The organism is Desulfuromonadales bacterium, from assembly GCA_035620395.1.
GTDB lineage: Bacteria > Desulfobacterota > Desulfuromonadia > Desulfuromonadales > DASPGW01 > DASPGW01.
On record DASPGW010000043.1, the window covers coordinates 1 to 46,076 of the forward strand.

A 46,076-nucleotide genomic window follows, 5' to 3' on the forward strand; every position below is an offset into this window, starting at 1 on the left:
GTGCAGACCCAGCGGAGCTCCGGGCCCGGAATGGCACATGACGCAACGGGCCCGCAAAACAGGTTCGAGATCGGCGTAGGTGGCCTCTTGCGCATGGACACCTGGCATCCAGGTGAAGGCGACAAATGCCGATACCGCGGAGAATAGCGCAAGGTCCCGTTTTAGCTTTCCTGGCTTCAAAATATCTCCCTCCTCATGGTTAGCTCTGGGTAATCCCCTCACCACCCCTTAGGATTCTGCGGCTCCAGTTTCACCAGTTCGTACCGGCGGCTCCCCATGCCGAGCTTTTCGGCGTGGGTGAGAGTCGTCTCCCAGTCGATGTCGGGATGAACGCCGCGAAACTTGTCGCCGCCCGCCTCATAGCCGCTCGCCAGGGCGGTGCCGGCAAAGCCGCTGGCCTGGTTGACGAGGTCGGCGCAGGCCTGGTCGAGGGCGACGGGATCGAGAGAGGCGAGGATTCCGAGGTCGGGCACGATCGGCGCGTCGGAGTGGCCGTAGCAATCGCAGGCGGGGGAGACCTGGGTGACGAAGTTGACGAAGAGGGCTTTGCCCGCTTTGCCGTGCAGCGCACCCATGGCGTACTCGGCCATCTTCTTCATCACCAGCGCCGGCGCCTCGTTCCACTGGATCTTGATCGCCGTCTCTTCGCAGACGGTGATGCAGCGGCCGCAGCCGGTGCATTTCTCGGCGGCGATGCGGGCCTTGCCCTCGAAAAAAGTGATCGCGCCGTGGGCGCAGGCCTTGAAGCAGGCTGCGCAGGCGGTGCAGAACTTTTCCGCCACCACTGGGGCGACGCTCGAGTGCTGCTCCATTTTCCCCTCGCGGCTCGAGCAGCCCATGCCCAGGTTCTTCAGCGCTCCGCCGAAGCCGGTCAGCTCGTGGCACTTGAAATGGGAGACGGTGATCAGGACGTCGGCTTCGAGGATGCCGAGGGCGATATCGACCGTTTCCAGAATTTCTCCGGCGACTTCGACGCGTTTGGCGGCGTGGCCGCGCAGGCCGTCGCACATGATCAGCGGCGCTCCGGCCACGGCAAAGGCGAAGCCGTTCTCAATGCCGCAGGTCAGCGCCGAGACGGCTTCTTTGCGCTCGCCGGGATAGAGGGTGCAGGAGTCGGTGAGGAACGGTTTGCCGCCGGCGGTTTTGACCTTGTCGACGATGCGCCGCAGAAAGGTGGGGCGGATGTAGGCGTGTCCCCCCTTCTCGCCGAAATGGACCTTGATGGCGGCAAGGTCGCCGCGGCCGACGATTTGCTCGATCCCCGCCGCTTCGAGCAGGCGCACCAGCTTGGTGTGGAGATTCTCCCGATTGCCGGCGCGCAGGTCGGCGAGATAAACGGTGCTGGTCATGGTCTCCTCCTTCGTTTCGGCTGCGGGCGGGTGCGGACCGCATTCCCGGGACCGCACCGCAAAACGTTAGCACAGGCTGGTTATGGAAGCAATTTGGGCTCGGTAAACAATGTTTTACAATAACAAGAAATGGTATTGGCAGCAGAACGAATTTTCAGGTTGCGATAGATATTCAACTGATTTATAACGGAAAAATAAAAAAGTTTGTAAAATGGTGTTATAATTCTAAAAAATAAAGGAGGTAGCGCGTGGAGCCGGAACAACGCTTTCGCCTGTTGCAGCGGGCCAGGGTCAAGACGCTGCTGAAGAGGGGGTTCCTCCTGGTGCTGGCCGGAGCCCTGCTCTACAATGTCGTGGCGCTGGTCTATGCCACCAAGACCATCTACAAGGTCCGCCGCAACTATGCGGTGATCATGGAGGACCTCTCCGGCGACCGGCGGGTGGTGGCGGATGTCGGCTGGCATGCCCGGCTGCCGTTCTTCACCCGGATCGAGCTGGAAGTGCCGCTGATGAACCAGGAGCTCTACCTCGGCGGAACGGCCGAGGCTCAGCGCATCATGACGCAGGGGAACGTCGCCCTCTGGACCAGCGCCATGCTGACCTTCCGCATCCGTGACCTGCAGCGCTGGGGGATCGAGAACAAGGCGCCGCAGAACCTGCTGCAGAACGACTACGACGGCATCGTCAAGGACATCATGCAGGGGCGCTCGGTCGACGAGCTGGTCTCCGACCGCGAGCGGATCAAGGAAGTCATCTTCCGGGATCTCAAGGACCGGCCGATCAACGAGGGGGGGCCGACCCTGGAGCAGAAGTACGGCATCGAAGTCGTCTCCTTCGTCCTGCGCGATACCCGCTTCGGCGAGAAGCTGGCCGAGGCGAGCGAAGAGAAGAAGCGGCGCGAGCTGATCGCCGAGGCGGAGAACTATGCCGCCGACCAGGAGGCGAGCCGCACCCGCAAGCTTTACACCGCCTACAGCGAGTCGATCCGCGACTTTCGCAACGCCCTGGGGCTGCAGGCGGACCACGACCGGTTTCTCTTTGAATTTCTCAACCAGCAGAAATGGGCCACCGCCTACGAGAAGAACCAGCAGGGGCAGAACACTTTCGTACTCAATAACACTCTCGGTTCGCCCTCCGTCACCCTGCCGGCACCGCCGGCGGGGGTGAGAAAGGATGCTGCAGCGGAAAATGGCAAATCCCCGCAAGACCAGAAGCCCAATCTACGTCAGACTCTCGGAAAAGCGGATCAGGCAGATTGAGTCGCTGGCCGCGGGGTGGAGCTTTGAAACCCGCCTCTTCGTCCTGCGCCGGCTTCGCCAGTACAACCCCTCCCGCTCTCCCTTCGAGCTGCTGCGCGGCTGGCTGCGCCGATTGCTCAAGCCGGCCGAGCGCAGCTTCCAGATCCTGCGCGACCCGGAACTGCTCAACGACTGGCGGCGGCGCTTCGAGGTCGCCGGGTCGCCGAGCGCCTCGGCGGCCTGGAACCGGATTCTCGACCGCGAACTCGACTGGCACGACTATCAGTACCTGACCTACCTGCTGGAGCGACAGACCGCCGACATCTTCGCCCCGCCGGCCTTCCTTGACATTTTCCGTAGAATCTATCGTGCCCATATCCTCAAGGAGTACACCGAGGACCCGAACGTGCCGCGGGCGCCGCTGGTGCTGGTCATCGGCAGCAGCGGCAGCGGCAAGAGCGCCACCGTCAAGCAGGCGATCGAGGAGGCGATCTTCGCCTCCGAGGTGCGGCCGGTGGTCGATCTGCAGGCCAAGCGCGACGAAATGCTCGCCGACCAGCCATTCTGGCGCACCCTCGAAGACGTCGACCCGGAGCTGGCCGTGCGTATCGAACGCCGCCGCAAGGTCGAGCGGCTGCGGTTCATCTCGCGCCTGCCGCTGATCAAGTACCTATTCCGCGAGCGGATCAGCCACGCCCTTTCCTCATTGGAGGAGGAGGGGGTCTGGGTCGATTACGCCATGATCACTCCCAACGACTATCAGACCGCCTGGGCCGGCGAGCCCGGCAACTACCTGCGCAAGGCGATGGGGGATCCGCGGCGCACTTCCATCCGTCATCTTGAGGAGGCGCACTCGGCGCTGGGCCGGGCCGATCAGATGAGCACCGTCAAGGGGCAGCAGGCGACGCTCGTCGATGCAGCCAACATCATTCTTGACGAGATCGCCTACGGGCGCCGCGACTGTCTGCTGATTGCCACGACCGACCAGCCCGAGCAGTTCGATGCCGCCATCTACCGGCGCTTCGTCGAACGGGGGCTGGTCATCGACATCGGCGAGATGTGGGATGAGCCGGAAAACCTGCGCGAGGTGGTGCGCATGGAGCTGCAACGCAAGAACTTCTCCTTCGGTCCAGCCGCCGGGGAAGCCGGCAGCCGGGTGCTGCCCGAAACGGTTCTGGCCGAGACGGTGCAGAAGCTCTACCCCATATTCCGGGAACGCAGCCTGCGCATCACGCCGGCCTACGTCCGTCGCCTGATCGATTCCATTCTTGCCCTCAGGGAGGAGTTCTCCGCGGCGTGCCTCGACGATCAGTACCTGGTCCGGGATGCTCTCAAGGCGGTGGCCCGCAACGTCCACGGTTCCCTCTACAAGAAAGTGGCGGGGCACATGGATCGCTCCATCCATTGGGAGGATTACATCGGCGGCATCAAGAACGAGTTCTCCGAAATGGCCAACAACGCCCTCTACTACCATGTCAGCGATGAGAAGGGGGTAGTGCTGACCGGTCCGCCCGGCTCGGGCAAGACCTACATGGTGCGGGCCTGGCTGGGGGACAACCGGGAAGTCGCCGACCTCGTGGTCAATCTCAATGACCTGACCGACCCGATGCAGCCGATCGAAGGGATGGTCGCCAATCTGGAGCGGGTCTACGACATCGCCAAAATGATTTCTCCGTCCATGGTTTTCTTCGACGAGGGAGACGCCGTGGCGCCGCGCCGTTCGCAACAGGGAGGAAGCCCCTACGACAAGGTGACCAACAAGTTTCTCTCGATCATCGACGGCGAGTCTCCGCTCTCCCGCGTCTTTACCGTGCTGACCACCAACCGTCTCGATATCCTCGATCCGGCCCTGATTCGTTCCAAACGCCTCAAGGTACTCAACGTCACCGGCCACATGCGGGACGATGACGCCCTGCGCATCATGCGCAAGGAGCTGCACGACATCCCTCTGGATGAGGGGTTGAGCTTCGAGGAGATGGTGCGGGTCGCCCGGGTGCTTTGCGAAACCCCCGCCGATTTCACCGCCTTCGCCGAAAAGGTGCGCAGCCTGCGCACCACCGAAATGGAGGTGCTGGCCAAGCTGATGGAGGCGGTGCAGCAGTCGGCGGAGGAGCGGGCCCGCTTCGTCCGCTTCAATTACAAAACCCTGGTGGGGCTGCTCGAAGGGGGCGGTGGTGAACCGAGCCTGGCGCTCAAGGCGCGGCACGGCGAGGAAGGGCTCTTGAGCTGCCTCGATGAGGCCGCTGCCCGCCTCGCCCGGGTGCGCGACCTCGGCCTCTACCCGGTAACCCGCTGGCATCTGCACAGCGCCCGCCAGCAGATGGCCGGCAGTCCGATGCGCAAGGGGAAACAGCAGCTCGACGAGTTTCTCGAGACCGAGCTCTCCCGCGAGCCGCAGGTCGGCTTCGTCGTGGGGGTGGGCGCCAACGACACCAGCGGGGTGCTGCTGCCGATCGCCTCCTCCCTGGTCTACCGGATGTTTCCCGAGAAGATCGTGGTGACCGGCGCCGTCTCCTCCGCCGCCCCCGGCGCGGCGGAGCTCGACCTGGCCGTGCAGATGACCCACCAGAGCGCCCGCGAAGCGCTGACCCTGGTGGAGAACTACCTGCAGTCCCTCTGCCCCTCGCGCAACGTGCCGCGTATCCTCGGCGAGTTCCTCGAGGGCTACTCGCTGCACCATCAGCTGCTTTCCGCCTCCTACAGCGTCGGTGGACCATCGGCCGGATTTGCCCTGGCCATCAACACCCTGTCGGTGCTGCTCTGTCTGCCGGTCCTCAACGATTTCGGCATTACCGGGGCGCCCTGGATCAAGGGGGCGCAGCGCGGCGAGGTCGGCGCCTCGGTGATCATCGGCGGCCATCGCAAGAAGGCGGAAAAGGTCCTGCAGTATCTGCCCCGCATGTACATGCCGATGCAGAACTATCAGGACCTCGAGCCCGAGCTGCTGGAAGCCTACAGGCTGGAGGGGCGGGATATCCGGGGCGTTCGCAGCTTTTCGGCGCTGGTCCCCGAGGTCTTTTTCTTCGACGACCTGCAGCAGCGGCGGCTGGGCGAATATCTGCGGCTCCGTCTGGATCTCGACCGCAAGGCGGATCTGCCTGAAGGGCTGTCGGCTTCGGCGAAGAAGGGGGAGCTCGAACGGCGGGAGGCGGAGCTGCGCAGCCAGGCGGAGGAGGAAATCCGCCGCCGGATCGAAGCGATCTGTCTGTGCGTGGAAAACGGTGGGGCGGTCTACGGAAGCATGGAAGACCTTTTCCGGCTGTCGCCGAAAGCCGTCCAGCGGCAGGAGGACGTGCGCTGAGGTAAACCAGGGTGCGGCAACGGCCACCGGCGTCAGGTCCGGTCGGAGTGGCGCCCCAACTGGACCGTGAAGGTAAACAGGCTGCCGCTTCCCTCCTCGCTCTCGACCCGGATTTCTCCTCCCATGCGGGCCACGATCTCCTTGCAGATGGCCAGGCCGAGGCCGGTTCCCTTGAACCGGCGGGTATGAGAATCATCCACCTGGCTGAAGGCCTGGAACAGGCGCCGTTGTCCCTCGGCGGAGATGCCGATTCCGGTGTCGCGCACCGAAAAGAGGAGCCGGTGCCGGTCGTCGCCGGTCTGCTGCGGGCAAGAGCGGACGTGGACCGATATCTCGCCCTTCTCGGTGAACTTGATGGCGTTGCCGATGAGGTTGAACAACACCTGGCGCAGCCGGTCAGGGTCGCCGACGACTATTTCCGGCCCTTCTGGATCGATGTCGAGCTTCAACTCGAGTCCTTTCTGCCGGGCCTTCAGGGAGAGCAGATCGACGGTGCCGCTGAGGCACTCGCGCAGGCTGAAGGGTTCGTTCGCGAAGACGAGCTTCTTCGCTTCGATGCGGGAAAAATCGAGGATGTCGTTGATGACCTGCAGCAGGGATTCAGCAGCATCCCTGGCTATTTCCAGATAGCGGCGCTGCACGGCCGTGAGATTGGTGTCGAGGACCAGCTCGAGCATCCCCATGACGCCACTCATCGGCGTGCGGATTTCGTGGCTCATGTTGGCAAGGAACTGGCTTTTCACCCGGTTCGCCTTTTCGGCGGCCTCCTTGGCGCCCAGGAGTTCCGCCTGCACTCGCTCGCGCTCGGTGATGTCGTGCCCGTAAAAATTGACGTAGTTGTTCTCGACTATCGGAACGAGCGTGAATGACAGCTGGCGCCCATCGCAGCAGATCCTCAACTCCTGGCGGACAGCGTTTTCCAGCGCCGTTTCCAGCGCTTGCTTCACCTCTACCGGCACTTGCCTGCCAAGCTGGCATTCCCACTGCTCAAGCAGCGCCCTGGCCGAGCTATTGGCGAACAACAGGGTCCCGTCCTGAGCCACCCGCAGAACAGGGAACGGGTTCTGCTCGGGAAACAATGCCGCGCTCCGGATATGTTCCTCCGCCCGCTTGCGGTCGGTGATGTCCTGGACCGTACCGAACCCACCGATCAGCATCTCCTGCCGATCGAACTCCAGCTCGGCCCTTTCGCGAACCCACTTCACTTCGCTGCCGACGACGATCCGGTGCTCGATCTCGCACGGCTCCCCGCGCCGGGCTGCCCGCCACGACCGGTCCACGAAATCCCGGTCATCCGGGTGAACGGCCGCGAGAAACGTCTCATACGTCAAGGGCGTATCCTTGGGGATTCCGAATATCCGGTAGTTTTCGTCGGACCAGAGCAATTCGTTTCGCCCAACATTCAATCGCCAGCTGCCGGTTTTTGCCACGGCCTGGGCACGGTTCAGGTCCTCCTCTCGCTCCTGCAGTGCCTGCTGGACGGCTCTGCGCTGAGTGATGTCGATGAAGAAGACGGCCAGCCCGTCGGTGGCAGGGTGGACGCGGACCTCGAACCAGGAGTCGAAGGGGGCGTAGAAGCCTTCGAACACCTTCGCCGTTCCCTCCGCCAGGGACTTCTCGTACTCGGTGTGGAAGATTGTCCCGATCGCGTCGGGGTACTCGGTCCAGATATGTCTGCCGATCAGTTCCGCACGGCAACGCCGCAGGAGGCGTTCTGCCTGGCTGTTGACGTAGGTGAAGCGACCCTTCCGGTCGAGGCTGAAGAAGGCATCGGAGATTCTCTCCAGGATGTCGAGGGCTCGGTCCGGGTGAAAGTCCCACTTGCTCATGGCTTGCCTTCTTCGTGGGGAGCGGCATGTCTGGCGAAAGGCAGAAAAGCACGGGAAGGCTCTGCCCGCCAGGTAAAGCAAATTCTAAACCGGGAGGAGAATTTCCCGCAATGAGCACTTTGGAAATGTTACCCGAAAATCCCGATTTCCGCCGGGAAAGACAAAAAAACGGGAGGGGTCTCCCCATCCCGTTTTTGCCGGCGAGCCGTGCAGGACTCTATTCCACGACCCATACCGCACACCCCCGGGCGTGGCGTACGACCCGCTCGGAGACGCTGCCGATGAAGAACTCCTTGACCGAGGAGCGCCCCTGCCGGCCCAGGCAGATCGCCTCGTAGCCGCCCTTTTCGGCTGCCAGGATGATCTCGGTGGGGATGTTCTGCACGTCGGCGGAAAACCGGGTGTCGACCTGCTCGGGCTTCAGCCCCTGCTGCTCGGCCCGGTGCTTGAGATAGCGGAACATCTCCGCATCGGCCTGCGCTTCCTTTTTCTCGTATTTTTCGACATCCTTGCGGTGCTTTTCCAGCTTTTCGTCCCACTCGCCCTTGCCCGGCAGTTTGTCGTACTCCATGACGTTGACGGGGATCGGTTCCCCGACGTGGAAAATCGTCAGTTGGGCATCGCCGAGGTCGCGGGCCATCTTCGCCGCGTACTCCAGTGCCCGTTCCGAAGCCCCCGAACCGTCAACCGCCACCAGAATTTTGTGTGTCATCGTTTGCCTCCCCGCGGGATTTGAACCTCTTTATGAACCCAGTATAGCATTGCACTCCGGCATTGCAACGCGCGGAAAAGACGACAGTTTGGCGCAATGGACCGTCTTTTGCGCCGCCGCAGGGAGGCTCGGCCGGAAAGATTGAAGCGCCGCCTCCTTCTGTTAAGCTGTTCTAAAATCCCTTGCGGAGGCAATGCCATGGCGCGCAAAGATCTCATCCTGTGGTTCGACCAGATCGGCATGAAGGATGTCCTCCGGGTGGGCGGCAAGAACGCCTCGCTGGGGGAGATGGTCCGCAGCCTCTCGCCCGCGGGGGTGAGAATCCCCGATGGCTTCGCGGTGACTGCCGATGCCTACCGTTTCTTCATCGCAGCGGCCGGGCTTGAGCCGAAGTTGCGGGAGCTGCTCGGCAAGCTCGACACGGAGACGATGGACAATCTATCCGCCATCGGCCGCCGGGCGCGCCGATTGCTGCGCTCCGCCCCGCTTCCCGACGCTCTGGAGGAGGCGATCCGCCAGGCCTATCGACAGCTTGAGGCAAAGTACGGGGAGGAGTGTGACGTGGCGGTGCGCTCCAGCGCCACCGCCGAAGATCTGCCGGAGGCCTCCTTTGCCGGCCAGCAGGAGAGCTACCTGAATATCCGCGGCGAGGAGGAGCTGCTCGAGGCAGTTCGGCGCTGCTTCGCTTCGCTCTTCACCAACCGGGCCATCTCCTACCGTCACGATCAGGGGTTCGGCCATTTCGAGGTGGCCCTTTCGGTCGGTGTGCAGAAGATGGTGCGCGCCGACAAGGGATGTGCCGGGGTGCTGTTCACCATCGACACCGAATCGGGTTTTCCCGACGTGGTGCTGATCAACGCCGCCTGGGGGCTCGGCGAAAACGTGGTGCGCGGGGCGGTCAATCCCGACGAATACTACGTCTTCAAACCGACCCTCAAGAAAGGGTGCCGGCCGATTATCGGCAAGAACCTGGGGAGCAAGGAGAAGAAGATCGTCTACACCGAGGAGGGGGGCAAAGGAACCACCCGGGAGGTGGAGGTTGCCGCCGAGGACCGGCGGCGCTTCTGTCTGGCGGATGCAGAGGTTCTCGAACTGGCGCGCCTCGCCTGCACCATCGAGGACCACTACGGCCGGCCGATGGACATCGAGTGGGGGCGCGACGGCGAGACCGGCGAGCTCTACATTCTCCAGGCGCGGCCGGAGACCGTCCAGTCGCTGCGGCAAAAGAGCACGCTGGAGAGCTACCGGCTGCAAGGGGAGGGGGAGGTTCTGGCCCGCGGCAAGAGCGTCGGCAGCAAGATCGGCGCCGGACGCGCCATGGTGATCAGGGACGCGCACCAGATCGAACGCTTCGAGAAGGGGTGCGTCCTGGTCACCGGCATGACCGACCCGGACTGGGAGCCGGTGATGAAGAAGGCGGCCGCCATCGTCACCAACCGCGGCGGCCGCACCTGCCATGCCGCCATCGTCAGCCGCGAGTTGGGGATCCCCTGCGTCATCGGCACCGGCGACGGGACGGAGAAAATTCCGGACGGCGGCGAAGTGACCGTCTCCTGCGCGCAGGGAGAGTCGGGTCTCGTCTACCGCGGGCGTCTCGAGTACGCGGTGGAGAGAACCGATCTCGCCGAACTGGCGCGGCCCCGCACCGCCATCATGATGAACCTCGGCGACCCGGGGCAGGCCTTTGCCCTCTCCCGCATCCCCAACGACGGGGTCGGTCTCGCCCGTCTCGAGTTCATCATCAACACCGCCATCCAGGCGCATCCGCTCGCCCTGCTGCATCCGGAGCGGGTCGAGGAGAACACGGTGCGGCGGCGTCTGGCCGAGCTGACCGCCGGTTATGCGGACGGCGGCGCGTTCTTCGTCGACCGGCTGGCCCGGGGGGTGGCGACCATCGCCGCCGCCTTCTTTCCCCGCGACGTGATCGTGCGGATGAGTGACTTCAAGACCAACGAGTACGCAGGCCTGCTCGGCGGGTCGGCCTTCGAACCGGCCGAGGCCAACCCGATGATCGGTTTCCGCGGCGCCTCCCGCTACTACGACGAGCGCTACCGGGAGGGGTTCCTGCTCGAATGCGCCGCGATGCGCCAGGTGCGTGAGGAGATGGGGCTGACCAACGTCAAGCTGATGATCCCCTTCTGCCGCACGGTGGAGGAGGGAAAGAAGGTGCTGGCGGTGATGGCGGAGGCAGGGCTCAAGCGGGGCAGGGACGGCCTCGAGGTCTACGTCATGTGCGAGATCCCGTCCAACGTCATCCTTGCCGAGGAGTTCGCGGAAATTTTCGACGGCTTCTCCATCGGCTCCAACGACCTCACCCAGCTCATTCTCGGCCTCGACCGGGATTCGGAGATCGTCGCCCATCTCTACGACGAGCGCAACACCGCGGTGAAGCGCATGGTCGCCGATGGCATCGCCCGGGTGAAGCAGGCCGGGCGCAAGATCGGCATCTGCGGCCAGGCGCCCAGCGATTATCCCGAGTTCGCCGAATTTCTCGTCGAGTGCGGCATCGACAGCATCTCCCTCAATCCCGACACGGTCCTGCCGACCACCCTGCGGATCCTGGAGGTAGAGAAGAAGCTGGCGGCAAAGACCGGTCTCTGAACGAAAATGTGATAAAATTCAATTGTCTGCAATCCGCAGGCCGCTCTTCAGGCCGATTGCCTATGACCCGGATTCTGCTTTCAGCTTTCATGGCGTTTCTGCTCTGCCTCGGGTGTACGGCAAGGGTTTTCGGGAAAAGCCTGCCGACCCTGAGTCACGCCTCGGCCGCTCCGGCCGGGACGCCCTCCGCCCATCCCGAATCCCTGCCCCCTCCCGAGATTCTGCGTCAGTGGATCGCCCAGATGAAAGAGGCCCCACGGGGCCCTTTCCAGCGCCTCCGCTGGTTCTGTAAGGATGGCACCATTTTCCCCCCCCAACCCTACGCCTGCCAGGATCACGGCGGGGGGGTACAGCACGGCGAATGGAGCGATCGGGTCAAGCTGCTGCGCTCCCACGGGTACCGGATCGCCAATGTGCTTGCCGCTGTCGATCCGGCCTCTTTCAGGAAAGACTCCGATTGGCTGCCGACCCTCAAGCAGATGCTTCTCGAGCAGTTTCTCATCGAAGCCGACGACGGCTGGATCTATCGTCAGGCCCGTTATTACCCGGGGGCTCTCCAGACCGAAAATGAAAATGCTTACGGGCGGGCGCTGCTTCTGGATCTGTTGACCGACCGCCGCATGCACAACGAAAATTTCCTGGTGATGCGGGAGGCTGTGCGCCTGCTTCCGCACGGTCGTCGGGGAGTCCCCCTCATAGAGATGCGTCAATTGGCCCGGACCATCGAGGACAAGGATCCGAATTTCACCCCATTGCGGGTCAAACTCCATGTCCGTCCCGATTCGGGGGACGCCGGCCGCGTCCGGACTTATGCCGCCGGCAAGGGGAAGCCCGCTCTGGCCGGGGAGTACTATAATCTGGCCGCGGTCATCGACGAGGTCTACACCTCCCGGAATATCGTGGAGGGGTTGCACCAGGCGGCTTCCCGGAGTAGAGACGCCGGTCTGGCCCGGTCGCTCAAACAGGCTGCGGCTTTGCTGGCGGTGGAGCTGGACCCGGTCCGCCGTTTTGCCACGGTCGCCGCGGCAATGTTCGAAATTCGCCAGACCTTTTCCCGGCCCGGCAGCGCCACGCGGATGCTGGAGCTGCTGGATCTCAGCCTCGATCTCGAGCAGGAAGCCTTCCAGCTCGGCAACCAGTGGCTCGACCGCCTGGCCGAGACCGACCGCCGGGGGCGCCTGGACTGGCTGCAGGGCAGTTCCCGGGTCATTTACGGGATGGGCCTGATTTCCCGGCGGGAGCTCGACGCGCTGGGGGAGAGTTTCCGCCAGCTTGAAGCCGCCCCGCTGGCGGCCGGCACCTATAAGGCCGAACTCGATTATCTGGCACGAATCTCCGAATGGGCAGAGAATACCCTGCATTTTCACTTCCAGCAGTCGATCGACCATCTGGCCACCCTCGATCCGCTGTTCGAGCGGTATATCCCCGACCGGCTCCGGGGCAGCCCTCTGGTCTGCCTGATCAGCGTGCTCGACAGCCTGAGGCTGGATGCCGGCAGGCTGGTCGGCATCCGTCACCAGGTGTTCGGTTCCCCGGTGAGCAGCGGGCTGCGCGCCCTCAACCCCGGGCTGGCCCGCGGCACACTGCGCTTCTATCGCCCGGAGGCCGGGTGGGAGCGGGAGGCGATCTACCTGCTGCCGGAAACCCTGGCCGAGCTTCCCCCGCTGGCGGGCATGCTGACCGAGGGGAGAGGCAATGCCCTCTCCCACGTGCAACTGCTGGCCCGCAACCTGGGGATTCCCAATGTCGCCGTCGAGCACCAGCTGGCGGCGAAGCTGAGGTCCCGGGAGGGGCAGCCGGTGGTCCTGGCGGCCAGCCCCGCCGGGGTGGTCGAACTGGCCGAAGACGGCCGCCGCTGGGATCAAATCTTTCAGGGTGAACAAGCCTCCGCCGATCTGCTCATCCATCCCGACCTGGCAAAGCTCGATCTGGCCACCCGCGATTTTCTCCCGCTGCGGGACCTCCGGGCGGCCGCTTCGGGGCGGATCGTCGGGCCCAAGGCGGCCAATCTCGGCGAGCTGAAAAGCCTCTACCCCGACCTGGTGACCGAGGGCCTGGCCATCCCCTTCGGGCTTTTCCGCCAGCATCTGGAGCAGCCCATCGAGCCCGGCGGCCCGACAGCGTTCCAGTGGATGCAGGAGCAATACGCGGCGCTCCGGCGGATCGAGGACCCCCGGGCTCGAGCCTTGGGGGAGACGGGTTTTCTCCATAGTCTGCGGGAGTGGATCATCACCAGCGATCCGGGCCGGAAATTCACCGGCAACCTGCGGGCGGCCATGGCCCGAACCTTCGGGCCGGAGGGGAGCTACGGCGTTTTCGTCCGCAGCGACACCAACGTGGAAGACCTGCCGGGGTTCTCCGGAGCCGGCCTGAATCTGACCGTGCCGCACGTGGTCGGCTTCGAAAACGTCCTGCGGGCCATCCTCCAGGTGTGGGCCTCCCCCTTCACCGAGCGGGCCTACGCCTGGCGTCAGGGACATATGGAGCAGCCCGAGCAGGTCTACGTATCGGTTCTGCTGATGCGAAGCGTTCCGGCGGAAAAGTCGGGGGTCATGGTCACTGCCGACATCGAGACGGGGAATCGGGACTGGGTGACCGTGGCGGTGAACGAGGGGGTGGGCGGCGCCGTAGAGGGGCAGCGGGCCGAGGAACTCCTGATCGACCGGCGCAGCGGCCGGGTCCGTCTGCTGGCCCAGGCTGCCGAACCGCTCAAACGGGTTCTGCGTCCCGGGGGCGGCGTCGGCAAGGTCCCCGCCAGCGGGGTGGAGAGCATTTTATCCAGCGAGGAAATCCGGACCCTGGTACAGATGGCCGACAGTCTCCCCGGGCGTTTCCCGAGCCAGGTCGATGCCGGCGGAAAATCGGCGCCGGCGGACATCGAATTCGGTTTTGTCGACAACCGCTTCGTCCTGTTCCAGATCCGCCCCTTCCTGGAAAGTTCCCGGGCCCGCCGCAGCCTTTATCTGCAGCGGCTCGACGCGCAGATGGAAGGAGCCGGCGCCCGCACCGTCGATCTGGAAGAAATTCCCCGGGAGGGCGGGTCATGAAACGGCGGCTGGCGTTCCTGGGAATTCTGGTGTTTTTGCTCGCCGCCTGGCCAGCATGGTCCTACCCGGTCGACGGGGAAGATTACACCGGCATTTCCCGTCTGGAAGGATACCGCCGCGCGCAGCAGCGGCTCCTGCCCAAGGGGGCGCGGCTCCCCCTGAAGGAAGTCGACCTGCGCCTGACGGACCGGCGGGATTTGGCGCTCCCCCCCAGCGACCCGGAATTCAGCCGCCAGATCCTCCGCCTGCTGGGGGAGGAGGCCGACCGCTACGCCATTGCCGTGCTCGACCTTTCCGACCCGGACCAGCCCCGCTATGCCGAGCATCGGGGGGAAGTCAACCACAATCCCGGCAGCGTCGGCAAGCTGGTCATTGCCCTGGGGGTTTTCCAGGCACTGGCCGACCTTTACCCGGATGACATCGCCGCCCGGGAACGGGTGCTCCGGCAGACGATGGTGACCGCCGACGCTTTTATCCTCTCCGATCATCACAAGGTCCCCTTCTGGAACCCTGCCGAGCAGCGCATCAACTCCCGGCCCCTGCAGGTCGGCGATCGGGCCAGCCTCTGGGCCTGTCTCGACTGGATGCTCTCGGCCAGTTCCAACGCGGCGGCGAGCATGGTGTTGAAGGAGCTGCTGCTGCTGAACCACTTTGGCCGGGACTATCCGGTCGGCAAGACCAGGGAAGAAAAGTTCTGGCGGGAAACGGGCAAGCGGGAGCTTTCCGCGCTCCTCACCCGCAGCCTGCAGGATCCCGTTTCCCACAACGGCCTGGACCTCGACCAACTGCGGCAGGGAGGCTTCTTTACCTGGAAGGGGAAACAACTGGTCCCCGGAACCAGCAGCCGCGCCTCGCCGAGGATGCTGATGGAGTATCTGGTGCGGCTGGAGCAGGGGAGGCTGGTGGACGAGTTCTCCAGCCGCGAAATCAAGCGGCTGCTCTACATGACCCAGCGCCGGATCCGTTATGCCTCAAGTCCGGCGCTGGCCGAGGCGGCAGTCTACTTCAAGTCGGGATCGTTGTACCGGTGCAAGCCGGAGCCGGGCTTCGTCTGCCGAAAATACCAGGGCAACGTCGAGAACCTGTTGAATTCGGTGGCGATCGTCGAACACCCCGCGGGCGAGCGGCGGCTGCATTATCTGGTGGTGGTGATGTCGAACGTGTTGAGGAAGAATTCGGCGGTGGAGCACCAGAGCCTGGCGACCCGGGTGCACCGCCTCATCGAGGTCAGCCGCGGGGACGGCAGATGAGATTGTCGAGGGAGACGATGAGCTTGCTGAGCCATTGCCCGCCGTCCGGGTCTTTGGCCAGGGCGACGGCGATGTAGCGGTGCCCGTCGTGTTCGATGATGCCGCTGTCGGCGTGAAAATTTTGCCAGGTCCCGGATTTGCGGTAGATCTTCGCAGCACGCCCGGCCTGCTCGAGCCCCTTGACGAACTTGTGGTGAATGGCCGGCTGGCCGAGAATTTCCTTCATTTCCCGGCTCATTTCGGGGGAAACCAGGCGACCGGTTTCGAGCAGGTAGTAAAACCGGGCGACCTGGAAGGCGGTGGCGCCATGGGAGAGGTTGTGCAGCGGGTCGCGTTTCCAGGCGGAGGCCTTGCCGTAGTCCTTGCCGACCCAGAGCCCGCCGTTCATTTCGGGGTCGTAGAGGCGGTAGCGGGGCGATTCCAGGAGGCGGGCCAGGTAGTCCTTGCCGACCAGGTTCAGCATTTCGGTGGCGGCCTGGTTGGAGGAGTTGCGGATCATCCGGGTCAGCTTCTCCCGGAGGGCGCCGGTCAGGGTCAGCTCCCCCTTCTCGATCCGGTCGAAAGCTCCGAACAGGATGGCGATTTTCGGCAGGCTGGCGGCATACATCATCCTGTCGCCGTTGACCGACGCCAGGCGCGGCGACTCGGGATCGGTGATGTCGACCAGCGCTACGCAGAGGGATTTGTTGCGGACGGCCTGGTCCAGCTTGAGGGCTGCCAGAGAATCTTCCAGCCCCTGCTGCAGAACCTGGTCGGCACAGGCCTCCAGAGGCGGCAGCGGGGCCTGGGCCCGAGCCGGCAGGATCGAGAAAACGAGCAGAATCACCAGCAGGATACGCAGCATCGGAAAAATCATAGGGGCGGATTGTACCGAATTCTCGAGGGAAAATGCAACCAATTGATTTGAAAAAAGAGCCGGAGAAGGGTGCCGCCCGGGAGTCTAATCTCCGCACCTTGCAGGTAAGGGCCTGTTTTCTTTTCCTGAATTTCCTGCTGATCATCATGGCCCTTTATCAGCTGAAGCCGGCCAGTCGCTCGCTGTTCATCCAGTTTCTGGGCGCGGACCAGCTTCCCTACGTCTGGATCGGGACGGCTGTGGTCATGGGGGCACTGATTACCTGGTACCATCGGCTGGTCGAGCGGCATGCGCGGGTGCGGGTGGTCTTCGGCAGCTGTCTTCTGTTCGGCGCGCTGCTGGTTCTTTTCCGGCTGCTCTTCAACCGCCCGCATCCGGCGACGGCCATCGCCTTTTACATTTTTGTCGACATCCTCAGCGTGGTCCTGGTAGAGCAGTTCTGGAGCCTGACCAACTCCATCTACAGCACGCGGGAAGGCAAGGCCTGGTACGGTTTCATCGGCACCGGTGGCCTTTTGGGAGGCGTGCTCGGTGGCGGCGCCGGGGTCCTGCTTCTCAAATATACCCCGTTGCAGACGCCGGATCTGCTCCTCGTGGCTGCCGGCAGTATCCTGCTCATTATGGCGCTAACCTGGGTAATGGGACGGCTCGGGATCTATCGCGAAGTGGCTAAGCGGGGGCGCCCCACCCGCTTCGAAGGAGGCTGGCGGGCGTTGCAGCAGAACCGTTACCTGCTGCTGATCGCCGGCATCCTGCTGCTCGCCCAGCTGGTCGACCCCATCGTGGAATACCAGTTCCTGAAAACGGTCGAAGTCCATTATGCCGAACTGGAGGCGCGCACCACCTTTCTCTCGGGTTTTTTCGGTGTCCTCGGCATGGTTGCCATCGCCGTCAACCTTGGCCTTACCCCCCTGGTGCATCGCTATCTTGGCGTGATTGCCGGTCTGTTGATCCAGCCGCTGGCGTTGGGCGCCTGCTCTTTGGGTTTCTTCGCCAACCCCACCCTGCTTTTCGGGGCGGCAGCCAAGATCAGCGACCGGGGGCTCTCCTATTCCATCAATCGGGCCTCCAAGGAACTGCTCTACGTCCCTACCGACTCGGTGCTGATCTACCAGGCCAAAGCCTGGATCGATATGTTCGGTTACCGCCTGTTCAAGATCTTCGGGTCCTTTGTCATTCTCATCTTCACCCGGTGGCTTCCCTTTTCCGTCGAGGTTCCCCAGCTCAGCTGGTTCACCGTCGGCATCTGCGTTCTCTGGGTCGTGCTCATCGTGGCCCTTCGCCGGGACTACGTGAAGTTCGCCTGAAAAGGAGAACGGCGCAATCGTTTCTGCCGGGACAAGATTTCTTGACAGCCGGAGCTGGATGATTATCCTTGGAAAATCGTGCCCTTCACCTTGTCCGGCAAACGTTTGCCGGAAGCGGCGAAGGAATCCCCGGGAGGAGTCTATGGCGATCGTGAAATGGGACCCGCTGCGCGAGCTGCGGGCGATGCAGGAGCAGATGAACCGGTTGTTCGAGATGAGCCGCGACCGCACTTTTGGCGAACCCTTCGAACAGGGGCTCTGGCAGCCGCCGGTCGACATCTACGAGGACGACCGGGAGGTGGTGGTGAAGATGGAGGTGCCCGAGGTCGAACAGAAAGACATCGACGTGCACATCGAGGAGGGAACCCTGATCATCCAGGGGGAGCGCAAGCTCGAGCGGGAGGAGAAAAAGCAAAATTACCACCGCATCGAACGCAGCTACGGCACCTTCCGCCGCAGCTTTTCCCTGCCGGGCACCGTGGATCAGGGGGAGGTCAGCGCCACCTGCGAAAAAGGGGTGCTCAAGGTCGTGCTGCCGAAAAAGGGGGCCGGCCAGTCGCGGCACATCGAGGTGGAAATTAAATAAGACCTTGGACTAGATATTCTCCCCCGCCGGGGCCGGCAGCCTGTCGGTTTCTTTCCCCTGCAGGTAAACCGTGCGGCTGGGAAAGGCGATCTCCAGCCCCATGCCTTCCAGAATCTCCATGATCTTCAGACAGACATCCTCGCGTATTTCCAGGTGCTCGGGGAGTGCCGCGGTGAAGGTGAAGCACTGGACAAGAATGTCCAGCGAGGAAGCCCCGAACTCGGTGAAGCGAACGAGGATGTTCTCCTTGTCGATGGCGGGGTGCGCCGCGAGCATGGCGCGGATGAGTTCCACCGCCTGGCGCATCTGGGTCGGCGTGGTGTCGTAGGTGACGCCGACGGTGAAGCGGATGCGGCGCTGGGTCATGCGGCTGAGGTTGTTGATCGCCATGTTGGTGATGACGCTGTTGGGGACGCTGATCAGGCTCTTGTCGAAGGTGCGGATCTTGGTCGAGCGGAAGCCGACCTCCTCCACCGTTCCCTCGATATCTCCGGTCCTGATGTTCTCGCCGATGTGGAAGGGGCGGTCGACGATGATCATGATCGAGCCGAAGACGTTGGCCAGGGTATCCTTGGCCGCCAGGGCCACCGCCAGGCCGCCGATGCCGAGGGAGGCGAGCAGGCCGGAAATGGAGTAGCCGAGGTTCTGGATGGCCATCAGCACGGCCAGGAAGATGACGAAGATCCGCAGGCTCTTGCGGACGAAGGGCAGCAGGTGATCGTCGAGGGTCGACTCGGTACGGCTGACCCACTGGCCGAGGTAGGCCTCGAGCAGCGAGACCATGTTGAAGACGAACCAGGCGACGTCGAAGGTGACCAGTATCTTGAGCAGGGCGTGGGCGAAGCGCCGGACATTGACCGGTTCGGCCGGCAACTGCAGGACCTGCACGGCGACGAAAAGGCCGCCGATGACGATCAGCAATTCGGCCGGTTTCTTGAGGCCCTGAAGAAAGAGGTCGTCGTAGCGGCTGTCGGTCTTTTCGGCCAGGGGGAAGATGATGTGGGTGAAGACATGCGCCAGGACCTTTTTCAGGATCAGGGCCAGAAGCAGGATGCCGCAGGCGATGGCGTAACGCCCGAGGCCAATGCCGAGAAAGGTGCCGCTGAATATCTGTTCGATCGCTTCCATGGGTGTTCTCCTAGGGGGAAAGGCGCCTTTTTAATAGCAGAACCCCCCGGGGAATGCAAGACCTGCGGTGTCCCTGCTCCGGAACGGATCGGTCGTTGGACGCCGGCGGCATTTCTGCTAAAATCAGAGACTGAACGCAATCAAAGGGAGTAACCATATGGCAAAAAACCTCACGCACAAGATTCTCGAGGCGCACCTGGCGGCAGGGCGTCTCGTTCCCGGCGAGGAGATCGCCATCAAGATCGACCAGACACTGCTGCAGGACGCCACGGGTACCATGGCGATGCTCGAATTCGAGGCGCTGGGACTTGACCGCGTCAAGGTCGACCTGGCCGCTCAGTATGTCGACCACAATCTGCTGCAGACCGACAACAAGAACGCCGACGACCACCGGTTTCTGCAGACCGCCTGCGCCCGCTACGGCATCCACTTCAGCCGGCCGGGCAACGGCGTCTCCCACCAGGTGCACATGGAGCGCTTCGGCCGCCCCGGTCTGACCATGATCGGCGCCGACAGCCACACGCCGGGCGCTGCCGGGGTCTCGATGCTGGCCATCGGCGCCGGCGGCCTCGACGTGGCGCTGGCGATGGCCGGCCATCCCTACCACTTCCCCTGCCCCAAGGTGCTTGGGGTGAAGCTGACGGGGAAGCTTCCCGACTGGGTGAGCGCCAAGGACGTCATCCTCGAGATGCTGCGCCGCTACGACGTCAAGGGGTGCGTCGGCAAGATCGTCGAATACTACGGGCCGGGGGTGAAGACCCTCTCCGCCACCGACCGCGAGACGATCGGCAACATGGGGACGGAGCTGGGAGCGACCACCTCCATCTTCCCCTCGGACGAACGGACCCGCGAGTACCTGCAGGCCCAGGGGCGCGGCGACGCCTGGCAGGAGCTGGCCGCCGACGACGGTTGCGCCTACGACGAGTATGAGGAAATCGACCTGTCGAAGGTCGAGCCGCTGATCGCCTGTCCCACCTCGCCGGGCAACGTCAAGACCGTGCGCGAGGTGGCCGGCATCAAGGTCGACCAGGCGATCGTCGGCTCCTCCGTCAACTCCTCCTACCGCGACCTGATGGTGACGACGAAAATTGTCGAGGGGCGCCATTCTCACCCGGACACCTCCTTCCACATCAACCCGGGCAGCCGCCAGGTGCTGGAAAACGTGGCCGAACAGGGCGGCGTAATGGCGCTGCTGCTGGCCGGGGCGCGCATCCACCAGTCCGGCTGCCTCGGCTGCATCGGCATGGGTCAGGCGCCCGGCACCGGCCAGGTTTCCCTGCGCACCTTCCCGCGCAACTTCCCGGGACGCTCCGGGACCAAGGACGACCAGGTCTACCTCTGCTCGCCGGAGACCGCGGCGGCGGCCGCCCTCAGGGGGGTAATCACCGATCCGCGCGACCTCGGCCGGGAGATGGCTTACCCGCGCATCCAGGACCCCGAGAAATACCTGGTCGACGAGTCGTCGATCCTCTTCCCTGCCGCCGAACTGCAGAAGACCGAGGTGGTGCGGGGGCCCAACATCAGGAAGCTGCCCGACTTCGACCCCCTGCCTGCGGACCTGGAGGCCGAGGTGGTGCTCAGGGTCGAGGACAACATCTCCACCGACGGCATCATGCCGGCCGGCAACAAGGTGCTGCCGCTGCGCTCCAACATCGAGGCGATCAGCGAGTTCGTCTTCTACCAGATCGCCCCGGATTTCTCCCGGGAATGCAAGCAGAAGGGGAACGTCGTGGTCATCGGCGGCGACAACTACGGTCAGGGCTCCAGTCGCGAGCATGCCGCCCTGGCGCCCCGCTATCTCGGCGTGCGGGCCAAGATCGTCAAGAGCTTCGCCCGCATCCACAAGGCCAACCTCTGCAATTTCGGCATCCTGCCGCTCACCTTCAAGAACCCGGACGATTACAATTTGTTCGAAAAGGGAAAGAAGGTGGTCTTTCCGAATGTCAGGAAACACCTGGAGGCCGGGGATGTCGAGATCCCGGTCGAGATCGACGGCAAGACCGTCATCACCCTGCTGGAGGTTTCCGACCGCCAGCGCCAGCACCTGATCGCGGGGGGGACGCTGAATTTCGTGAAGAGCAGGCTGGGAAAATAGGAACGGGGGGTACAGTCACGCAACCAAAGGCGGGTCTTCGGACCCGCCTTTTCCATGTAGCGGGACCTTCTCCCTTCGGCTCCGGAATCAGTCTCTCGTGAACGCCTTTCCAGTCAGGATGCGGACGGCTGCCTGTTGGTCTCAGAATTCTTTAGGACAGGTGGGATCGATTTCTAGACGAATTATTGGACGGGGGTTATCCGCGGAGGGGGATGGCCCTATCACTCGTGACATATTGGAAAAGCCCGCAAAGCGATCCTCCTTTTACGATTCCCTGGTCTCAGTATTTCTGAATCAGGACAACCCCCGCCGCGACCATGAAGACGCCGAGGACGCGCGGCAGACTGATCGGATGAACCGGAAAGGCGAATGCGCCGAAGTGGTCAAGGAGAAGAGAGGTGAGCATCTGACCGGCCAGGACCAGGGCCAGCATGGTGGTGGCGCCGAGCTTGGGAACCAGGAAGATGGTGCTGGCGACAAAAAAAGCGCCGAGTGCGCCCCCGCTCCAGACCCACCAAGGGGCGGCGCCGAGGCCTGCCACGGGAGGAAGGGGGATACGGGTCGTGATGACGTATAGAGCCAGGCAAACTGTGCCGACAGCGAAGGAGACTCCGGCGGCGAGGGTGGGCGAACGGGTCAAGTGGCTGAGTTGGGAATTGATGCCGGCCTGGGTGGGGATACAGATCCCCGTAGCGAGAGCGAGAAGGATGTAGAGCAGGGGATTATTCATGAGAAATTCCGGTCGGCTCGATGATGTATCCTGTTATCGGTGATTTATCGAACGGACTTATTCTAAAGGCTCAACGTCTCGCATCACCTGCCCAGGCAAGTGGGTGAAGCCCGCCGCGGGCAGTCAGGTGCATGCAGATGATAGCTGCCGCCGCAGCCTTTTTCTCAGTCGCTGATGATATCGATCGCAGGGGCTTTCTGCTCGAATGGGTATTGCGGTGCTGTCAGTGGAGTCCCGCCGGTGCCTGGCAGGACCTCGAAGCCCATGTCGAACTGGGACAGCGAGTTCTTGAGCAGGTCGTAAGGCTCACGGTTGCCCACCAGCCTGGCCTTGCCGTTGGCAATCTGCTCGTCGAAGCTGGCCTTGCCCACCATCACCGTCTCCAGGTCGGAGCGGTTCATGGTGATGGTGAGGTCGGGATTCTTGGCCTGGAAGCCCTTGATGTTGGTCAGCGTGCTGTTGCTCAACTCAACGACATGCTCCTCACCGTTATCGGGCGTGACGAAATTGATCACGAAGTGCTTGCCCTCGACTTTGCTCTCATCTAGGCGGATGCCCAGAAAGTCGAGCCACAGGTCGGTGGGCATTGCCGTGATCATGTCCGGTCCGGCGGACTTGGGCGAGGTGCCCTTGGGAATGCCATGGCGCAACTCGAAGGCACCGGCAAGGAAGCTGTTTCGCACACTGGCGCTTTCTTGCTGGTAGCCGATCTGCTCGTAGACATCGGCCAGCAGGCTCCTAGCCGCCTGATTGTTCGGTTCGGCAAACACCAGCTTGTTGAGGATCTCCACCGCGTACAGGTACTTGCCTTGGTCGTAAAGATCCTTACCCCTGGCCACGATCCTGTCGGCGCCTCCCATCATTTCCACATATAGCGGGGCGGAGTCGCGCGGTGACAGCGGGATCAGGTTGGCCGGATTGGCATCCCAGTATCCGATGTATTTGTTGACCACCGCACGGCTGTTGTTCGCCTCGGAGCCGTGATAGCTGTGTGCCGCCCAGTTCTGTTCCAGGCTCTTGGGAAGGCGGTACACGTTGTGGATTTCGTTGATGGTCACGCCCTGGTTGACGAGGTGCAGGACCTGGTTGTTCAGGTTGGCGTAAACGTCACGCTGGGTACGCATCACCTCCTGGATACGGTCGTTGCCCCAGCGCGGCCAGTTGTGGGCGGCGAACATCACTTGCGCCTCGCCGCCGAAGCGATACAGTGCCTCGTTGATCTCCTTGGACCACCTCAGGGCATCGCGCACCGGGGCACCCCGCAGGGTGTAGATGTTATGAATGGAGCCGACGATGTTCTCCGCCGCCCAGAAGGCCTTTAGGTCCGGGAACCAGGTATTCATCTCGGCAGGGGCCTCGGTGCCCGGGGTGTTCTGGAATACCATCTTCACGCCGTCCACGGTTAGTTCTTCAATATCGTCCCTGATGACCACGTTGGGCGGAATCAGGCCCAGGTTGCCGGCGGCGGTGTTCTTGCCGATGGCCTGGTCGACGTGGCCGAAGGGGCTGCGCGGCAGGAGCACGCCGTATTGATAGAACATGCGGCGGGTCATGGCGTTGCCGGCATAGACGTTTTCGGCCACGGCATGCTGCATGAAACCCACGGGGGCGATCAGCTTGACCTTGCCGCTCTTCACGTCTTCCTCATCCACCACGCCGCGCACTCCACCGAAGTGGTCGCCGTGGGAGTGGGAGTAGACCACCGCCACCACCGGGAGCTTGCCGACTTTCTCGTTGATGAAATCCAGAGCAGCCTTGGCGGTTTCCTTGCACGTAAGCGGGTCAAAAACAATCCAGCCGGTATCGCCCTTAATAAAGGAGATGTTGGCCAGATCGTAGCCACGCACCTGGTAGATTCTCCCAAACACGACCTCGTAAAGGCCAAAGCCCATGTTCAGGATCGCCTGACGTTGTAGCGAGGGGTGAATGCTGTCGAAGTCCTTGCCGTCAAGCAGGAACTCGTAGCTCCCGATATCCCAGGCCACGTTGCCAGCCTCGGCCATGATCTGCTTGTAGGGTGGCGCAGCAATGAAGCCCTGCTTGGACTCCTCGAAGTCGCGCTTGTCCTCGAATGGCAGGGATTTGCGCAGCCCATTCTGCAATTCGATGGTGAATTTCGACGGCATCTTCCCCATGGGATCGAAGTGCTTGGTCGTGTCGGCGGTAATAACCGCCCCGCCACCGGCAGCAAGACTTGTGACGGCCATGGCAATCATTGCAATCGCGAGGCAGACTGTTTTGGGGGAAATTTTCATGGCTCACGCTCCCTGTGGTTTGCACCTCGGTGGTTACATTTCTGCAATATCAATCGATGATCGACTTTAGCTGGTTTTCATGCTTCTACAGCACCTGCAATCCACAAAAGTAGCTTTGTGGTCAATCCTTAGGCACTAAGTGGGTGGGAACAGGCTGGCACGGATCAGTATTGTCATCCAAGAAGTTGTCTCACAGAAAATGACGGCGGTCAGCGAGCTACCGCGAAGCGTTTCACGTATTCACAGGGACATACGAAAAGCCCACGGTGCCAAGATCATGGGCTTTTCTTGTGCGGCGGGAGAAATGTGATTGGCGCGGGCCGTTTAATAAATATGATAGAGAAGCCAGGCTCTTTTCGCGGCAACCGTCCCTCTTGTCGTTTCCATAGCCCATATCAGGCGGGCTTGTTGTTCCTCGTCAGATAATGTTCGTTAATACGGAGCGCGTCGCTCGAACCCTGAGTAATCTGCATTTCCACCTGGGTTCCTCAATGTCCCGGTTTCGATGTTTACCCATCCCTCAGTGCGCTCGAAGCTGTCAATCGCCTTGCTGGCAATCAGCTTCTTCAGCTCGTGGGGACGTACCAGCCGTTTTTGTCCGTCAGTGTACTTAATTTGGATCATCATGGATCTTCTCTCCTTCCAAAAAAACTTCTCTTTTAGATCCATTATACATTCCCCCAGCATTAAGATGGTTGTCGTGTAAACCTCCGGAGATTAGTCCCACATTCCCTCCATTGTGAGAACCCCGATCAAAGCCAGCTTGGGGAATGAATGGCAGAAACAAGCGGTGCCAAATTGGCCCCAATTTGTTGCCATTTTGGTACCACTATGTTAGTCTTGCAGCAGATCAGCCTATACACGGAGGTAGACATCATGGCTGCAAAGGTCGAAACACGCATTTCAGCACGAGTGCCCGAGCACGTTTACGAGACTCTCACCCGCGCGGCCGAGCTGTGCGGAGCGACAATTAATCAATTTCTAGTTCAATCTGCACTCGATCGAGCGCGGACAGTGATCGAGGAGGAGAGTCTTATTCGCTTGGACGTGGAGGCAGCGAGGCGGTTTTTCGACGCGATCGAGAACCCACCAGCGCCGAACGAGAAATTGCTAGCGGCCTTCCGCATTCATAAGGAGCGGCTATAAAATGCTTCGCATCGAACTTCTTTCGCGGGGACACGACCGCGAAGGCTTTAGCTGCGGCGAGCGGGACTTGGACGACTATCTCAAAAGGACCGCTCGCCAGCACAATGACAAAGGGATCTCGCGCACCTTCGTCCTCGTCGATTCGGATGAGCCGGCGAAGATCCTGGGCTTTTTCACTCTGGCGAGCTACGCCGTCGTGGCGGCGGAACTGCCGCCCGAATACGCGAAAAAATACCCTTGCAAAGCGCCCGCTGCCAAACTGGCCCGCTTGGCGGTAGCGAGGGATCAGCAACGCCAAGGGTTCGGTGGTCTCATGATGGTCGAGGCCATGCGGCGCACCCTTGCCGTTGCCGAAAACATCGGGATCATCGGCTTTTTCGTGGATGCGAAGAACCAGGGCGCCCGCGAGTATTACGAGCAGTATGGCTTTGTAGCCCTGCCCGACCATCCGCTCGCCCTCTTTTTGCCGCTGGCCACGCTGGCTGCTGCGGTTGAGTCGCTTGGCAATTGAGATGGCTACAGGCCCGGTCAACACTGGCCAGGGGGCGCCCACCACGTACAATAATGGCCATCCCGTGCATCCCCCGGGGTGGCCATTATTGTGTCTGAAATATATCCATCAATCAGAATGGCCAATTTTGTCTCTAAGCCGGTGTGTTATGAGAAGAGGCCGGGAAACTATTTCCCAGCCTTGCGTCTGACTGTGACCGTCTCACCCGCAATTCCCCAGTTGTCAGTGTCTACCTCGTCGATGACGACGACGGTCGTCGCCGGGTTCTTGCCAAGCACGTCGACCAGCAACTGGGTCGCCCCTTTGATCAACAGGGCCTTCTGCTCGGCGGTGGCCCCTTCCTTGGTGATTTTGATATTGACGTACGGCATGATGCGGTTCCTTTCTATGGCTTGTGGAGTTGATAACGCCTATCCAGGGCGATGAACAGGCATCCAAGAGTCACACTGGCTGCTGCAAGAAGGAGAGGCATCGCAAACCCGTCCTGACGGTCGGCCAGCATCCCGGCTATGACCGGCCCAAGCATCTGGCCGACACTGAAGCTCGCTGTCAAGAACGCAGCCGCCCGCCGTCCCTCCTTGCCCATGCGCAGGTTCCCCTCCGCCATGGTCAAAGCAACGATCCCCAGGAAGGTGCCGCCGAATGTAACGGCGGCAAATATCACTTCGAAAACAGAAGTAGCGTGCCTGCTGACCAGGATGCCGGCAATCTGGATGGCATAGGCTGCCAGCAGTGCCCGCTTGTTGCCGATGCGCCGTGCCAAATACGGCCAGAGGATTGTTGACGGAACTGCGGCAAGACCGACCGCAACCCAGCTAGAGGGGGCAAAGGTTTCCAGACCAGGAGTCGTCGCGATGATGGCGACAATGAACGTCGCGGTGACGATATAGCCGAGACCTTCCAGAAAATAGGCCATCGCCAATAGCAGGATACTGACCAACCTACCGGTATGATCCGGGTTTTCGGCAACAATCGACGGAGAGTAATCCCGCGTTCGGCCAAGAGCCATTCCGGCAATGGCACAGAAGACCGCAAGACCTCCGATCCCCGTCCAGGCAGCGCTCCACCCGCCCGCCTTGTCCAGGTGGGGGACAATGAGGCCGCTGAGGGCGATGCCGAGACCGATCCCTCCGTACAGGGCGCCGAACCAGTGCCCGTAACCGCGCCGCGCAAGGGACTCACCCACTTCGGCGGAGATGATGATGAAGAGGATGGAGCTGGCAACGCCTCCAACCAAGCGCATGATCCCCCACCAGAACGGCGAGAGTGTCACTCCCATGAAGATGGTGGTGGCAAGGCTCAGCGCTAAGGCCCCGGCCCCGACTACCTGGGAACGGAGAAGTTTTGGAGCGATGGTGCACGCAATGGCCCCAGCCAGATAGCCCAGGTAGTTCAAACCTGCGAGCCAACCGGCGACCGAATGGCTCATCCCGAGGTCGCGTTGCATGAGGGGGAGAATCGGGGTGAAGGCGAACCGCCCGATACCCATGGCAACCACCATGCCGAGCATGCCGCCTGCCAGGATATTGAAGGCAGCCCAATCCCTGGAGGAGGAAACGTGGTTTCTTGTGCGGCCTGTATCCATGATTGACATACTACCCCTCGAAAGATATCATTACAAATGAAATATAAAGATATTATCCATCACAAAAAAGGATGTGTTTGTCTATGGAGATCAGTGAACTGAAAATCTTCCTGGCGGTTGCCCAAAAGGGCAGCATTTCAAGAGCAGCGGAAGAACTTCACTGCGTGCAATCCAACGTGACTGCCCGCATCAAACAACTGGAAGAGCGCCTTGGCACCATTCTCTTCCATCGAAAGAGCAAAGGCGTCACCCTCGCCCCCTCCGGGCACTTGCTGCTGGACTATGCCGAGCGCATCCTCCGCCTTGCGAGGGAGGCTGAAGAAGCAATCACCAATCAGGATGAGCCAAGGGGCAAGCTACTCATCGGCTCGATGGAAACGACAGCCGCAGTCCGCCTGCCGCCGCTCCTAGCCGCCTATCATCGCTCTTACCCCAATGTCGAATTGAACCTGGTGACAGGTCCCTCCGAGGAATCGCTGAGGCGGCTTCTTGATTTCCAGATCGATGGCGCTTTCGTTGCCGGCGAGCTTGTCAATGAGGCAGTGACCGCGGACAAGGCCTTTGACGAGGAACTGGTGCTGGTTGCTCCCCCTGACATCAATTCGCTAGAGCAGGTTGCCCATCAGAAGATTCTAGTTTTTCGAACGGGCTGTAGCTATCGGGCACAACTGGAAGCGTGGCTCAGGAAAACGGGGAGGCTCCCCTACCAGGTGATGGAATTTGGCTCGATCGAGGGGATCATCGGGTGCATTTCCGCTGGGATGGGTGTCAGCATCCTGCCGCGCTCAGTCGTCGAACGGCCGCAGTATCAAGACAACTGCTCCTTGCACAGTCTGCCGAGAGAGGTCGGCATCATGACCACCTGGTTTGTGCGCCGCCGTCATGAAAAACCCGGCAAGGCCATGCAGGCATTTATGGACCTGATCGTTTCGAAGTAAAATCTGACGAGGAGATTGCCAGAGGGGCGCGGCCGATATCTGACTTGGATGTTGTGTCTGATTGTCTGGCAAGGCACCATCTGACGGGAACAGCCACCGTCTAAAATATCCTGCATTACAGAAAGGCCCATCCACGCTGAGGCCTCAGAGGACCCACAGTCAAGCCGAGGTGGGTGAACCACCCAGGGCGACGAAGGTCCCGAGCAGCACCCGCGGAGCCGGTCGGCGACGGCTGCGAATCGCCACGACCATTTCGGTGAAAAGGGGGATGGTGGCGATGATCAGGGCGGCGTGGGAGGTCGTGGTGTGTTTGAGACCAAAGTTTTCAAAGCCGAAATAAAGGGTGACGCCGGCAATGCCCAAAGAGCAGACCGGAAGCCGGTCCTGGCGGTCAATCCGTTTCGGGAATTTACGCGTGAGGGGCCAGACCAGGCAAGCGGCCAGGAAAAGTCGGGCAAAGGCCAGGGACAGGGGCGGGATCTCCTGCACCGCCGGCCGGGTGACCGGATAAGACAGCCCCCAGACCAGGATGCAGAACAGCACCATGGCCAAGGCGCGCCAGGGAAAGGACCGGCGGGAAGGAACTGGTTGGTTTTTCATGGAAAGGGGCCGGACAACGCCATTATGGGGACCGACAGGACCAGGGTGTGTTCCATGTCACCGGGACACAAAAAAACGCCGGGTCGGGGCAACCTGCGGACACCGCCCGCAATTTCTTCCCGCATAGTGAAGGCGGATGGTGCTGGGCGTAACGGGTTCTCCTTTCGCTGGTTGGCGCCGCAAATGGCCCTCTGTAGTTGAACGGTACAGGAACGATCAGCCTGGGTCAGGCGCACCGACCCTTGAGAAAAGCCGCCAGCCGCAGCAGCAGCCCCTGGCGGGTGAGCAGGGCGCCGTACGGACAGAGTTCCTGGCAGCAGAAGCAGCGGATGCAGCGCTGGTAGTCGATCTGTAGCTTGTCGTCGTCGATTCGCATCGCTTGTGGCGGACAGGCTTCGATGCAGATGCCGCAGCGCTTGCAAAGCTGAAAGTCGGGGACGGGGCGGGCGGTGAGGGAATCCTTGAGGACGTTTTTCAGCAGCGGCGGCAGGCCGAAATTGACGTCGGTGACTTTGGCCGGCCGGAAACCGCGGACGCGCAGCTTTTCCAGTGAATCGCCGAGGATTTCTACCTGCTCCAGGCGGCATCCCGGCCGTCCCGTCTGCAGGGCTAACCGCTGCGTCCAGACCGCTTCCGGGGAGAGCCCGACCAGGGCGGTGGCGACGGTGTCGACGGCCAGCGGCGAGGCGCCGGCGAGCAGGGCGCCGACATGGACCGGATCGCCGCTGCCGGGACCTTCGCCCTCCATGGCGGTGATGGCGTCGACCAGGGTCAGGGCGGGGCGGATCTGCTCGGCCAGCTCCAGCAGCATCAGGGCGAAAAAGGCCTTGTCGGTGCCGGCCTGCAGGTGCAGGCGCGGCTTGCGGATGCCGACCACGGCGCCGAACAGGTTCTTGACGCCGGCGGTCAGGCCCATCATCTGGTGGGTCTTGAGCTTGGGGAGATTGATGACGACGTCGGCGTCGAGCAGGTCGCGAGCGATCTCCAGCTCATGAAAGGTGCCGCCCCGGGGGCGGATCCTGACCGATTCGGCAAAGGGGGCGAAGGCGGCGCCGGTCTCCTCGATCACCGGCAGGATGCCGCAGCGTTTGGCCACCTGCAAGGGGGAACCGATGCCGGGCGAGTCGCCGACGGCGACGACCCCGCCGGCCTGCTGCGCCAGGCGAATGACGGCGCGGACGATCTCCGGATGGGTGGTCACCGCCTTCTCCGGCTCCTTGCCGGCGAGCATGTTCGGCTTGAGCAGCACCTTCTGCCCGGGCCGGACGAAGGCCGCCATCCCGCCCAGGGGGGCGAGCAGGCACTCGACGGCGGCTTCGACCTGCGGCCGGGCGTAACCGGCGGCGGCCTGCAGGACGACCCGCTCCTTCATCCGGCAACGATCCGGAGGTGCAGCCGGCGGTGGCGCGGGCCGTCGAACTCGCAGAAGTAGATTCCCTGCCAAGTGCCGAGGACCGGCTCCCCCTTCTCGATCAGCAGCGTCTCGCTCGCCCCCACCAGACTGCTCTTGAGGTGGGCGGCGCTGTTTCCCTCGGCGTGCCGGTAGTGGTCGTCGAAGGGGACGATCTTGTTCAGCTCCATGAGCATGTCCCGCAGCACGTCGGGGTCGGCATTCTCGTTGATGGTGACCGCCGCGGTGGTGTGGGGGACGAACAGCACCGCCAGCCCAGCGTCGATGCCGGCCCTGCGGATGGCCTGGCGTACCTCGCCCGTGATATCGAGCATTTCCACCCGCTGCCGGCTTTCGACCTCGAGGGTGATCACGGCTGCTCCTCCGTCAGGGCGTCGATCAGGGTCTCGAAGGCGCGCGGATGGTAGAGCAGGGAAGCATGCCCGATGCCGGCCAAGGCCACGTTTTCGGCCTCTGGCAGCTGCCCCGACTCGAAGGGGATGACCATGTTGTCGTGCCGGCTGTAGACGGCGGTGAACTGGACGCCGGCGGGCAACGGCGCCCCGGCCAGCTCCCGCAGAAAGTCCGAGCCGGGCAGCAGCAGCTTGCCCAGTGGGGACAGGGCGAAGGGGGCCAGTTTCGACCCGTGGTTGGGAGCAGCCAGCAGGATGCAGCGGGCGACCTTCTCGGCGCCGTCGCCCAGCTGCACGAAGTTGCGGGCGATGATCCCGCCCATCGAGTGCCCGACCAGATGCACCTTGTCGCTGCCGCTGGCGTGCCGCAGCTCATCGACCTTGCGGGACACCTGCTCCGTCAGGAATTCCAGCTCGTACCAGGGCGGCAGATTGATCGTATAGACGTTGGGCACTCCCCGGCGGCGCAGGCGGTACCGGGTCCAGAGCCAGCAGGCGCGGTTGTGAAAGAGGCCGTGCAGCAGCAGCACGGGGGTGCCGCTGCCGTATTCAGGCGATGTTGCGGTCGTCTTGAACCAGCCCAGGGGATACAGCAGCACGGTGATGAAAAGACAGGCCCACTCCTGCACCATGAGCCAGGCGGCCAGGCGGAGGTTTTCCGGGTTGAAGCGATTTTCAACCACCCCGGGGTCGGCGTTGGCGCGCTCGTACCAGACAATGGCGTAGCTCAGCAGGGCCACCAGGGCGACGGCGCCGGCAATAAGCGTTAAAACGGCGAAAACAATGGACATGCGGACCCCCTGTGAAAGGCCCCCATTATGGCACGGGCATCCCTGAGCGTCAACGCCGCCAACACTCCGCCAACACGCCGGCAGACAAACCCGGCGAAGAAAGGCATCGGTTCCACCCCGTTCTGTGCTATAAAAAAGCAGCAGCCTTTGCCAAGGAGGATCCGTGCAGGAGCAGATCGCCCGTTTCGACAAGCACCTGGCCGTCGAGCGCAACGTTTCGGAGCATACCCGCCGCGCCTACCGGCAGGACCTGGAGGCCTTCCGGCTCTTTTTGCGCGAGGAGCTGAAGTGGCCCGAGCAAGGGATGCTCGAGCGGATCGACAACCTCGTTTTGCGCCGCTATCTGGCGGCTTTGCACAAGCAGAACAAGAAGTCGACCATCGGGCGCAAGCTGGCCGCGCTGCGCACCTTTTTCCGTTTCCTGGTGCGGGAGGGGGTACTCAGGCTCAACCCCGGCGAGCTGGTGGCGACCCCCAAGCAGGGGAAGTATCTCCCCCGCACCCTCACCGTCGACGAATCCTTCGCCCTGATGGAGCAGGGCGGCGGCGCCGGCCTCCTCTCCGGACGGGACCGCGCCATCGTCGAAACCCTCTACTCCTGCGGACTGCGCGTCAGCGAACTGACCGGCCTCAACGTCGGCAGCGTCGACCTGCGCGAGGGGCTGGTGCGGGTGCTCGGCAAGGGACGCAAGGAGCGGATCGTCCCGATCGGCCGCAAGGCACGGGAGGCCCTCGGCGAGTACCTGGCGGCGCGCGGCAATCCGGCCGACGAGGAACCGCTCTTTCTCAACCAGCGCGGCGGCCGGCTCACCTCCCGCAGCGTCGAGCGCAATCTCAAGGTCCAGCTGCTCAAGGCCGGCATCCTCAAGGACGCCACCCCCCACGCCCTGCGCCACTCCTTCGCCACCCACCTGCTCGACGGCGGCGCCGACCTGCGCGCCATCCAGGAGCTGCTCGGCCACGCCTCTCTCTCGACCACCCAGAAATACACCCAGGTCAGCGTCGACCACCTGATGCACGTCTACGACCAAGCCCATCCTCGCAGCCGCAAGAAATCCTGAGGCTTTGCAATGAGACAGAATTGCTCAGAAAGAACTCCGCATAAAAATGACAAAATCGGTCATATATGGCTTGACAGCTCCCGCTCGTCAGGTACACTGAAGCGCAATTTGACAGGTCAACCGACTAAACGAGCGAAAGGAGTTTTGCCATGAGTGTACTGGTAGGCAAGAAAGCCCCTGATTTCACGGCTGCCGCGGTGATGCCCGACGGGGCGATCAATAGCAGCTTCAGCCTTTCCGATTACAAGGGCAGATACATCGTGCTGTTTTTCTACCCCCTCGATTTCACCTTCGTCTGCCCGACGGAACTGATCGCCTTCAGCCGGCGTATCGACGAGTTCGAAAGCCGCGGTGTGCAGGTGATCGGTTGTTCCATCGATTCCCAGTTCACCCACGTCGCCTGGCGCAATACGCCGATCGAAGATGGCGGGATAGGAGCAGTGACCTATCCGCTGGTGGCGGACGTCAAGCATGAGGTCTGCAAGGCCTACGATGTCGAGTTCGAGCAGGCCGGCGTCGCTTTTCGCGGTTCCTTCCTCATCGACGAGAACGGCATCGTCCGGCATCAGGTGGTCAACGATCTGCCGCTGGGCCGCAACGTCGACGAGATGCTGCGCATGATCGACGCCCTGCAGTTCACCGAGAAGTACGGCGAAGTCTGTCCGGCCGGCTGGAACAAGGGGGACAAGGGGATGGTGCCCAACAAGGAAGGGGTGGCTTCCTACCTGGCTTCGGAGGCGGGAAAGCTCTGAGTAAACAACCATTCCGATGCATCAAGAGGCGGTCCTTTGGGGCCGCCTCTTCGCGTTTATGGTGGGCAGGCAGGTTTTCCCATCGATAGCCTCACCCGACGTGCGCTCCAAGTGCCTCCCGGTAGATGGCTTCCAGTCTCTCCGCCTCGGTGGCCGGATCGAAAGCTTCAGGCTGCGGTCGGGACAGCTTCCGGCGCAGCCCCCGGTTATCGAACAGGGCCAGGGCGTGACGGATGAATTCGTCCTCCGTCCGGTACAGCAGGCCATTGATCCCCGGTTCGACCACCGCCGCGTTGCCGGGGATGTCCCGCGCCAGGATCGGTCTGCCCAGGGCAGCGGCCTCGATGAGAGTATTCGGCAGCCCTTCACTCAGCGAGTGGTTGAGAACCACATCTGTCTCGCTCAGAGCAGCGGGCATTGCCGTCGTCGGGATGACATCGAGATAGAGCGCCCAGGGGCGCAGCGAAATTTCCGCCATGAAGCGTTTGGCGTAAGCGGCATCCAGCGCCGGGCCGCAGAAGGCGATCCGGCACCCGGGCCGCACGCCCGCCACCCGGTCGAAGAGCCGCAGCAGTTCGAGGTTCCCTTTGACCGGCCGGAGTCCGGCCGGGTGCAGGAATAGCAGTGCATCCGCCGCGATGCCGTGCAACCGGCGCAGGGGATAGGGGGCGTCGCCAAGGACGATCCCCGGCGGCAGATAGCGGACCCGGCCGGCCCAGGCCGTCGGTTGTTTGCTCAGATTCTCGGCGGTGATTCTGTTCTGGGTGATCACCGCTGCCGCCCGCTGCAGGACCGCGCGGATGACCGCCCCTTCCGCGGGGATCGAACAGCCCTCATGGATGTCGGTTCCGGTCAGAGTGACGACGCAGGGGGCGGCAGATTCCGCACGGCAGGCGAGCCAGGACCGACCGCTTCGGTAAGCGTGCAGCAGGTGAACCAGATCGGGGCGAAACGTGCCCAGGGCGTGCCGCAGCGCCGCCGGATTTTCCTCGTCGGTGGCGGTCAAATGGACCTCGTGACCCCGTCGCGTCAGGTAGTCATGGTGGCGCGTGGCGGTGACCTGGTTGCCGGTTGCCAGGGGCTGCCGGGGGGTGACGATCAGGATGCGCAAGCAAGTTCTCCGAAATGGATCAGTTGAATCTGTCGTTGTCCGACCAGCTCTCGAATGCCTGGCGAAGTCAGTGCAGCCACCTCGGTCTCCCGTTCGCGAGTGGCAAAGGGGTCTGCGGGGTTGCAGCCGCCGGGGTGCACCATCAATTCCCAGGTGCCCGGAGGCAGAGAGTTCAGGATGGCAGCAAGCGCGGATTCGTCGAGGCGGTTGAGAGAGGCCATGCCCCAGAGGCCGTCCGGCGTGACGAGACCGCTGGTCTGAAGCGTTCGGGCGATGTTCGGGGCGAGACTTCGGTAGAGTGCCAGTTCGTTGCCGAGGAGCCCGGCCGGATCCGCTGCCGCCGGCTCTTGCGGTAGCGGCAGGCGGGCGGCGTTGATGCCGAACCGGCCGACGACCTCGAGGATCGCTTGCGCAACGTTCGGAAAGAGGAATGCGTGCTGGTGCGTGTCAAAATGGTCGGGCTGCAGCCCTGCATCGACAAGTCTGCCGATCTGGGCGGAGATTTCGGCACGGAGATTCTGGGCGCTCACCGCCCCGGACGCCAGGCGCCGGCGGGTCTCCGCCTTGCCGGGAAACTCGCCGTTGGCGGTGGTCAGGCCGCGAATCTCTCCGCTCAGCGAAGGACCCTCGGCCAGGTTCAGATGCACCCCGACCGGTAGCCCCTGGGCGCGGGCTTCGCGGGCCGCATCGGCAAAGGACGGGCCGTTGGCCAGCAGCGAGGCGCTGGTGACGATCCCGTCGCGAAAGGCGCAGAAGAGGCCCCGGTCCATGGCGGCGCCGCGTCCGAGGTCGTCGGCGTTGACGATCAGGCGGATTTTATGCATATGCGGAGGATCGGCGGCAGAGTTTTAGCCTGTAGAAGGAAAGCGGCATCAATTTTGCGCTACCATTCGATGGTGACGGTGATGACATCGCTGTAGCTGCCGACCGGGACATTCTGACCGGCCGGAATGCGGCCGAAGATAATGGCATTCCAGGGGATAGTGCGAGTGACGAGGTTGGTCTGCGTCTGGGAGCCGCCGCTGCCGTCACCCCAGACCGTGGAAAATGAGGGGGTGGTGAAAAGGTTGTAGGCCAGCGTCGAGCCTGGCCCCTGCATCCTCCGCTGGGCATAGGCTCCCGAGTTCCCCGGACTGAGGGAGATGATGACGGGAATGGGCGCGTTCGGGTTCTGGGGCGGTGCGTTACAGGTGACGGTGATGGTGGCAGTCGAATCCCGGGGAATGGCGGAGAAAACATCATAACTGCCGAAGCTGAGGCCGGTGACGTTGACATTGCAGTTGAAGGCGCCTGCCGGCAGGGCAAAGGCCAGCAGGCAGATAGCCGTCGTGATACCGGCCGGGATCTGAATCTTCATCTTACTCACCATAGTCTTGGGCCACATTGCCACGCTCCGTCAAGCATATCAATTCTCTTGCACCTTGAACAGCAGCAAGACGGCTCGCCGGTTTCGCCGCAGGCAGTCCTCACTCGTTTCCGGGCACAGGGGCCGGTGTTCACCATGACTGCTCAATTGCAAAATCCGACGAGGGGCGACTCCCGTCTCGACCAGATACTTTCGGAGGGTCTCGGCCCGGCGTTGCCCGAGGCGGTTGTTGTAGCTTTCGCTTCCCAGTCGGCAGGTGTGCCCCTCAATAGCCACTGCGACCTCAGGATGGGCCAACAGGCTGTCCGTCACTGCAGCCAGTAATGACATGTCCGCTGCAACTGGCGTGGCCCGGTCGAAAGGGAAGTGGATCGCCGCCTGGCTTTGTTCCTCGAATGGCTCGCGGACGGAATCTTCGTAGACTTTTGGTTCGGCTGGTTCGTCTGGTCCGGTGGCGTTCCCGACTTTCGCTGGCGGCTGAGAGCGGGCCGAGCTGGCCGTGTCTCGCTGATCGGCCGGAGCCGAGGCCACCGAAGGCGACGGAGTGGTGATTGTAACGGTACGCTTCGCCGAGCCAGAGGCCGAAAAAACCTGCAGAACGATTTCACCTAGTTCGGCGAACTGATCCGACACCGGGGGGATGGTCATCTCGGTCTGGAATTTGCGCCCTCCCTGCTTGACGGTAAGCGGATAAACTCCGGCAGGCAGGAATGCCCCTGGCACTTTCCCTAGCGCCTCGCATCCCTGATGGGCTTCCAGGTCGAATTCGACTTGCTGGCTGTCGAGGTAGAATTCCCCATCACTCCCCGTCCAGAAGGTGACGGGTCCCGCCTGGGTTTCGAGGCTCAGTTCGGCATAAGCAAGCGGCGCGCGCCCATCTGTATCCTCCACGTTCAGGGTGCCGGTAAAGGCCTGGTATTTCTGCAACGGGAAGTTGATGCACGAGCCGCTGCGCAAGGGTGGCGAGATATTGAGCCGGACCCGGGGCATCAGAAAGTCGAGAGGGATGTCCTTGTCTTCGATGGAGATCTGGTTTTCGTAGTAGGAAGAGAGATCGGGGATGACCACTTTCCCTCGGCGATTGGTCCGCCCGGAGGTCTGGCCGTTGACGTACACCCCCACGCCTTCGGCATCGCCGATGCTGACCAGGGCAAAGCTGTCGGTCACCGGCCGGGTCGGGGCGACGGTGTCGCCGATCTGCACCAGGGCGCCGGCCAGGGAGAGACGCAGATCTTCAGTGGTGAGCGTCTCGCTGCGGCCCAGACTGAAGTCGCCGCGCAGGATGGCATGCCGGGCGTTGTGCTGTGCCACAGAGTTGAGCAGATAGGTCTGGCTCCCCTCCCGTTGGGTACGCTCGCCCCGCACGTTCCACCCCGTCCCTTCGCCGGCGGGGGTGTTCCGCCGGGCTTCGAGCACCTGGATGCTCGCTCCCCGCTCGCGGCGTAAGGCACCGGAAACGGAATGATCCCGGTCGAAATACCAGGTGAGATTGACACCGGCCTCATGCGTGGTTTCGTTTTCTCGTATCTGGCGAAATGTGGCGTTGACGTACGTCCTTTTCCAGAGGCGGCGCGACCAGGAGAGGGTCAGGGTTTCGCGCTCTGGTCCGTTATGGCTTTCGCTTCGGGCGAGGTCGAGGCCAAAGGAGCCAAGTTGCGGGGTCACGTAGCCGATTCCCGCGAGGATGTTGAGTTTTCTCCTGAGAGTGGTTGCGTCCATATCGCCCAGGGTCCGGAACCCGGAGGAAAAACCCTGCAAGGCCAGGCGGCCGCGAAACCGGCGGTTGTAATATTCGTAGCTGAGGAAGCCGGCGGCGCCGGAATCTTCACCACTGCGACTGCCGGCCCCTTCGAGTCGCAGCAGGCCAACGCTGCCGGTTTTCATCGCCGATTCGATGCCGAGATTGGTCAGCCCGTCTCCGGCCTCGCCGCGCAGACCGAGGTTGAGGGAATCGGTCAGCCCGTAGCGGTGGAAAGCGGAGAACGCCAGGTCGGAGTAGCTGCTGCTCTCCTGCCCGAAGTCGCGCCGCAAAAGACCCATATTGTAGCTGTACTCATGCAGGCCCCGGCGCAGGATCTGGTCGGTGAAATAGAAGGGGGAGACAATCCGCTGTTCCCGGCCGAGAGCATCCCGGACGACCACCTCGATGGTCTGGGCGCCGCCGATGCTCTGGAAGTTGCGCAGCTCGAACTCTCCGGGAGCGAAGCGCTCGGAGCGCACCCGTACACCGTCGACGTAGAGTTCGACGTCGGAGGGGAGCGACGCCATGCCGCTGAAGTCGAACAGGGGATAGCGGATGAAGTACGGGTCGATGCGGTAGAGCTTGGAGAAGCTCAGCCCTCCCATCTGTACCCGGCTGCCCAGTTCCCCCGAAAGGGCGAAGAAATCGCCGCCGATAACCCGGCGCAGCGTCTGGCGATCATCCCAGGTCAGACTGGTATTGAGGCGGACGAAGCGGGCGTCGTCGGGCGAGTCGGAGTAGAGGGTGTCGGTGAGCAGCAGCAGATCGCGATAGCGCACGCCGAGTTCGTTGCTGAGGGTCAGCCCCTCGAAGACAAAGTCGTCGCCGCCAGCCGAGTAGTCGATGCCGTAGTTAAGGAAAATGCTGCGGTCGCGGGGATATATGACATCGGTATGCCTGGTCGGCATCAGGTTGAGGGTGGTCTTTGCAAGAAGATCAGGGGTGGCAGTGAGCTCAAGGGTAAGAGTGTTCTCATCGAAGTGGTAGGCGACCCCTTCCATTGACTTCAGAGAGAGGTAGGCCGACCCTTCAATTTCGATCTGAGCGCCGGGCAGGTGAGTGAAATCCATAGCCGCGAGGTCGGCGGTTCGAACAAGAAAATCTCCGTCTTCGCCAAGTAGAACGAAAAAATCGCCCTTTGGCTGTTGGTTTAGCGTTATTGCGGTGATTATGGGTTCGTTTGCGTAGGTCGAAAGAGGGAAAAACAGAAACAAGCAAAAGACCAAACAGCAAAACGCCGCTCTGCAGGTATTGAAAGAAGTGACTCTTTTACGAAACCATAGACAAGCAGGTCTACGGGGTAAGGCACATTGCCTTGTCCACATCAATCTTCCCGCTCAAATGAATTCGGTCGGAAGTGACCTGTATGTCGATGTCACGGAGCTTCGTGCAAACATCTTCAGAAAGGATCGTCCCAAAGATGCGTTCAGTCCCGGCTAGAAGATACCCACCGTCCAGTTCTTGAGAAAAAATTTGAGCCCCACTTGCGTTCTTTCCTGACAGCTTTATCTTCGCGATGCGAAAATGGACATTCCCGAGGTTCCGCAGGTCAATTTTCAGAGCCCCTTGCTGGATTATCGTCTGAGCAATCGCCCCCTTGACATCTTCAACTGGAGGCTTGGAAAAAATGGGCACCCCAAAGCGTATGGCGATCGCAACAGTAGTTCCGGACCGTTCTTCAGGTGGAACCTCCTGCTTGATAAAAAGCCGGTAGGATTTTTCCATCTTCACAGCGGGGGCCTTTATCCCGACCCTGATGATTCTTTCCGCGTGTGGATCTATACTGAGAACCTTTGGGAAAAACAGGAGATCCCCGGTCTCAGTGTACTGATCTTTCCCTTCTTCGTTCTGGACCCACTCTCGAGCATCAATGCTGAAACTGATTTTCTCATCACTATCGTTGGTTATTGTGACAACGCCGCTACGAGACCGCTGATCAAATTCAAGACGTATGGGTATGACCCGCCAGGTACCGCTGTGCGCGGCCTCATCTGGCAGGATGATCGATAGCAGCAAGGTACATACGAGCAGTTTGCAAAGGACAGAGATTATTTTTAAAGAATAGTCAAGCATGGTGGCAAGTTAACTCAGACGAAAAGGTTTTTCAACAGTGAAAACGATCTGTCGCATTTAGTGTCACATAAGCAGAGATTGTGAGGTTGGAAAGCTGAAGCGAACTGTTCAAGGATTAATGGTGAGGACGACGAGATCGGTGTATGTTCCAGCGTAGGCCATGCGGAAATCGTTGGCGAGAACCGTTCCGGTAATGGTCAGGGGAAGATTAGCCCCTTTGGGGACGCTGTCAGTCGCTGGTGCCACGCTGAAAGTGTATGGAAGGAAAGCCGCAGGAAACGTGCTGTGTTGCATCCGGTTGCCGTTGGCTTGGCTCTCGTGCAGACCGTCATCATCTATAGCAAAATATGTTGCAGGGTCGTCCTTGCCGTTGCATACAAACTGGATCGTAGTCTGACGGGTCACATCCAGCGCCGGTGCTGCAAGCGGATCAAGAATACCGAATGCCAGTTCGGCTGACTTGGTATTAAATTTACATTGGCTCTTCGAAAGGATGGTGGCAGACACCGAAACCGTTGTCGAACCAGCGAAACAGGACGTTGTCGCGCCAATCAGGGTCAGCAGAACGCAGAAAATTTTTCCGGAGTTATGCATGTTAACCCTTCGCGCCATTAGAAGAATAAGAGAGGGAGGGGGCGTCCTCTCCCCTCCCTCTGCTCAGGCCGGAAATATCAGGGATTGATATCGATGGTGAAAGAGTCGGAGTAAACGTCGGCGGCTGCAACCTGATAGACGCCGTCGGCGATCCTGCCGGTGACGGTGACGTTCTGGGTGAGCCCGTTACCCAGGCCGTTAAGGGTGTAGCCGTCGATGGAGTACGCCATGTTCGTTCCAGTGAAGGCACCGGCCATCGTCTTGGCGTTCGCCTCGTTATCGAGGGTCCAGGTCGTACCGTTGGAACAGGTGAACGCGAGATTCACGGAAGCTGTCCTGTCGCCGGTACCCGCGGGGTCGATTTCCCCGAAAGCCATGTTGTAGCTAGTGGTGTCAAACGCGCAGGTCCCCAGTACCGTTGCCGATACGTTGATGGTGGCGGTATCCGCAGCCAAAGCGTTGCCGGCCGTCAGAACGCCGACGAGAGATAGAGCCAGTGCCGCCAGTTTCATCTTCTTCATTGTGTTGCCTCCTTGTTCCTGCTGAGTGAATAATCAAGTGTGTTTCTACTTCCAGCCCATCTGGATGCGAACCCGGCAAACCGGTAATGCCGGAAAATCTGCACAAAAAAGCGCCCATCTTCTGCCGAAGACGGGCGCTCGAATTTGTGAAGAATACGGGTTCGCGCACCCGTCTCTTCGGCAACCCGGCTATCCGTGCCATCTGTTCGATGACCGAGGACCCGTGGCTTTGCGTCACCGGATTACTCCGGTTTTGCCAGTGTCGGAGACTTACTCATTAAGATTTTGGTGAATCTAAATCGGCGTTCTGCCTTCGTCAAGAGTTTATTGCAGGCGCGTGACAATTTTTTGTCTTGCGCTCAGTTGTTTCACATAGAGCAAAGGGCGTGCCATTTGGTTGGAGGGGCGAGGACATGAGGATGTTGCCCAGATAGATGCGGATTCAGGCGAATGCTCAAGCAGGCATGCATCGCCTTGTTGGGATTTGGCTGACTTTTTTTGTCATGCAGTGATGACAAAAAAAGTCATATTTTTGACTTTCCGGAGGTTCTGATCCCTCAATACGCCACCGGCACCAAGGCGACCTGAAGCGGGTAGATTCCTTCGTGAACATCTGCCGGCAGCACGATCCGCATGTCGAGCACCCGGGTAATCAGTAAGCCTGGATGCTCTCCTGCCAGCCTGACCGCATCTGTCAATCCGTTATCCGTCTGAAGCAGGATTTTTTCCGGTCCGCCACTGGCGACGTCAAAGCGGATTTCCTCTCGGATGTTGGTCTGCATCTGGATGGTGATGGACTGGGGAAGATCGATGTGTCCCCGGCGGATGTCTTCGGCTGTTACCCGGTAGCTGTTTGCCGGCTGGGTGGCGGAAAACTTGAGCCAGGGGCGAATGGTGGCCTGCACGCGTACAACCGCGCTTGCCGAAGTGGCTTGGGCCGGGACAGCCCAAGGATGGGCTGTTGCAAGTGCCAGAATCCCCGCGACTGCGAATTTCGCGACTCTCATGGCGTTCACTCCCTTCGGGAACCCGGCTATCCGTCCCACCTTCGCTGAGGCTTCGGTGGGCGAGGACCCGTGGCTTTGCGTCGCCGGATTTCTCCGGGTTTGCCGTTATCGGTGAAGTGTGAAGTGACGTTTGTTCTGATCAGTTGTAATTGTGATGGTCGTTTTCCGGTTCCGCTAATCCTCCTTGTCAGTGAATGCCCACCAAACACAAATGCCTATCTTCATGTCCGAAGATAGGCACAGGCGCCAGCCCGGAAGTTTCCAGGCGCAACAAATGTCTGGCTTCTCTTCGGAGACCCGGCTATCCGTCCCGCCTTAGCTGTTGCTTCGGTGGGCGAGGACCCGTGGTTTTGCGTCGCCGGATTTCTCCGGGTTTGCCGTTTCGGAGACTTGAAACTTTACTCGTACGCCCAAAATATACCGCAGGTAAAAATGCTGTCAAGTAAATAATTTTTTGACGAAATTTCGAACAAAAAAACCCCTCCGGTGTCCCGGAGGGGTGTCTGCACTGCATCGCAGGTGAATGGTCAGAATTATTCGCAGAGGTCGATCTTGACGTCCCAGTTCTTGATCTTCATGGTACCGTTCTTCTCGAGGTTGAGATGCATCTTGAAGGCGCGGTCCCAGAGTTGCGGCTCGTGGCCGACCTTGCGGCGCAGGCAGTCGGCCTTGGCCATTTCGAAGTACTCGGTGAGAATCGGCTTGTAGTCCGGGTGGGCGCACTTGTCGATGATGACTTTGGCGCGGTCGCGCGGGCAGAGGCCACGCACGTCGGCCAGGCCCTGCTCGGTAATCACACAGTCCAGGTCATGCTCGGTGTGGTCGATGTGCGAGCAGTGCGGCACGACGCAGGAGATACCGGTCGGGTCGGTCTTGGACGGACGGCTCGAGGGGGTGTGCATCATCTTCAGGAAGCCGTTGCGGAGGAAGTCGCCCGAGCCGCCGAGGCCGTTGATCATGCGGGTGCCGCCGACCAGAGTCGAGTTGGCGTGCGCGTAGATGTCGATCTCGACCGGAGTGTTCATGGCGATGCACCCGAGACGGCGGATCGGCTCAGGCGCATTGGAGATCGACAGGGGGCGCAGGGTGCACTTGCCGAAGTACTTGTCCCAGTTGTCGAAGAAGCGGGGGAAGCCCGGGCTTTCGGACAGGGAGAGGGAGCAGGCGGAGGCGGCATCGCACTTGCCGGCGTCGAACAGGTCGAGAATGGTGTCCTGCAGCACCTCGGTGTAGACGGTCAGGTTCTTGAAGGGGCCCTTGGCCAGTCCGCCGATAACGGCGTTGGCGATGGAGCCGACGCCCGACTGGATCGGCAGCAGGTTTTTCGGGAGACGGCCAGCTTTCACTTCCGTCTGGAAGAAATCGATGATGTGGTTGGCGATCGCTTCGGAGGTGTCGTCCTGCTCGGCAAAGGCGCGGCCCTTGTCGCGGAGCTTCGACTCGACGACGGCAATGACCTTGCTCGGGTCGCAGGGGACGAAGGTGGTCCCGACGCGATCGTCGGTTCTGGTGATGCCTATGACCTGACGGTTCGGCGGGTTATTGGAGCAGATGATGTCGTGAATCCCTTCGAAGGAGGGCTGGCCGATGTTGACCTCGAGGATGATCTTGTCGCACATCATCAGGATTTCGGGAATGACGCCGCAGGAAGAGGTCGGCACCAGGCCGCCGTCCTCGGTGATCGCCGAAACCTCGATGATGCCGATGTCGAGCTTGCCGGTCGGGGAGTCCTTGGTGTAGAAGCCGTAGCCGAGGTCCTGGGCGAAGAGGGAGAGGTGCTTGTCGCCCATGCGGATGCGGCCTTCGTTGATACCGGCGGCGATATTCTTGCCGGTCTGATAGGGCCAGCGGCGGTCGATCATGTCGAGGGTCGCCCAGCGGTCCTCGGTCTCGGCGCCGACCGAGGCCCCGATGAAGAGATTGAACTTCCACTTGCCCTGCAGGTTGTTCTTCTCGACGTGGTTGGCCAGCGCGATGGGGACCACTTTCGGGTAACCGGCGGGGGTGAAGCCGGACCAGCCGAGATTCATCCCGGGTTTGAAGAACTGGACGGTCTGCTCAGGGGTCATCACCTTGTTGAGCAGCGACTTGCAACGTACCCGGTCTTGCAGTGTACCGTAATCAGACATCTCTCTCCTCCTGCTGTAGTGTGGCGGTGGCGCCCGAAATGGTGCGTTCCGAACAGGTTCACTCGGGCCAATTTAAGGCAGATTCAAATGCTTTCAGGAAAACCGGCTCTGGGAGCCGAATATCATTAAAAACAGGAATTTATAAATAAAATCACCAGGTAGGGCGTGGCGGCGAAATCGGCTCGGCGACGATTTTAAAATTCCGTTATACGAATGCCGTTTTTTATATAATGGCGTAAACGGCAAGTCAAGCAAAAAGAGTTCTTATCCCATTTGTGGTATTCGGTCAGCCTGAATTTTTTCCTGGGGCGGAAAATAAAAAAAGCGCCATTATCTGCATGGCGCTTTCGGGTGGCTGGATGGCGGGGATCAGTCGAGCTTGCCAGCGATTTTTTGTGCCTCCTTGATGTATTTGCTCTGCGGGAATTCATTGAAAAGAGTGTTGAAGGCGGCGTCCGCCTGCTGGCGCTCGCCGATTTTCAGGTAGGCCTGTCCCAGGTAGAAATAGACCCGGTCCCGGTGGGCGTAGTCGGGATAGAGTGAGAAAATGCCCTGCATCCGGTGGATGGCCGCCTGGTAGGCGCCGGTACGCAGGTAGAAGTGTCCGACCTGGAGCTCGTGTTCGGCCAGGCGGTCACGGCACCGGGCAATGAGAACTTGCGCCTCCGGCTTTTTCGGGTCGGCGGGAAATCGCTTCACCAGGCTTTCAAAGGTTGCCAAGGCGTTGCGGGTCGCCGTCTGATCCCGGTCCGCGGCGAGTATCTGGTTGTAGTAGGACATCCCCAGTTGGAAGAGGACCTGTGGGGTGCGCTCGTGGTCGGGGTGCTGCTTGAGAAAGTCTTCATAGGCCGCCGCCGCTTCGACGAACTCTTTCGCCAGAAAATGGGCCTCGGCGATCTTCAACTCCGCCACAATGTTGAGTTCGGGAGAGAAAAAGGCTTCCCGCACCTTTTCCCACGAGGCGATGGCCTGCTCGTATTGCCCATTGTCGAAATAGCGTTCGCCTTCCTGCAGATAATACTCGGCCGTTTTTGGCTGGGTGGCCTTGGTGGAGGCGCATGCGGTAGCGAGGAGCAAGAAAACCGCCAGAAAAAGCAATCGTTTCATCGAGGGTCTACCCTTTGCGTCAGAATTCTAACATCCCGAAGAAGCTAAGGGATGCGCCGGAATTTGTCAACGCCATTCGCCAGCGCTCCTTTCAACTTCTCCAGGGCGTTCTTTTCCAGCTGCCGGATTCTCTCCCGGCTTATGCCATACTCTTCAGCCAGTTCCTGGAGAGTCCGCGGGTGGTCGCTGAGGATTCGGTCGTGGACAATCCGCCGCTCCCGCTCATTGAGGCGCTCGAGGGCCTGCTGCACGCGGTCCGAGAGCAGGGTCTGCTCTTCGCGCTGCAGCAGTTGGTCCTCCTGGTTATGGCGGTCATCGGCCAGCGAATCCATCAGTGTATAGTTTTCCCCCTCATTCAGTTCAAGATCGAGAGAGGTGTCGCGGGCGCCCAGGCGCAGCGTCATCTCCGCGACCTCTTCATCTCGTACGTGCAGCCGGCGCGCCACTTCTTCCAGGTCGTCCTCGCCGCCGGTGTGCCGGCGGATCGCCTCGCGGGCCTGGCTCAGCTTGAAGAAAAGGCGCTTCTGCGCCTGGGTCGTGCCGATCTTGACCAGCGACCAGCTGCGGATGATGAAACTCTGAATGTAGGCGCGGATCCACCAGACGGCGTAGGTGATGAGGCGGATGCCACGCTCCGGATCGAACTTTTTGACCGCCATCATCAGGCCGATGTTCCCCTCCTGGACAAGGTCGAGGCCTTTCATGCCGTAGGCGCGATACTCGTTGGCAATCTTGACGACAAAGCGCAGGTTGGCGCAGATCAACCGGTGTGCAGCCTCCAGATCGCCTCGCCGCCGGTAGCGCATGGCCAGTTCGTACTCCTCTTCCCGGGAGAGCAGGTCGAAGCGGCTGATCTGGGCCAGGTAATGGTCCCAGGTGTCGATGACAACAGGCAGATGGAACGTGCTCATTGTGCTTATTTCCTCCGAAAGATCTTTAAAAACAAAAGATTAGCAC

39 protein-coding genes and 3 riboswitches are annotated in these 46,076 nt (G+C 61.5%); of the genes, 13 read left to right on the forward strand and 26 right to left on the reverse strand.

From position 1 onward, the window contains the following. Together VD811_02530 and VD811_02535 are read right to left on the reverse strand one after the other, a co-directional pair. The coding region (locus tag VD811_02530) for a hypothetical protein (protein HXV19851.1) at positions 1 to 180 on the reverse strand (180 nt) is incomplete at its 3' end. Positions 181 to 218: 38 nt separating this feature from the next. Next, a complete protein-coding gene (locus VD811_02535) occupies positions 219 to 1,349 on the reverse strand; it encodes a DUF362 domain-containing protein (GenBank protein HXV19852.1) in 1,131 nt (376 codons plus the stop codon). Positions 1,350 to 1,597: 248 nt separating this feature from the next. Here VD811_02535 and VD811_02540 point away from each other — a divergent pair, with 248 nt between their 5' ends. Further along, positions 1,598 to 2,608: an SPFH domain-containing protein gene (locus tag VD811_02540; GenBank protein ID HXV19853.1), complete on the forward strand. Its 1,011-nt coding sequence runs from the start codon at positions 1,598 to 1,600 to the stop codon at positions 2,606 to 2,608. Continuing rightward, positions 2,538 to 5,888, forward strand: coding sequence for an AAA family ATPase (locus VD811_02545; protein HXV19854.1), 3,351 nt, complete (start codon positions 2,538 to 2,540; stop codon positions 5,886 to 5,888). Before VD811_02540 ends, VD811_02545 begins: the two co-directional genes overlap by 71 nt. A 32-nt stretch (positions 5,889 to 5,920) precedes the next feature. On the opposite strand, the gene VD811_02550 is transcribed toward VD811_02545, so the two are convergent. Both VD811_02550 and VD811_02555 read right to left on the reverse strand, forming a co-directional pair. Then, entirely contained in the window at positions 5,921 to 7,717 is a 1,797-nt protein-coding gene (locus tag VD811_02550) for an ATP-binding protein (protein HXV19855.1), read from the reverse strand. 217 nt (positions 7,718 to 7,934) lie between these two features. Continuing rightward, a complete protein-coding gene (locus VD811_02555; GenBank protein ID HXV19856.1) occupies positions 7,935 to 8,429 on the reverse strand; it encodes a universal stress protein in 495 nt (164 codons plus the stop codon). Between the two features lie 198 nt (positions 8,430 to 8,627). Between VD811_02555 and ppsA the strand changes: the two genes are divergently transcribed. The 3 genes from ppsA (at position 8,628) to VD811_02570 (ending at position 15,327) form a co-directional block, all read left to right on the forward strand. Continuing rightward, the gene (ppsA, locus tag VD811_02560; GenBank protein ID HXV19857.1) at positions 8,628 to 11,030 is read left to right on the forward strand and encodes a phosphoenolpyruvate synthase; all 2,403 of its coding nucleotides are present in this window, start codon (positions 8,628 to 8,630) and stop codon (positions 11,028 to 11,030) included. Positions 11,031 to 11,092: 62 nt separating this feature from the next. Further along, entirely contained in the window at positions 11,093 to 14,077 is a 2,985-nt protein-coding gene (locus tag VD811_02565) for a PEP/pyruvate-binding domain-containing protein (protein ID HXV19858.1), read from the forward strand. Further along, positions 14,074 to 15,327, forward strand: a complete 1,254-nt coding sequence (locus VD811_02570; GenBank protein HXV19859.1) for a serine hydrolase — start codon at positions 14,074 to 14,076, stop codon at positions 15,325 to 15,327. The genes VD811_02565 and VD811_02570 overlap by 4 nt, the downstream gene beginning before the upstream one ends. On the opposite strand, the gene VD811_02575 is transcribed toward VD811_02570, so the two are convergent. Beyond that, positions 15,305 to 16,171 carry a serine hydrolase gene (locus VD811_02575; protein HXV19860.1) on the reverse strand — a complete coding sequence of 289 codons (867 nt, stop codon included), beginning with the start codon at positions 16,169 to 16,171 and terminating at the stop codon, positions 15,305 to 15,307. The genes VD811_02570 and VD811_02575 overlap by 23 nt on opposite strands. A gap of 44 nt (positions 16,172 to 16,215) precedes the next feature. Between VD811_02575 and VD811_02580 the strand changes: the two genes are divergently transcribed. Together VD811_02580 and VD811_02585 are read left to right on the forward strand one after the other, a co-directional pair. Further along, complete coding sequence (locus VD811_02580) at positions 16,216 to 17,490, forward strand: Npt1/Npt2 family nucleotide transporter (GenBank protein ID HXV19861.1); 1,275 nt, start codon at positions 16,216 to 16,218, stop codon at positions 17,488 to 17,490. 142 nt (positions 17,491 to 17,632) lie between these two features. Further along, positions 17,633 to 18,076 carry an Hsp20/alpha crystallin family protein gene (locus VD811_02585; protein ID HXV19862.1) on the forward strand — a complete coding sequence of 148 codons (444 nt, stop codon included), beginning with the start codon at positions 17,633 to 17,635 and terminating at the stop codon, positions 18,074 to 18,076. A 9-nt stretch (positions 18,077 to 18,085) separates the two neighbouring features. On the opposite strand, the gene VD811_02590 is transcribed toward VD811_02585, so the two are convergent. Next, complete coding sequence (locus tag VD811_02590) at positions 18,086 to 19,204, reverse strand: mechanosensitive ion channel family protein (GenBank protein ID HXV19863.1); 1,119 nt, start codon at positions 19,202 to 19,204, stop codon at positions 18,086 to 18,088. A gap of 157 nt (positions 19,205 to 19,361) precedes the next feature. Here VD811_02590 and VD811_02595 point away from each other — a divergent pair, with 157 nt between their 5' ends. Then, a complete protein-coding gene (locus tag VD811_02595; GenBank protein ID HXV19864.1) occupies positions 19,362 to 21,299 on the forward strand; it encodes an aconitate hydratase in 1,938 nt (645 codons plus the stop codon). A gap of 280 nt (positions 21,300 to 21,579) precedes the next feature. On the opposite strand, the gene VD811_02600 is transcribed toward VD811_02595, so the two are convergent. The 3 genes from VD811_02600 to VD811_02610 form a co-directional block, all read right to left on the reverse strand. Next, the gene (locus VD811_02600; GenBank protein ID HXV19865.1) at positions 21,580 to 22,029 is read right to left on the reverse strand and encodes a DMT family transporter; all 450 of its coding nucleotides are present in this window, start codon (positions 22,027 to 22,029) and stop codon (positions 21,580 to 21,582) included. Positions 22,030 to 22,193: 164 nt separating this feature from the next. Continuing rightward, a complete protein-coding gene (locus VD811_02605; protein HXV19866.1) occupies positions 22,194 to 24,284 on the reverse strand; it encodes an alkyl sulfatase dimerization domain-containing protein in 2,091 nt (696 codons plus the stop codon). 432 nt (positions 24,285 to 24,716) lie between these two features. After that, a complete protein-coding gene (locus tag VD811_02610; GenBank protein HXV19867.1) occupies positions 24,717 to 24,911 on the reverse strand; it encodes a hypothetical protein in 195 nt (64 codons plus the stop codon). A 249-nt stretch (positions 24,912 to 25,160) separates the two neighbouring features. Here VD811_02610 and VD811_02615 point away from each other — a divergent pair, with 249 nt between their 5' ends. Continuing rightward, on the forward strand, positions 25,161 to 25,430 hold the full coding sequence (locus tag VD811_02615) for a DUF1778 domain-containing protein (GenBank protein ID HXV19868.1): 270 nt from the start codon (positions 25,161 to 25,163) through the stop codon (positions 25,428 to 25,430). 1 nt (position 25,431) lies between these two features. Next, positions 25,432 to 25,941, forward strand: coding sequence for a GNAT family N-acetyltransferase (locus VD811_02620; protein HXV19869.1), 510 nt, complete (start codon positions 25,432 to 25,434; stop codon positions 25,939 to 25,941). A 167-nt stretch (positions 25,942 to 26,108) separates the two neighbouring features. Here VD811_02620 and VD811_02625 read toward each other — a convergent pair whose 3' ends face one another. Together VD811_02625 and VD811_02630 are read right to left on the reverse strand one after the other, a co-directional pair. Then, the gene (locus VD811_02625) at positions 26,109 to 26,312 is read right to left on the reverse strand and encodes a 4-oxalocrotonate tautomerase family protein (protein HXV19870.1); all 204 of its coding nucleotides are present in this window, start codon (positions 26,310 to 26,312) and stop codon (positions 26,109 to 26,111) included. A 14-nt stretch (positions 26,313 to 26,326) separates the two neighbouring features. After that, positions 26,327 to 27,535 (reverse strand): YbfB/YjiJ family MFS transporter, encoded by a 1,209-nt coding sequence (locus VD811_02630; protein ID HXV19871.1) that lies wholly within the window; start codon positions 27,533 to 27,535, stop codon positions 26,327 to 26,329. Between the two features lie 74 nt (positions 27,536 to 27,609). Here VD811_02630 and VD811_02635 point away from each other — a divergent pair, with 74 nt between their 5' ends. Further along, a complete protein-coding gene (locus VD811_02635) occupies positions 27,610 to 28,464 on the forward strand; it encodes a LysR family transcriptional regulator (GenBank protein HXV19872.1) in 855 nt (284 codons plus the stop codon). Between the two features lie 159 nt (positions 28,465 to 28,623). On the opposite strand, the gene VD811_02640 is transcribed toward VD811_02635, so the two are convergent. The 4 genes from VD811_02640 to VD811_02655 form a co-directional block, all read right to left on the reverse strand. Continuing rightward, positions 28,624 to 29,064, reverse strand: coding sequence for a DMT family transporter (locus VD811_02640; GenBank protein ID HXV19873.1), 441 nt, complete (start codon positions 29,062 to 29,064; stop codon positions 28,624 to 28,626). Positions 29,065 to 29,290: 226 nt separating this feature from the next. Then, positions 29,291 to 30,436 (reverse strand): DUF362 domain-containing protein, encoded by a 1,146-nt coding sequence (locus VD811_02645; protein HXV19874.1) that lies wholly within the window; start codon positions 30,434 to 30,436, stop codon positions 29,291 to 29,293. Further along, a complete protein-coding gene (locus tag VD811_02650) occupies positions 30,433 to 30,828 on the reverse strand; it encodes a secondary thiamine-phosphate synthase enzyme YjbQ (protein ID HXV19875.1) in 396 nt (131 codons plus the stop codon). Before VD811_02650 ends, VD811_02645 begins: the two co-directional genes overlap by 4 nt. Beyond that, positions 30,825 to 31,658: an alpha/beta fold hydrolase gene (locus VD811_02655; GenBank protein HXV19876.1), complete on the reverse strand. Its 834-nt coding sequence runs from the start codon at positions 31,656 to 31,658 to the stop codon at positions 30,825 to 30,827. Before VD811_02655 ends, VD811_02650 begins: the two co-directional genes overlap by 4 nt. A 163-nt stretch (positions 31,659 to 31,821) precedes the next feature. On the opposite strand from VD811_02655, the gene xerC reads away from it, so the two are divergent. Further along, the gene (gene xerC / locus VD811_02660) at positions 31,822 to 32,718 is read left to right on the forward strand and encodes a tyrosine recombinase XerC (protein HXV19877.1); all 897 of its coding nucleotides are present in this window, start codon (positions 31,822 to 31,824) and stop codon (positions 32,716 to 32,718) included. Between the two features lie 149 nt (positions 32,719 to 32,867). Continuing rightward, complete coding sequence (locus VD811_02665) at positions 32,868 to 33,470, forward strand: peroxiredoxin (protein ID HXV19878.1); 603 nt, start codon at positions 32,868 to 32,870, stop codon at positions 33,468 to 33,470. A 91-nt stretch (positions 33,471 to 33,561) separates the two neighbouring features. Here the strand turns inward: VD811_02665 and VD811_02670 are convergent, their stop codons facing one another. The 11 genes from VD811_02670 to rpoH form a co-directional block, all read right to left on the reverse strand. Further along, complete coding sequence (locus VD811_02670) at positions 33,562 to 34,581, reverse strand: GPMC system family 4 glycosyltransferase (GenBank protein ID HXV19879.1); 1,020 nt, start codon at positions 34,579 to 34,581, stop codon at positions 33,562 to 33,564. Next, on the reverse strand, positions 34,569 to 35,405 hold the full coding sequence (locus VD811_02675; protein HXV19880.1) for a ChbG/HpnK family deacetylase: 837 nt from the start codon (positions 35,403 to 35,405) through the stop codon (positions 34,569 to 34,571). Before VD811_02675 ends, VD811_02670 begins: the two co-directional genes overlap by 13 nt. A gap of 59 nt (positions 35,406 to 35,464) precedes the next feature. Further along, positions 35,465 to 35,938, reverse strand: a complete 474-nt coding sequence (locus VD811_02680) for a spore coat U domain-containing protein (GenBank protein HXV19881.1) — start codon at positions 35,936 to 35,938, stop codon at positions 35,465 to 35,467. A 48-nt stretch (positions 35,939 to 35,986) separates the two neighbouring features. Next, positions 35,987 to 38,758: a fimbria/pilus outer membrane usher protein gene (locus VD811_02685; protein HXV19882.1), complete on the reverse strand. Its 2,772-nt coding sequence runs from the start codon at positions 38,756 to 38,758 to the stop codon at positions 35,987 to 35,989. Positions 38,759 to 38,981: 223 nt separating this feature from the next. Continuing rightward, positions 38,982 to 39,761 carry a fimbria/pilus periplasmic chaperone gene (locus VD811_02690; protein HXV19883.1) on the reverse strand — a complete coding sequence of 260 codons (780 nt, stop codon included), beginning with the start codon at positions 39,759 to 39,761 and terminating at the stop codon, positions 38,982 to 38,984. Between the two features lie 108 nt (positions 39,762 to 39,869). Further along, on the reverse strand, positions 39,870 to 40,355 hold the full coding sequence (locus VD811_02695) for a spore coat protein U domain-containing protein (GenBank protein ID HXV19884.1): 486 nt from the start codon (positions 40,353 to 40,355) through the stop codon (positions 39,870 to 39,872). A 77-nt stretch (positions 40,356 to 40,432) separates the two neighbouring features. Continuing rightward, positions 40,433 to 40,876, reverse strand: a complete 444-nt coding sequence (locus VD811_02700) for a spore coat protein U domain-containing protein (GenBank protein HXV19885.1) — start codon at positions 40,874 to 40,876, stop codon at positions 40,433 to 40,435. Positions 40,877 to 41,052: 176 nt separating this feature from the next. Further along, positions 41,053 to 41,144, reverse strand: a riboswitch (cyclic di-GMP riboswitch). Positions 41,145 to 41,433: 289 nt separating this feature from the next. Beyond that, positions 41,434 to 41,883: a hypothetical protein gene (locus tag VD811_02705; protein HXV19886.1), complete on the reverse strand. Its 450-nt coding sequence runs from the start codon at positions 41,881 to 41,883 to the stop codon at positions 41,434 to 41,436. Between the two features lie 13 nt (positions 41,884 to 41,896). Further along, positions 41,897 to 41,997: riboswitch (cyclic di-GMP riboswitch) on the reverse strand. Positions 41,998 to 42,171: 174 nt separating this feature from the next. Next, positions 42,172 to 42,272, reverse strand: a riboswitch (cyclic di-GMP riboswitch). A gap of 144 nt (positions 42,273 to 42,416) precedes the next feature. Beyond that, on the reverse strand, positions 42,417 to 44,012 hold the full coding sequence (locus VD811_02710) for an acetyl-CoA hydrolase/transferase C-terminal domain-containing protein (protein HXV19887.1): 1,596 nt from the start codon (positions 44,010 to 44,012) through the stop codon (positions 42,417 to 42,419). 369 nt (positions 44,013 to 44,381) lie between these two features. Further along, a complete protein-coding gene (locus VD811_02715) occupies positions 44,382 to 45,119 on the reverse strand; it encodes an outer membrane protein assembly factor BamD (protein ID HXV19888.1) in 738 nt (245 codons plus the stop codon). A 44-nt stretch (positions 45,120 to 45,163) separates the two neighbouring features. Next, a complete protein-coding gene (gene rpoH / locus VD811_02720; GenBank protein ID HXV19889.1) occupies positions 45,164 to 46,030 on the reverse strand; it encodes an RNA polymerase sigma factor RpoH in 867 nt (288 codons plus the stop codon). Positions 46,031 to 46,076: the final 46 nt, after the last annotated feature.

Bases quoted from the DNA above. Each gene is read 5' to 3' on its own strand.
- VD811_02535 (HXV19852.1), bottom strand. From the start codon at position 1,349: ATGACCAGCACCGTTTATCTCGCCGACCTGCGCGCCGGCAATCGGGAG.
- VD811_02545 (HXV19854.1), top strand. From the start codon at position 2,538: ATGGCAAATCCCCGCAAGACCAGAAGCCCAATCTACGTCAGACTCTCG.
- VD811_02550 (HXV19855.1), bottom strand. From the start codon at position 7,717: ATGAGCAAGTGGGACTTTCACCCGGACCGAGCCCTCGACATCCTGGAG.
- VD811_02555 (HXV19856.1), bottom strand. From the start codon at position 8,429: ATGACACACAAAATTCTGGTGGCGGTTGACGGTTCGGGGGCTTCGGAA.
- ppsA (HXV19857.1), top strand. From the start codon at position 8,628: ATGGCGCGCAAAGATCTCATCCTGTGGTTCGACCAGATCGGCATGAAG.
- VD811_02565 (HXV19858.1), top strand. From the start codon at position 11,093: ATGACCCGGATTCTGCTTTCAGCTTTCATGGCGTTTCTGCTCTGCCTC.
- VD811_02570 (HXV19859.1), top strand. From the start codon at position 14,074: ATGAAACGGCGGCTGGCGTTCCTGGGAATTCTGGTGTTTTTGCTCGCC.
- VD811_02575 (HXV19860.1), bottom strand. From the start codon at position 16,171: ATGCTGCGTATCCTGCTGGTGATTCTGCTCGTTTTCTCGATCCTGCCG.
- VD811_02580 (HXV19861.1), top strand. From the start codon at position 16,216: ATGCAACCAATTGATTTGAAAAAAGAGCCGGAGAAGGGTGCCGCCCGG.
- VD811_02585 (HXV19862.1), top strand. From the start codon at position 17,633: ATGGCGATCGTGAAATGGGACCCGCTGCGCGAGCTGCGGGCGATGCAG.
- VD811_02590 (HXV19863.1), bottom strand. From the start codon at position 19,204: ATGGAAGCGATCGAACAGATATTCAGCGGCACCTTTCTCGGCATTGGC.
- VD811_02595 (HXV19864.1), top strand. From the start codon at position 19,362: ATGGCAAAAAACCTCACGCACAAGATTCTCGAGGCGCACCTGGCGGCA.
- VD811_02600 (HXV19865.1), bottom strand. From the start codon at position 22,029: ATGAATAATCCCCTGCTCTACATCCTTCTCGCTCTCGCTACGGGGATC.
- VD811_02605 (HXV19866.1), bottom strand. From the start codon at position 24,284: ATGAAAATTTCCCCCAAAACAGTCTGCCTCGCGATTGCAATGATTGCC.
- VD811_02610 (HXV19867.1), bottom strand. From the start codon at position 24,911: ATGATGATCCAAATTAAGTACACTGACGGACAAAAACGGCTGGTACGT.
- VD811_02615 (HXV19868.1), top strand. From the start codon at position 25,161: ATGGCTGCAAAGGTCGAAACACGCATTTCAGCACGAGTGCCCGAGCAC.
- VD811_02620 (HXV19869.1), top strand. From the start codon at position 25,432: ATGCTTCGCATCGAACTTCTTTCGCGGGGACACGACCGCGAAGGCTTT.
- VD811_02625 (HXV19870.1), bottom strand. From the start codon at position 26,312: ATGCCGTACGTCAATATCAAAATCACCAAGGAAGGGGCCACCGCCGAG.
- VD811_02630 (HXV19871.1), bottom strand. From the start codon at position 27,535: ATGTCAATCATGGATACAGGCCGCACAAGAAACCACGTTTCCTCCTCC.
- VD811_02635 (HXV19872.1), top strand. From the start codon at position 27,610: ATGGAGATCAGTGAACTGAAAATCTTCCTGGCGGTTGCCCAAAAGGGC.
- VD811_02640 (HXV19873.1), bottom strand. From the start codon at position 29,064: ATGAAAAACCAACCAGTTCCTTCCCGCCGGTCCTTTCCCTGGCGCGCC.
- VD811_02645 (HXV19874.1), bottom strand. From the start codon at position 30,436: ATGAAGGAGCGGGTCGTCCTGCAGGCCGCCGCCGGTTACGCCCGGCCG.
- VD811_02655 (HXV19876.1), bottom strand. From the start codon at position 31,658: ATGTCCATTGTTTTCGCCGTTTTAACGCTTATTGCCGGCGCCGTCGCC.
- VD811_02665 (HXV19878.1), top strand. From the start codon at position 32,868: ATGAGTGTACTGGTAGGCAAGAAAGCCCCTGATTTCACGGCTGCCGCG.
- VD811_02675 (HXV19880.1), bottom strand. From the start codon at position 35,405: ATGCATAAAATCCGCCTGATCGTCAACGCCGACGACCTCGGACGCGGC.
- VD811_02680 (HXV19881.1), bottom strand. From the start codon at position 35,938: ATGAAGATTCAGATCCCGGCCGGTATCACGACGGCTATCTGCCTGCTG.
- VD811_02685 (HXV19882.1), bottom strand. From the start codon at position 38,758: ATGGATTTCACTCACCTGCCCGGCGCTCAGATCGAAATTGAAGGGTCG.
- VD811_02690 (HXV19883.1), bottom strand. From the start codon at position 39,761: ATGCTTGACTATTCTTTAAAAATAATCTCTGTCCTTTGCAAACTGCTC.
- VD811_02695 (HXV19884.1), bottom strand. From the start codon at position 40,355: ATGCATAACTCCGGAAAAATTTTCTGCGTTCTGCTGACCCTGATTGGC.
- VD811_02700 (HXV19885.1), bottom strand. From the start codon at position 40,876: ATGAAGAAGATGAAACTGGCGGCACTGGCTCTATCTCTCGTCGGCGTT.
- VD811_02705 (HXV19886.1), bottom strand. From the start codon at position 41,883: ATGAGAGTCGCGAAATTCGCAGTCGCGGGGATTCTGGCACTTGCAACA.
- VD811_02710 (HXV19887.1), bottom strand. From the start codon at position 44,012: ATGTCTGATTACGGTACACTGCAAGACCGGGTACGTTGCAAGTCGCTG.
- VD811_02715 (HXV19888.1), bottom strand. From the start codon at position 45,119: ATGAAACGATTGCTTTTTCTGGCGGTTTTCTTGCTCCTCGCTACCGCA.
- rpoH (HXV19889.1), bottom strand. From the start codon at position 46,030: ATGAGCACGTTCCATCTGCCTGTTGTCATCGACACCTGGGACCATTAC.